The organism is Rugamonas aquatica (genome assembly GCF_009380215.1).
Lineage (GTDB): Bacteria > Pseudomonadota > Gammaproteobacteria > Burkholderiales > Burkholderiaceae_D > Rugamonas > Rugamonas aquatica_B.
Window position 1 is genome coordinate 1 of record NZ_WHUG01000020.1, and the last position, 55719, is coordinate 55719.

The following is a 55719-nucleotide window of genomic DNA, read 5'->3' on the forward strand; positions in this document are numbered from 1 at the left end:
GCCGCCGCCCCGGTCGCCCCGCCGCTGTCCGCGCTCAGCCCCGGCCCCACGCCAGCCCCGCGCGCGCGCAAGCGGCGCAAGGTGCTGCTGGCGGAAGACAACCCGGTCAACGTCGAAGTGGCCAGCGCCATGCTGGAAGGATTGGGGCTGGAAGTAAGCCGCGCCTGCAACGGCGAGGAAGCGCTGCATTCGGTGCAGGCCGGCGAATTCGACCTGATCCTGATGGATTGCCAGATGCCGGTCATGGACGGCTTCGCCGCAACGACGGAAATCCGCCGCCACGAACAGCAGCGCGGCCGCGCGCGCAACCTGCCCATCATCGCCATCACCGCCAACGCGCTGCAGGGCGACCGCGAATCCTGCCTGGCCGCCGGCATGGACGACTACCTGAGCAAGCCCTTCACGCAGCAGGCGCTGGGGCAGACCATTGCCCGCTGGATCAGTCTGCCGCGCGTGCCGGCAACACAGGAAGCAGCCGCGCCGGAAACGCCCGAATCGCCCGCGCATGAGCCCGCCGCCGCCACCGCGTTCGGCGGCGAGATCAACCGCCAGGCGCTCGACAACATCCGCGCCCTGAGCGCCAGCAACGGCGACGCGCTGCTGGAGCGCGTGCTGCAAGCCTATGTCGACGACACCCCCAGCCACCTGCGCGCGCTGCAACAGGCTATTGCCACCGGCAATACCGTGCAGCTGCGCAAGGCAGCCCACAGCCTCAAATCGAGCAGCGCCAACGTCGGTGCGACCGCGCTGGCGCAGCACAGCAAGGAAATGGAGCAACTGGGACGCAACGACACCACCGCCGGCGCCGCCCCCCTGCTGGCTGAAATGGAACGATCTTTCCAGGCCGTGCGGCAGGCGTTGGGAGCTATCCTGGAAAAGGAAATATGACATGGCGACGCCCACCTCCCCCAAGCGCGGCCTGGTCCTGGTCGCCGACGACGATCCCGTGATGCGCCTGCTGATGCTGGAAATGCTGGCCCAGGTCGGCCTGGACGCGGTCGAGGCCGAAGACGGCCTGCAAGCCGTGGCCTGCTTCGAGCGCATGACGCCGGACCTGCTGCTGCTCGATGTCGACATGCCCGGCATGGACGGCTTTGCCGTGTGCCGCGCAATCCGCCGCATGGAAACCCAGTCCACCGTGCCCATCATCATGGTGACCGGCGGCGACGAGCTCGAATCCGTGACGCTGGCCTACGAGGCCGGCGCCACCGATTTCGTCTCCAAGCCGATCAACTGGCCCATCCTCGGCCACCGCGTGCTGTACGTGCTGCGCGCCAGCGACGCCATCACCCGCCTGCGCATCGCCGACGCCCATCACCGCGCCGTGCTGGCGGCCATCCCCGACACCTTCTTCCGCATGAACAAGGACGGCTACTACCTCGACTACGAACAGGGCCACGAAGCGAGCAGCGTGTTCGCCAGCGACCAGTGCGTCGGCCGCCACCTGAACCAGGTGCTGCCGGACGACATCGCCCAGCACATGCTGGAACAGGTGCAGACCGTGCTCGACACCCAGCACATCCGCTCGCTCGACTACGAGCTGCCCATCGCCGGCGCGGCCGCGCGCGTGCGTCAGGGCGAGCACGCGGTGCCGGCGCCGGTGCGCCATTTCGAGGCGCGGCTGGTGGCCACCGGCCCCGACGAGGTGCTGGGCCTGGTGCGCGACATCAGCGAACGCAAGCGCACCGAGGAACAGATACGCCGCCTGGCTTACTGCGACAGCCTGACCGGCATTCCCAACCGCCAAGCCTTCCTGGAAACGCTGGAGGCCGAGCTGGTGCGCTCGCGCAAGGGCAACAAGAAATTCGCCGTGCTGTTCATGGACCTGGACGCCTTCAAGCGCATCAACGACACGCTGGGCCACGATGTCGGCGACCACCTGCTCAAGGCCGTCTCCGAGCGCCTGCGCGAGACCACGCGGCCCAGCGACCTGGTGTCGCGCACCGAAGTCGGCAGCAACAACCTGGCGCGCCTGGGCGGCGACGAATTCACCATCCTGATTCCCGACCTTGAGCGGGTGGAGAACGCCCTCAACGTCGCCCACCGCGTCAAGGAAGCGATGCGCCGCCCCTTCCTGCTGGACACGCACGAAATCTTCGTCACCGCCAGCATCGGCATCTCGCTGTACCCCGAGGACGGCGAGGATTGCAGCTCCCTGCTCAAGTACGCGGACACGGCGATGTACCACGCCAAGAACTGCGGCAAGAACAACGCCAAACTGTACAGCTCGTCGCTGACGATGCAGATCATGAGCCACGTCAAGCTCGAAGTCGGCCTGCGCAAGGCCTTGCAGAACGACGAGCTGTACCTGCTGTACCAGCCGCAGATCGATGTCTCCAGCGCGCAGATCGTCGGCGTCGAGGCGCTGGTGCGCTGGCGCCACCCGGAGCGCGGCATCATATCGCCAACCGAGTTCATTCCGCTGGCCGAGGAGACCGGTCTGATCATGCCGATCGGCGAATGGGTGCTGCGCACCGCCTGCCAGCAGGCGATGGCCTGGCAGGCGCCGGGCCGGCATCCGTTGCGGGTGGCGGTCAACTTGTCGGCCAAACAGTTCAAGGATGAGAACCTGACGCAGATTGTGCTGTCCACGCTGCACGAGACCGGCCTGCCGGCCGAGCTGCTGGAACTGGAACTGACCGAAGGCACGCTGATGGACGACGCCCGCGCCACCATGGTCACGCTGGAGCAGTTGCGCGGCATCGGCGTCTACCTGTCGATCGACGATTTCGGCACCGGCTACTCGTCGATGAACTACCTCAAGCGCTTCGACGTCCGGGCCTTGAAGATAGACCGCAGCTTCATCAGCGGCCTGCCGCAGGATTCGGAAAACGCCGCCATCACGCGCGCCATCATCGCCATGGCGCATGGCTTGAAGATGGCGGTGGTGGCGGAAGGCGTGGAGACTGGCGCCCAGCTGGTGCTGCTGGAACAGTTCGGCTGCGACATGGCGCAGGGTTACTACCTGGGCCACCCGTCGCCGCCGGAATCGATCAACCTGATGCTGGGCCAGCAGTTCGCGCTGAACGGCGTCATGAGCGGCGACACCGGCCGCTCGATGAACTCCGCCCAGATCTAAAGCCGGCCTAGAGCGCGCCGTCTTCCTTCATCGCGGCGATGTCGGCGGCGCTGTAGCCCAGCGACTGCAGGATCTCGTCGTTGTGCTCGCCCAGCGCCGGTCCCAGCCACTTGGTGTGGCCGGGCGTGGCCGACAGCTTGGGCGAGATCGCCGGCAGCTTGACCGGCGTGCCGTCGGCGAACTGGTGCTGCTCGAACATGCCGCGCGCCAGGAATTGCGGGTCGACCATCATGTCGCGCACCGAATAGATTTTCCCGGCCGGCACATCGGCCGCCTTCAACACGGCCAGCGCGCTGTCGATGTCCTGCGTATCGCACCAGGCCTGGATCGCATCGTCGATTTCCTGCGTGCGCTGCACGCGGCCATCGTTGCGTTCCAGCTGGGGATCGCCGGCCAGGTCGATGCGGCCCATGGCCAGCATCAGCCGCTTGAAGATCGCGTCGCCATTGCCGGCGATGACGATGTTCTCGCCATCCCGGGTGGTGTAGGTGTTGGACGGCACGATGCCCGGCAGCGCGCCGCCGGTGCGCTCGCGCACCACGCCCGCGTGGTCGAACTCCGGCACCAGCGACTCCATCAGGTTGAACACGGATTCGTACAAGGCCACGTCGACCATCTGGCCCTCGCCCTGGAGCTTGCCGCCGGTGGCGTCTCGGTGGCGCAGCGCCATCATCGCGCCGATCGCGCCGTGCAGCGCCGCCACCGAATCGCCGATCGACACGCCGACCCGCACCGGCGGCCGGTCCGCGTGGCCGGACACGTAGCGCAGCCCGCCCATCGATTCGCCGATGGCGCCGAAGCCGGGCAAGTCCTTCATCGGCCCGGTCTGGCCGAAGCCCGACAGGCGCACCATGATGGTGGCGGGATTGATGGCCTTCAATTGCTCGTAGCCGAGATCCCACTTCTCCAGCACGCCGGGGCGGTAGTTCTCGATGATGATGTCCGCCTCCAGCGCCAGCTGGCGCGCGATGGCGCGGCCGCGCGCGTGCTTCATGTTCAGCGTCAGCGATTTTTTATTGCGCGACTGGACCGACCACCACAGCGAGGTGCCGTCCTTCAGCACCCGCCATTTGCGGATCGGATCGCCGCCGTCGGGCGACTCGATCTTGATGACCTCGGCGCCGAACTCGCCCAGCATGCGCGCACAAAAAGGGCCCGCGATCAGCGTGCCCAGTTCCAGTACCTTGATGCCGGCGAGCGGGCCAGCGGTGTTCGTAGTCGTCATGTCGCCCTTCGGTCCAGCATGGCGCGGGCGATGGTGCCCGCGTCCACGTACTCCAGTTCGCCGCCAACGGGCACGCCGCGCGCCAGCCGGCTCACTCGCAGGCCGCGCGCCTTCAGCATCTCGCTGATGTAGTGCGCGGTGGCTTCGCCCTCGTTGGTGAAATTGGTGGCCAGCACCACTTCCGTGACCAGGCCGTCGGTGGCGCGCGCCACCAGTTTTTCCAGATGGATGTCCTTGGGACCGATGCCGTCCAGCGGCGACAGCCGTCCCATCAGCACGAAGTACAGGCCCTTGTAGGTCAGCGTCTGCTCGATCATCAGCTGGTCGGCCGGCGTCTCCACCACGCACAGCAGGCGGCGGTCGCGCTGCTCGTCGTTGCAGGTGTCGCAGACGTCTTCTTCGGTGAAGGTATTGCACAGCGCGCAGTGGTGCACGGCGTTGACCGCCTGGTGCAATGCGCGCGACAACATGTCCGCGCCTTCGCGGTCATGCTGCAGCAAGTGAAACGCCATCCGTTGCGCCGACTTGGGGCCGACACCAGGCAGACGGCGTAACGCTTCCGTCAGAAATTCCAGCGATTTGGACATGGAGTGCTAAGCGGCAGCTGCCCTTAGAAAGGCATCTTGAAGCCGGCCGGCAGATTCATGCCGGAGGTCAGGCCGCCCATCTTTTCAGCGGAGGTGGCTTCGGCTTTGCGCACGGCGTCGTTGAAGGCGGCGGCGACCAGGTCTTCCAGCATGTCCTTGTCGTCGGCCAGCAGCGACGGGTCGATCGATACGCGCTTGACGTCGTTCTTGCAGGTCATCACGACCTTGACCAGGCCGGCGCCGGACTGGCCTTCGACTTCGATCAGGGCCAGCGCGTCCTGCGCCTTCTTCATGTTGTCCTGCATTGCTTGCGCTTGTTTCATCAAGCCGGCCAGTTGGTTCTTCATCATGATGGAATTCTCCGTGTATTGAAAGTTAAGGATATGATCAGTTGGCTGCCGCAGCCGCGACGGCGGGCGGCGGCGTGATGGAGCCCGGCACCACCCAGGCGTCGAACTCGCGTATCAGGCTGTTCACAAAGGGATCGTTGGCGACGGTTTCCTCGGCGGCGCGCTGGCAGGCTTCGCGATACGCCTGGGCTTCGGCGCTGGCGGTGTACCAGACGGCGCCCAGTTCGGTCTCCACGCGCACCGCGCGGCCGAAGCGTTCGGTCAGCGCGACGGTGAGCTTTTCCACGTTGCCCGGCGTGCGCCAGGTTTCGATCGGCACGCGGACCTTGAACACGACCGCGTTGCCGTCGATGCTGCATTCGATAAGTTCGGCCTGCATGGCCAGCTGCTGGGCCACGCCGCGCAGTGGCAAGGCGGCGGCCACGGCGGGCCAGTTGCCGTCCCAGTTCAGTTCCGGCACCGGTGTGATGACGTAGGCGTGCGGCGCCTTGGCCGGCGCAGGCGCGGCGCGGGCCGGCATGACGACGGCTTGCGCTTCATCCGCGTAGGCCAGCGGCGGCGGCGCCTGGTGCTGCGACGGCTGCTGTGCGGCCTGTGGCGCGTACTGCTGCCCTGGCGATGGCGCGTGCGAACGCGACGGTGCGTAAGCCGGTGCGGGCGCGGATTGCGCTACCGCGCTGTCGTCCGAAAATTCAGTGACCCAGGGTGGTAGGTCATCCTCTTCGTCGGCCTGCTGGGGAGCAGGCTTGGAAGCGGGCGCGGCTTGCGGCGCCACCTGCTGCGGCGCGACCTGGCGGACCGGCGCTTCCAGCACGGCAGCTTGCGTATCGCCGCCCATGGCCGTCGTCGGCGGCATGTCTTCCCAAGGCGCAGGGCGCGATGGCGAGACAGCAGCCGGCGCGCTCGGCGCGGCAGGCTGAGCGTAACCAGCGCCAGATGCCGCAGGAGGCGTGTAAGCAGCGCTTGGCGCCTGCGGTTGCGAAGCCGCTCCCGCGCCGAAACCGGATGACTGCGCCGAACTGTCTGGCGCCGCTGGCGCTGAGCCAGGAGGCGCGCTTGGCGCGAATGCGGCTGGGGCCGATGGCGCGGCAGCCGGCGCCGCAGCGGCCGGCGCGGTGCTGGCCGACGACGAACGCGCGCCAGGCTTGGATGCCGCGCGTGCTGCTTCCAGCGCCGCATTGATTGCAGCGCGTGCCGGACTGATCGGCCCTGCTGGTGCAGCGGCAGCAGCAACCGGCGCAGGCGCGGCGGGCGCGGACGCCGCCGGCGCCGCATGCACAGGCATCGCCGACGGCGCCGCTGGCGTGCTCATTGCAGGCGGCATCGCACTGGCCGACGGGGTAGCAGCAGCCGGAGCCGCGAACGCCGCCGGAGCAGGCGCCGACGCCTCGTTGCGCGCCATCGCAGCCGCCGCACCGGCGACCACCGCAGCCGGCGTCACGCTGGCATGACTAGCCTGCATATGCGCCGCCGCCCGCGCAGGTGGCGCCGCAGCAGCCCGTGCCGCCGCCACCGCGCCCGAGCGCGACATGGCCGGCGCGGCCGCAGGCTGTCCCTCCGCCCCGCCTACGCCGGGCCGAAAGGCCAGCATGCGCAACAAGGTCATCGAGAAGCCAGCATATTCATCCGGCGCCAGCCCCAATTCATTCCTGCCATGCACCGCGATCTGATAATACAGCTGCACCTCTTCCGCATCGAAGGCGGCGGCCAGACGCACGATATCCGCATGCTCAGGCAAGTCTTCCGGCAACGCTGCCGGCACCGTCTGCGCCAGCGCGATCCGGTGCAGCAAGGTACCCAGATCCTGCAAGGCGCCGTTGTACGACAGACTGCGCGTCGCCATCTCATCGGCCACGGCCAGCAGATCCGCGCCATCCTGCGCAGCCAGCGCATCGAGCAGGCGGATCAGATACGACTGGTCCAGCGCGCCAAGCATGCCCTGCACCGCATCCAGCGTCACCGCACCGGCGGCGTAGGCGATCGCCTGGTCGGTCAGCGACAGCGCATCGCGCATCGAACCATGCGCGCCGGCGGCCAGCAGACGCAGGGCAGGCGCCTCGAAGCTGATGCCCTCCTGTCCCAGGATATTGTCCAGATGGCCGATGATGTGCCCCGGCGGCATCTGCTTCAGATTGAACTGCAGGCAGCGCGACAGCACCGTCACCGGTATCTTCTGCGGATCGGTGGTCGCCAGGATGAACTTGACGTGCTCCGGCGGTTCCTCCAGCGTCTTCAGCATCGAGTTGAAGGCGTGGTTGGTCAGCATGTGCACCTCATCGATCATATAGACCTTGAAGCGCGCATTGCTCGGCGCGTACACCGCCTGCTCCAGCAGCTGCGCCATCTCGTCGACGCCGCGGTTCGACGCCGCATCCATCTCGATGTAGTCGACAAAGCGGCCCGCGTCGATCGCGGTACACGCTTCGCACACGCCGCACGGCGTCGGCGTGATGCCGCCATTGCCGTCCGGGCCCACGCAGTTGAGCGACTTGGCCAGGATGCGCGACAAAGTGGTCTTGCCGACCCCGCGCGTTCCGGTGAACAGATAGGCATGGTGCAGGCGGCCGCTGTGCAAGGCGTGCGTCAGCGCGCGCACGACGTGCTCCTGGCCGACGAGCGTTTCGAAATTCTTGGGGCGGTATTTACGGGCGAGGACTTGATAGGACATGCTGGGATTTTACCGTAGATAGCGGGTGCAAAGGGCCTATCCTGCTCCGCCTAGTATCTGCGGCGTCAGGGTCGCCAAAACGGCAATTGTAACAAGGCATGAGCAGATTTGGTAATCAGGCATAAGCGTCTTACAATTTGTTTTCCTTTTAACATGGAAACATATGATGAAACTTGTCTTGCTGCCGTTGCTGTTGCTGTCCCTCGCCGCCCACGCAGACGAACGCGAATGGGTGCCATATAAGAAGCTGGTTGAAGAACTGCGCCTCGACAAGTACTACGCCATTCCGCCAGCCGAACGCGACAAGATCAAGCTGTTCGTCACCGTCAAGCCCAAGAACACCAAGTACCAGCCGGCCGACGTGGTGCTGACCGTGGTGCACGGCAGCGAACGCTCGCTGCTGACGCCGCTCTCTCCCGACTATCGCCTGACCCTCGTGCCGAACGCCAAGTGGATGACGGACGACACCAAGATCATGACCAGCCTGCCGAAGGGTGAAAAATCCGCGATGAACTATGAAGTGACGGCGGTGCTGCCCGAGGGCACGCAGTGGCAATATGCGCAGGTGATGGGCGCGGTCGGCCAGACCAACAACGCCATCAAGAAAATGGCTGGCGCGTTCAGCATGTTCGCGCCTAGCGTCAAGTCGGTGCTGTTCAAGTTTGCCAAGCCGGCTGAGCTCAAGCTGGGCGCCAACGTCTACCACACGGACGCGAAGAACCAGATCAAGCTGACGCCTGAATCCGCATGGCTGAAAGAGAATCCGCTGCTGGTGGCGTCGGAGCGGCCGCTGGAAGCGCTGCTGGATGACGAGTAAAGGATGAGTAAATAAAAAAAGCTGCCCTTGGCAGCTTTTTCATTTTCCCGAAGGAGGCGAGCCTGATCTGCGGCACTTATGGTTAATAGCCGTGGCTGCTTCGTTCCCGACCTGACCAGGTTAGCCATGCCACAATGCGCAGGGGCCCGCCGGGATCAATTATAACCTACAGCCCCAACTCCTGCCAAATCTGATCCACCCGTGCCTTCACGTCCGGCGACATGCTGATTACTGTGCCCCACTCGCGCGTGGTTTCGCCCGGCCACTTGTTGGTGGCGTCGATGCCCATCTTGCTGCCCAGGCCGCTCACCGGCGAGGCGAAGTCCAGGTAATCGATGGGAGTGTTGTCGACCAGCGTGGTGTCGCGGGTCGGATCGACGCGCGTGGTGATCGCCCAGATCACCTCGTTCCAATCGCGGATGTTCACGTCCTCGTCCACCACCACGATGAACTTGGTGTACATGAACTGGCGCAGGAAACTCCACACGCCGAACATCACGCGCTTGGCGTGGCCGGCGTACTGCTTCTTGATCTGCACCACCGCCATGCGGTAGCTGCAGCCTTCGGCCGGCAGGTGGAAGTCGGTAATCTCCGAAAACTGCTTTTGCAACAGCGGCACGAACACCTCGTTCAGCGCCAGGCCCAGGATCGCCGGTTCGTCGGGTGGCTTGCCGGTGTAGGTTGAGTGATAGATCGGGTCGCGGCGCATCGTGATGCGGTCGATGGTGAACACCGGGAACGAGTCCTGCTCGTTGTAGTAACCGGTGTGGTCGCCGTACGGGCCTTCCAGCGCGTGCTCGTAGCCGCTCGGATGGTTTTCATCAGGATAGATATGGCCTTCCAGCACAATCTCCGCCGACGCCGGCACGCGCAGCTCGCTGCCGATAGCCTTGACCAGCTCGCTGCGGCTGCCGCGCAGCAGGCCGGCGAACTGGTATTCGGACAGGCTGTCCGGCACCGGCGTCACCGCACCTAATATAGTAGCGGGATCGGCACCCAGCGCGACGCAGATCGGATAAGGCTGGCCCTTGCTCTGTATGGCGTGCTCGCGGAAGTCCAGCGCGCCGCCACGGTGCGCCAGCCAGCGCATGATGACCTTGTTCGGCCCCAGCACCTGCTGGCGGTAGATGCCCAGGTTCTGGCGCTTCTTATTAGGACCCTTGGTAATCACCAGGCCCCAGGTAATCAAAGGCGCGACGTCGCCAGGCCAGCAGTGCTGGATCGGCAATTTCGACAAATCGACGTCGGCGCCCTCCCACACGATTTCCTGGCACGGCGCACCGCGCAACTCCTTCGGCGCCATGTCCCACACGGCTTTGACCAGCGAGCCCATGCCCATCAAGTCCTTGAAGCCCTTCGGCGGTTCCGGCTCTTTCAGGCGGGCCAGCACATGGCCGATCTTGCGCAGTTCGCTGACGCTGTCCGCTCCCATGCCGAGCGCGACGCGGCGTTCCGTGCCGAACAGATTGCCCAGCACCGGCATGCTGTGTCCGGTCGGATTCTGGAACAGCAAAGCCGGTCCGCCGGCCCGCAAAGTGCGGTCGCAAACCTCAGTCATCTCCAAATATGGTGAAACGGGCACCAAAATGGGCTTAAGTTCGCCCATCCGTTGCAGTTGAGAAATAAAATCTCGCAAATCAGAATATTTCATCGTTTTTTAATTTTTTCTTACAACGCAGCATACTGTTTAAAAAGACAGGTCAAGTAGTTGATTTTATTGGTTTTAGCCGCAATACAAGCAAAAAAGTAAGATTTAAAAGTTATAGCTTTCAATTGCGTTAGTATTGACTTGATATAAAACGGCTTCTACAATTTGCCCTACTTGAAGAGAACACGGTCCAGCACGGGTTGAACCCGGAACGCGGTCCACATAAATGTGTTGCTCATTCATTCACGGAGTCGGGGCTCCACATGACATTTTAAGGAGTGTTTTCAAAAGGCGTCTGCCTTACCCCCGAAAGAAGTTGTATTGCGACTGATCGAATACCACAGGGAAACATCAGCTCTAGCAAGCAATGACGGCGTCCAACGCGCGCTCCCAGCGGCGGCGGACGATGAGAAATTTCTGATGCACGGCATTAGCACCCGGTTAGCTGCGTTCAACGCTGGCGGGGACCCGCTTTTACGGACATTTCAGGGGAACTATATGATCAATCGCATCACCGGCGCAACGCAGTTTGCCCGTACCATGGCTCGCCAGCCAGCAGCGTGGTTTTCCACGACTCGCGTTTCGGCAAAAGGCGTGCTGACCACCGCCCAACACACTCTGACCATTCTGGGTGTGACCGCTTTAGTAGTAATGGCAGTACTGTTTGTCCGTCCCGACCTGGCCAAGGCACTGAGCAACAGCCTGAACCACGAACCGGAAGTCGAAGCTGTTGCCGTCGTGGCGCCGCCGCTGTCGGCCCTGATGGAAACGCCGTCCTCCACCCCGGCCGCCAGCACCGCACCGCTGACCGCCGAAGAAAAAGCCCTGCTGGGCACGCAGAAGCAGCAACAATGGGTTACTTCCTGGCTGTCCAAGCGTTACCGCGTAGCGGGCGACGCCGCCAACATGCTGGTGTCCACCGCCTACCTGACGGCACGCGAGATCAAGCTTGATCCGCTGCTGATCCTGGCAGTGATGGCGATTGAATCGGGCCTGAATCCGTTCGCGGAAAGCCCGGTCGGCGCGCAAGGCCTGATGCAGGTCATGTCGAAGGTGCACCACGATAAATTCCAGGAAATGGGCGGCCTGCAAGCAGCGCTGAACCCGGTGGCCAACATCCGTGTCGGCTCGCTGATCCTGAAGGACTACGTCACCCGTGGCGGTTCGGTCGAAGCCGGCCTGAAGATCTATGTCGGCGCCGCGGCGTTCGAACATGACGATGGCTACGGTTCGAAAGTGCTGGCCGAGTACCAGCGCCTGAAGCAGGTATCCGCAGGCAAGAAGGTCCCGACCATTACCCCGATGATGGCGGCAGCGCCAGCCAAGCCTACCCCGCCGGTCGCGGCGGTAGACAAATCGGTCAGCGGCACCCAGATCGCCGGTCTCTGATTTCGTAGCACAGACACTAAGCCACCTTGCGAGGTGGCTTTTTTACGTCCGCAGCAATCAGCGCGAGCAGGAGGTGATCTTGGTCTTGATACCGTCGCGGAAGGGATCGCGGCCGCCGGTCACGCCGTTCGACTCCTTGACCGCGCAGAACGTGCTGCCGTTCGCCATGCGGATCTTGGTCATCACGCGGCCGTCGTCCAGCGTGATGCTCTCCTGGGTCGTGCCTTCCCTGCCGACATAGGCACTTCCCAACTTATCGGCCAGCATGGTGGTGTCGTTGGCGATCTTCTTGTCGCGCGGATTCCAGGCTTCCTTGCGCAACTGCCGGTCGGCGGCTGCGGCGCTCTTGAGCGAGCGCTGCAGCAGATCGTCGGACGGTTTGGCAGGCGGCAGCGCGAACGGGTCCGGCGGTGGCGCGGTCTGGGTGATCGCCTGCGGCGCTGGAGGCTCGGCCGCAGGTGGCGCAGCTTGCGGCGCCGTGGGCGCCAGCGTCATGCGCGGAGCCTGGGGCTCACGAACGGGCTGGGCTAGCCTGGGCAGCGGCTTCGGCCGCTCAGGCGGCGGCACAAACGCCGGCAGGATGTAGGTGATGCCCGGCTGCGGCGCCAAAGGTGCAGCAGGATGCAGCCGCTCAGGCGAGCGCCAGCAGATAAACCCCAGCACATGGACGCCGCCGATCAGCGCCAGCCAGCCACGACGACGCCAGGCCGGCGCCGCGTTCAAGGTATGCAGTTCGATAACAGGCTTTCGCAGTTAATTTAAAAACAACCGATGATGGGGCTTGGCCCTCTTGCCGTCAAATATGCGGCCATCTATTTGCCAAACGATTTCGGGCAGGTGCCGACAAAGGTTTTGACGCCATCCCGGAAGGGATCGATCGCGGCGCTGTTGTTGGCCTGCTTGGTGCCGCAGTAGACGCTGCCGCCCAGCGTGCGCACCTTGGTCATCGTGCGCCCGTCCGGCGTGGTCAGGTTTTCCGTGGTAAAGCCCTGGTCGTTGCCGACGTAGGCGCTGGCCACGGCCGCGCTCAGCGGCGTGGCGTCGTTGGCGGTCTTCTTCGCGTCGGGATGCCAGGCTTCCTTGCGCAATTGCCGGTCGGCGGCAGCGGCGCTCTGGAGCGCGCGTTGCCGCAAATCCTCGACCGGCTTGGCGGCCGGCAGCGCGAACGGATCCGGCGGCGGCAAGGTCTGCGTGATCGCCTGCGGGGCCGGCGGCGCAGCGGGCTGCACTGACTGCACCGGCTGCAGCATGGGCGTCCGCAGCGTCATGCGCGGTGCGGACGCAGAACGAGGCGCCTGGATCGGCGCCGGCCGCTTCGCGGGCGCCAGAATATAAGTGATGGCTTCGTGGCGCCCCGCAGCGGCCGCCATGGGCCGCTCAGGCGCGCGCCAGCACAGGAAGGCCAGCAGATGCAGCCCGGCGATCAGCGCCAGCCAGCCACGGCGGCGCCAAGTCCGCGCCGCGCTCAGGGAATGCAGTTCGATGATGCGCCCTCGACATTGATTTAAAATCAATGGATTCTGCGGCGCAGTCCCCTCCCCGTCAAACCCCAAATAAAAAAAGCCACCACAAGATACCTTGGGTGGCTTTGCACAGTACCGAACGCTGCTTAGCGTTTTTTGTCGGCAGCGACTTCGTCCGGGCGGACACGGGCGGCCAGCTTGTCCAGCACGCCGTTGACGTATTTGTGGCCATCGATACCGCCGAACGACTTGGTCAGCTCGACCGCTTCGTTGATGACGACGCGGTAAGGGATTTCCAGGTTGTTCTTCAGCTCGAACGCACCGATCAGCAGCACCGCGTGCTCGATCGGCGACAGCTCGCCCACGCCACGGTCGACCAGCGGCGCGAAGCTTTCGCGCAGCGCTACCGAATCCTTGATCGCGCCGTACAGCAGCACAGTGAAGTGGTCGCCGTCGGCCTTGTCGAAGCCGTGCGCGGCGCGGATGTTGTTCACCACGGTGGATGCGTCTTCATTGTTCAGCAGCCACTGATACAAACCCTGCAACGCAAACTCGCGCGCACGATGGCGCGGCGTGCGGTTCTTGCTGGGGTTGGCGTGCAAAATTTTATCTGTCATGGTTATACCTGTTCTTAAATACTTACAAAATCCGGCTCAGTGCGCCGGCGCATACCGGCACACTGCGCCGTTTCCTACTGGTTCTTACTCGTCGTCGCCTTGGTCCTGGTTCAACTCTTCCAGGGCGATGGTCAGATTGGCCATTTCCACCGCCACGCGCGCCGCATCGGCGCCTTTTTCGGCCATGCGGACTTCGGCTTGCTCGTCGTTCTCGGTGGTCAGGATGGCGTTAGCGATAGGAATACCATAATCCAGGCCGATGCGGGTGATGCCGGCACCGGATTCGTTCGATACCAGCTCGAAGTGGTAGGTTTCGCCACGGATCACTGCGCCCAGTGCGACCAGCGCATCGAACTGCTGCGACTCGGCCATCTTCTGCAGCACCAGCGGCACTTCCAGTGCGCCTGGCACGGTCACGTGCAGCACGTCTTCATCGGCCACGCCCAGGTGCTTCAGTTCGGCCAGACAGGCCGACAGCAGGCCGTGGCAGACGTCTTCGTTAAAACGGGCTTGAACGATGCCGATGCGCAGGCCGTCGCCGGACAAATTGGTTTCGTAGCTTCCTACAGTCATGGAGTGCCTCTTGTGTGTTGGTTGAATTAGTGTGGTTTGGCCATGTAGCCGGTCACTTCCAGATCGAAGCCCGTCATCGACGGCATCTTGCGCGGGCTGGCCAGCAGCTGCATCTTGCAGACGCCGACTTCGCGCAGGATCTGGGCGCCGATACCGTAGCTGCGCAGGTCCATGCTGGCGGCGCGGCCTTTCGGTTTGGTTTCCGGCTTGCCCAGCGCGTCGAACTGGGCGAAGAACTGCTCCGCCGTTTCTTCGCAGTTGAGCAGCACGATCACGCCGCGCTCGGATGCCTTGACCGCCGCCAGCGACGACGACAGGTTCCACGAGTGGGTGGTCGCTTCCGATTCCAGGATGTCGAGGATGGACACCGGCTGATGCACGCGCACCAGGGTTTCCTTGCTCTTCTCGATATCGCCGTGTACCAGCGCCAGGTGGGCCGAGCCGCTCGGCTTGTCGCGGAAGGCGATCATGCGGAAGTCGCCCTGGGCGGTCTTCAGCGGACGCTCGCCGATCTTCTCAACCAGCGACTCGTTGCGGCTGCGGTAGTGGATCAGGTCGGCGATGGTGCCGATCTTCAGGCCGTGTTCCTTGGCGAATTCCAGCAGGTCCGGCAGGCGCGCCATGGTGCCGTCGTCCTTCATGATCTCGCAGATCACCGAGGCGGGCGTCAGGCCGGCCATCGCGGTCAGGTCGCAACCGGCTTCGGTATGGCCTGCGCGCATCAGTACGCCGCCCTTTTGCGCCTTCAGCGGGAAGATGTGGCCGGGCTGGACGATGTCCGACGGCTGGGTATCCTTGGCGACGGCGACCTGGATGGTCTTGGCGCGGTCGGCCGCCGAAATGCCGGTGGTCACGCCCTCGGCCGCTTCAATCGACACGGTGAAATTGGTGCCGAAGGCGGTGCCGTTACGGGCCGACATCATCGACAGGTTCAGCTGGTCGCAGCGCTCTTCGGTCAGGGTCAGGCAGACCAGGCCGCGCGCATGCTTGACCATGAAGTTAATGGCTTCAGGCGTCACAAAGTCCGCCGCGAGCACCAAGTCGCCTTCGTTTTCCCGGTCTTCTTCATCGACCAGGATCACCATGCGGCCAGCGCGCAATTCGGCGACGATTTCTTCGGTGCTGGAAATTGACATTTTTAATCCTTTGTAGCGGAGCTAGAACAGGGCGCTATTTTAAAGGATTTACGCCCGTCCCACCGTAAAACGCCGCTTTTATCCGCCAAATGGCTGGCATCGCAGCCCGTCCCGTGAATTTCTTATCAACATTCCGGCGATTGCATTGAAAAAATATTTGAATCCGATCGCCGCACTGTTGCGTACAAGCAATAAGAATAACTATTTGACGAGGAATGCGATGCTACCCACCACCCGCCTGCTGGCCCTGCTGTCCCTGACGCTGCTGTGCGCCATGGCCCGTGCCGAGCCGGACCGGCAGATCGCCGAGGGACAAAAGCTTTGGCAGCAGCGTTGCGCGGAATGCCACGCCATCGACAGCAACGAAACCGGCCCCATGCACCGAGGCGTGGTTGGCCGCCGCATCGGCAGCGTCAAAGGCTACGATTACTCCCCGGCGCTGCGCCAGGTCAAGGAGCGCTGGGATGCGGCCGCTCTGGACCGCTGGCTGACCGACCCCGAACAATTCCTCCCCGGGCAGAACATGGACTTCAAAGTCACCGCTCAGGAGGAGCGCGCCGCCCTGATCGCCTACCTGAAAACGCTATCCGCGCCCCAGGTCGCCGGCGTACGCTAGACAGAAATATTACCCATCTGTAATAAAATTTACCGCTTGGACTCTGATACATGGCGATACAAACGGCTAGAATGAGGCTTGCAAATCCAACAATGTATCTCATGAACAATTATCACATCAGCTATAAATCGTTTGAAATCCGCTCCTTCAGCAGTCAAAATGAACAAGATAAATGGCAGGGCCGCTGGGAGCTGTATCGGCAACTCAGCCGAATTGACTCCAGCACCGTCGTAACAGAATTTGCAACCTCGACCGACGCCAGCCAAAACGCTTTGGCCGTCTGCTGCCAAATGGTAGACGAAGGCCGTATCCGCAACCCGGCCTTGCTTGCAACCGGTTTTTAGGCGTTGCGGCCGGCCATGACACCGCCGTCCACGTCCCACACCGCGCCCGTCACCCACGCAGCCTTGTCCGACAGCAGGAACAAGATCGCCTCCGCCACGTCGCGCGGCGTGCCGACCCGGCCGATCGGATGGAAGCTGTTGAAGCCCTGCAGCGCGCCATGCACCTCCGCCTTCGGAATGAAGCCTTCGTAGATCGGCGTCTCCACCACGGCCGGCGCTACCGCGTTGACGCGTATCCGACTGGCGGCGAGTTCCATCGCCACATGCTGCGTCAGTGCATGCAAGCCGGCTTTGGCCATCGAGTAAGCCGACGAAGGCGTCGCCGCAATCGCCTGCCTGCCCCACATCGAGCCGATATTGACGATGGCGCCTGGACGGCCTGCCGCCGCCAAGTTGGCCGCCACCTTCTGCGTGATGAAGAAGAAAGCCTTGTTCAGCGCCTGATACTGGTCATAGTCCGCCTCCACATGTTCAAGGAACGGCTTGGGGAAGAACACGCCGGCCGCATTCACCAGCAGGTCGATATCCCGGTGGTCGGCATCGATGGCTTGCAGCAGTTGCTGCACGCCTTGCGCGCCGCCGAGATCGGCCGTCAACGCGGCGACCTGCCCCAGTTGCGCCAGCGACGCGCGCGCCGCCTCGGTCTTGTCCCGGCGCTGGCCGACGATCACCACGCTGCCGCCCTGCTGCAGCACCATGCGCGCGGTTTCCAGACCCATGCCACTGGTGCCGCCGACGACCAATAATTTTTTACCACTGAATGCAAGCATAACTGACTCCGATGTTTACCAACTAGTTGGTAGGTTAAACTACTTAAAAATATGCCGGCAGCCGCCGGCACGGAACAAGGCCAGCCCGTCAGGCCAGCAAAGACAATAGAAAAGTGTGCGCCACCCCGGCCGGCCCACGCGCGCTGCCCGACGAACGGGAGACGATCATCGCGCCTTCCAGCGCCGCCAGAAAGGTTTCCGCCAGCGCCCTCGCCTCCGGCAGCGGACGCAATTGCTGCGCGCGCTGGCCGTCGGCGATCACGGTCGCCAGCCAATCGGTGTTGACCTCGAAGAAGCGGCTCACCTCATGCGTGACGCCGGCAGGCAGCGAATTCACCTCCGCCCCCAGCATGCCGCAGACGCACAGGCGCTGATCGATGGCATAGGTGTTTTCAAACAGCGCCGCATACGCGGCCAGGCGGTCGGCAGCCTTGGCGTGGTGGCCCTCGATGCGCAGCAACTGCTCGCGGAATCGGTGCGTGTAGCGCTGCGCCACCGTCGCCGCCAGGTCGCCCTTGGTCGCGAAGTGGTGATGGATGCTGGGCTTCTTGATGCCGACCAGCTTGGCCACATCATCGTAGGAAAAGCCGTTGTAGCCTCGCTGCTGTATCAAGCCCTCGGCGGCATCGACCACCCGCAGCGCGGACTCGGAAATCTCGGAAAAATGCTTCATCTGCTCAACTCGCTAATAACCGACTAGTTGGTAGATATACTAAGCAAGATTCGGAATGCTGTCAACGCCCGGCGCACCGGGCGTCGCAAAGCTTATTTTCCTGCGGCGCCGACCGACACCATGCGCTCGACGTAGCGGGCGATCAGATCGATCTCCAGGTTGACCTGCTTGCCGACTTCCAGATGCTTGAGCGTGGTCATGGCGATGGTGTGCGGGATCAGGTTGATCGAGAACTGGCAAACCAGATCCTTGCCCGTGCCGATGTCGGTCACGCGGTTCACCGTCAGCGATACGCCGTTGACGACGATGGAGCCCTTGAAGGCCAGGAACTTGGCCAGGTCATGCGGCGCTTCGATCACCAGCTCCCACGATTCCCCCACAGCCTCGAACTTGCGCACCACGCCCAGGCCGTCCACGTGGCCGGATACCAGATGGCCGCCCAGGCGCTCATTGAGCGTCAGCGCTTTTTCCAGGTTCACTTCGGTCAGCGTGTCGAGGCCGACGGTGCAGTTCAGGCTTTCGCGCGAGACATCGACGCGGAAGCTGCTGTCGTCCTTTTCCACCACGGTCATGCAGGCGCCGTTGATGGCGATCGAGTCGCCCAGCGCGACGTCGGCCAGCGGCAGGCCGCCGGCGTGGATGTTCAGGCGCACGCCCGCGAACGAGCCGCCTTCGAGTGGCTTGACGGATTCAATTTTGCCGATAGCGGCGACAATTCCAGTAAACATGTGAGTGCTCTTATTGATGAGTGAATCGTGCAAGGATACGCAAATCTTCGCCGATCTGCTTAACCTCGTGAAATTTCAAAAGCTGCTTGTGCGCCAGGTCGGTCAGCGCCGGCAAGGCGAACATGCCCTGCGCATCGCCCAGCAGCGTCGGCGCCAGATAGACCAGCAATTCGTCCACGCAGCCCTCGCGGATCAGCGAGCCGTTCAGTTTGCCGCCCGCTTCGACATGCAGTTCGTTGATCTGGCGCCGGCCCAGCTCGCGCATCAGCTCGGGCAGATCGACCTTGCCGGAGGCATTGGGCAGCAGGATGATTTCGGCGCCGACAGCGCGCAGCGCCGCTTCCTTTTGGGGATCGCTCACCGCCGCCGCGATCCACGTCCCGCCGCCCTGCAAGACCTTGGCGGATGGATCGATGTCGAGCTTGCTGTCGACCACGATGCGGCGCGGCTGGCGCGGCGTCTCCACCGCGCGGACGTTCAACTGCGGATCGTCGGCCTTGACGGTGCCGATGCCGGTCAGGATGGCGCAGGCGCGGGCGCGCCACGCATGGCCGTCGGCGCGGGCTTCCGGCCCGGTGATCCACTGGCTGACGCCGTTGTGCAGCGCCGTCATGCCGTCCAGGCTGGCCGCGGACTTCATCCGCACCCACGGCAGGCCGCGCGTCATGCGCGAGAAGAAGCCGATGTTCAGTTCATAAGCCTGATCGGCCAGCAGGCCCGTGCTGATCTCGATGCCGGCGGCGGCCAGCTTGGCCATGCCCTGCCCCGCCACCAGCGGATTCGGATCTTCCATCGCCGCCACCACGCGGCCCAGGCCCGCGCGCACCAGCGCATCCGAGCATGGCGGCGTGCGGCCGTGGTGGTTGCACGGTTCCAGCGTGACGTAGGCGGTAGCGCCGCGCACATCATGGCCGCGCGCCTGCGCATCCTTCAGCGCCTGGATTTCCGCGTGGTCGCTGCCGGCCTGCTGCGTGACGCCGGCGCCGATCACCTGGCCGTCGCGCACGATCACGCAGCCGATGTGCGGATTCGGCGAAGTCGTGTACAACCCTTTCGCGGCCCATTCCAGCGCCAGCGTCATGCCTTCGAGATCGTTGCTGATGTTCACGTTGTCCTTAGTCAGTCGCGCTGGCGCAGCTTGCGCCGTCCACTGCCGGATCGCAGACGCGCACCCGGCCCAGCATATTGATTTTGATGTTGCGCACGTTCTCGCCTTGCGTCAGCGACAGCGTGCCCCAGCGCGCGGCCAGGCTGTTGCTGGCGCTGCAAGCGCGCCCTGCAGCATTATAAGCAAGGTAGAGCGGCGCTGCACCAGACGAGAAGACGGACGCGACGACAATACCGTCGGCGATGGCGCCGTGCTGGAACAACAACCGTTCGCCGGGGTCGGGGCGGCGGTTGCCATTATCGTCGATAAACACGGCCCAGCCCTGGCGCCACGAGGTGCCGGACGCTTCCAGCGGCGCCAGCAGCACCTTGCCGCCGCGCGCCATCGCATGCGAGCGCGTCAGGTTGATGGCGGCGACCAGGTCGTTGACGGCGATCCGCAATTGCTGCCGCTTGAGCGCGGCCTGATAACTGGGCACGGCAACGCCGAACAGCAGTGCCGCCAACACCAGCACGATCAGCAGTTCGGTCAGCGTGTGACCGTGGCGGGAAGCGTGGCCTGGCATCGTGTGCGCCCTCACGGCCAGCAACGGGTGGACGGCCCGGTGGCGAGGCGCAGACCGCTGCTGGTCAGCTTGAGCTGTCGGCAATCCTCGTCTCGGAATCTGGCATCGACCAGCGCTGTGCCCGGCGTGGCGATCAGTTGCACGCACTGGGAGATCAGCTCGCCGTCGCAGGCCTTGCCTTCGATTTCGTAGGCGCTGGTCGCCGCGCCGTTGCTGCTCCACCATTTGAACTGGTGGGCTTCCGGATCCGTCGTGCCGGATGAGAAAGCGATGTAGGTATTAGTCTGCGTGTAATAGCGTTCTTCCTGCTGCATCAGTTGCAGCAGCGCGGCCTGTGCTTCGGCGCGGCGCGAGCGTATCACGTGCTCTCGAAAACTGGGCAGCAGCTGCGCGGCCAGCACGGACAGTATGACCAGCACGATCAGCAATTCGATCATGCTGAACGCGTGGGCGCGTGCACGGACGGCCATCATTTTACGGCCTCGTGCAGCTCGCGCCAATTGGCCACCTCGCGCCAACTGAGCCGGCCTGCCCGCAAGCGCACCTTGACGCTGCCGGCCACCACAGTCTCGCGCGCTGACGCATTGACGACCGCGTAGCCCTTCTCCACCACGACCTGCCCGGTCGGATCGGGCGGTGCCCGGCTCGCCGACTGCTGCACCAGCGACGGCACCGCCGAATACGTCGCTTGCAGCACGCCGACGATGGGCGCGGCCGGCGCAACACTGGCCGCACTGAGCCCGCCCGGCAGGCCGCTCAACGCTTGCAGCACATACGTTCGGCTGCGCGAGGCATCGCACTTGTCCGCTCCCGGCAGCAAGGTATTGAAGACGACCGCACCGCCAACCAGCTTGCCGCCGCCAATGCTGCGTTCCCCCGTGAGCGCGGACTGCAGGAAGTCGACATACCAGCCTTTACTGCCCGCCTCCATCGTACCGCCGCCTATGCTCAGCAGGTCGCCGCCTGACGACGCCAGCACGCGCTCGGTGAGCTGGCGACGGCCGGTGACGACATCCATCGGCACGGACAAGCTGTCATGGATCGCGTAGAACGATTGCGTAGTGAAGTCCGTCGCCGCCAAATCGTTCCTGGCGAGCAGCCGGCCGGTGCCGAACAGGATCAGGTAGCCGCCACCCGACGCGTACGCCACCATCGGCTGCTGCGCGATGGGCTGACGGTTGCCGTCGCCATCACGGGCGACGAACAGCGCCTTGGCAGCCGCGCCCGGCCAACTGCTGAAATCGAAACGCCACAGATTGCCTTGCAGGTCCCCGGCATAAGCGTAATTCAACGCACCGTCACGGTCGGCAATCAAAGCTGGTGCGCTCAGTCCGTTGGCCATAGATGGATCGGATATTGGCGTGACGAGGCGGAAGTAGTTGACGTTCAGCCGCCACGGCGCATCGTGCGCCTTGTCCATCGCCAGCAGGAATAAGGCTCCCTTGCCGGCACCACTCCGATGGCCGTCGCGCGCGTAGTTGTTCAATCCGCTGGAGACGACGGCGAAGTAGCGGTAAGTCGCCACACCCGCTCCATGACTGGTACGCACCTTGATGACCTGAGGTAGCGTGGTGATGTTGCCCATCATCGGATCGTCGCGGTCGGTGAACTCCCATAGTACGGCACGTTCATCCAACGCTTCGGGATCGCTGATATCCAATGCGAACAAGCCCTGCGCGCCGCCGCCCATCGCGGCGACGAGGACCGTTCGCCAGCTGCCCGCGATCAGCGCGTCGCCACTGCTGGCGGGGCCATCGACGTAGGCGCGGTGTACGTAACCGGGGTCGGGCAGGCGGTTCAATGCAGGCAACAAGGCATCGGGCACATAGGCGTAGAGCTCGCTGCCAGTGCCGGCATCGAAGGCGTGCAGCATGCCATCGTTGGCGCCGAGGTAGATCACCGGGCGGCGGCTTTTGTGACGCTCGCGAAAGGCAAGATAGTCGGCATCCAGCGAGGCCCCGGACGGCGGACCGACCAGCACCGGCGTGCTGTTGATGGCGTCGCCAAGTACGCTGGTGCGCCGGCGGAACAGCGCCCCTTCATCGCTGCGTTCGCCACGCAGATAGGCAACGCGACGCTCGCCGAGCCCGTCGGCAGCCACCGCGTGCGGCGACGGCGGCGGCAGATCGAGCAACACCCGCTGCGCATCCGACAGAGCGAGCCAGGAAAACGGTATGCCGGCCAGTTTGCCATCGTTCTGCACGACAGCCGTGTACACCTTGCGCGCCTCAGGCGCCGGGGACGGCGCGCGCCCAGCCCCGCCGGTGAGGAGCGCTCCCGCATCCCACAACGCGGCGGCCGATGGCGGCAACGCGACGCCCGCCGCAGGCAAGGCAAAGCGCTCAAAATGCCCGCCCCAATCTCCCGCGTCCATGGTCGCGCCGAATAAATCGCCACCGGATGCCGCAGGTACCGTGGACGCAGAGGATGCGACAGCAGACGCCATCGCCAACAACGATGCTCCCGCAATTCGCGCGCCGCCCGGCGACGCCGGCCGACACGCGGCAGTGAGCGGCTCGCTCGCGAGATCGAGCACCGGCGGCGCGGCGCGCACGCCGACCGCCAGCATCGGCAACAACAGCAACAGAAAGCCGATCAGCATCCACGACAACATGCGCGCCGCCATCCGCACCCAGTGCCTGCCATGCCCTGACAGCGTACTATCGCCAGCAACTCGCATACCCCCTCCTCACTCCAGCTTGCTGTACACGGTTTGCAAGACCAGCTCCGTCGCCGGCCGCGCGCCGAAGCCGATCACCGTCACGCGATAACAATGCGCAACCGCTCCGCCAGCCGACGCATCCTCGCCCGGCTGATGGCACTCCATCCGCTCCACCACATAGCGCGGCTTCTTAAACGGCAGCACACCTTCAGCCGTCAGCATCGCCGCCCCGGTATGCGCGCCGTAGCCGAGCGTGCACGCGCCGCCATCCTCCACGCCGGACAAATCCACCCGCTGCCAGACCGGCGACGCATCGCAGGCACCGACCTCGCCCGCGCCATCCTGAATATCGTGCTCCGCATCCGCCAAGGCATCCTCCGCCGCCTGAAACGCCACGTCCCGATCCCGCTCGCCACGCGCTGCCTTCTCACCCTGCAAACTCATCTGCGCCGCCGAGACGCCCAGCAACATCGCCAGAAGCATCATCATCAGGCACATCAACACCACCACGCCCCGCTGCCGTTGGACCGCCATGATCTAGCCGCCCCGATTGCGCAAAGCCACCGTCATGCCCACCACCCGCCGCGCCCGCGCCCGCTGCGCCGGCGGCAAGCTTGCCTCCGTGACGCGCACGCCCTCGTCATCGCCATGCGCTTCGGAATACGCCGGGCCGAACAGATCGAAGCGCGTCGCCACCGTATCGGCGCGGGTATTGCTGTCGCCGTGCAGCAGCAAGGCCACCTTGACGCTGCACACCCGCTTCCAGAAAGTCTTGCGGCGCAAATCGCGCAGGCGCTCGTCCGTCGTCGCGCCAGACAGCAGCAGCGCGGCATCCATCGCATCGACGCCGCTGGCGTTGACATAGGCATTGGGAATATTGTCGGCAGGCGTATCGGTATCCACGCCATACAGCACCTGGAACGAATCGACGCCGCGCACGATGGCGTCCGCGCCCCAGCCGGATGCGCCGCGATATTTGCAGCGCAGCTCCGCCTCGCCGTCGCCATTGGCAGCGACATAGAAAATGCTCCAGCCACGACCATCCTCATCGTGCGGCACGGCGACGCCAAAGCCCGCGCAGTTGAGGCTGGAGCCGTCGCCATTGCCGCCCTCGCCCGAGCCGGAAAAGCGCAAGGCCAGCACATCGCTGCCATGCGCCACCGCCGGCAGTACTTCCGAAATATCGGCACTGTTGCGGCCGATACTGCGGGCATCCAGGCCGGCGATCGACGCAGGGGCGGCGTCATCGAGCTCGACCGGCGCCACCTTGCTATCCCAGTTGATGTAAGCGCCTTGCCGTATCGCCCGCGCCATGATGTCGAGCGCATGGCGGCCGCCGTCGTTGAGGCCGATGTTCTCACTGTGATTGCGATAACCGCTGCCGGCCGACAGCAGCAAGCCGCTGGCCAGCAAGACCACGATCAAGCCCAGCGCCAGCGCAATGGCGAACTCGATCACGGTCCAGCCGCGCACAGATAAAGGCCGCGCGCTCATCGCGTCGCTCCCACGGCGTAGGCCACGGCAGGCACGAACTCGCCGCCGGCATCCTTGCGCGGCGTGCCATCGGGATTCCTGTCGTGCCATCCGACCTTGACCACCACCGGCGCTCCCGCGCTGCCGCCGCAAGCCCAGCGCAAGGTGGCGCCGCCGTCGCGGCATACACGTATGCGGCCGGCCGGCAGATACATACTCACCTGCATTTTGGTTTCGTACAGATCGAACATCGCCAATTGCATGGCGTCGCACGCGGCGCCATAGCACAGCGACGACGGCGCCGGCGGCAGCGGTTCGGTCAGCGCATCGTAGTCCAAGGTCAGATAGGGATTGGCGCCATCGGCCAGGCGCATTTGCACGGCGTTGGCGCGCATGCGTTCGGCCAGGCCCGTGGCCACATAAGCCGCTTGCGACAACATCGCCGCCTGATGCCGCGCGCGCAGCGCCGACAGCTGCATCGCCACGCCGCCCGCGATGCCAACCGCCAGCAACAGCACGGCGACCAGTATCTCCAGCAGTGTAAAGCCCCGCATATCAGCGCGTGCACGCACGGCACACCTCCGCAAGTCGACAAGACTGAGCTAGAAGTTAGCAGTGGCTACTGTAGGGAATATGAGGTGTATCAAAGGTGCGCCAGCCGTAGGCCGGCGTACAACGTGCACGAAACTAAGCCTTACGCGGCTTGCGTTCCTGCCCGACTTCGGCAATCGCATCCTGGAACTCGGCCAGGTCTTCGAAGTTTTTATAAACCGATGCAAACCGGATATACGCGATCTTGTCCAGACGCTTCAACTCCTGCATCACCAGCTCGCCGATGTAGCCGGTGTCGACTTCGCGCTGGCCGCTGGTCAGCAGCTTTTCTTCGATCGACAATATCGCCGCGTCAACGGCGGGCGCCGCCACGGGACGTTTGCGCAAGGCCAGCGTCAGGCTGCCGCGCAGTTTGGCGGCTGCGTACTCGGTACGGCTGCCGTTCTTCTTGACCACATACGGCATCACCAGTTCGATGCGCTCATACGTGGTAAATCGTTTATCGCATTTACCGCAGCGCCGGCGCCGGCGTATCGAATCCCCTTCCTCGGATACACGCGTATCGAGAACCTGGGTATCTTCATGCTGGCAAAACGGACATTTCATATGGGCGCTATTCGGTGACGCGACACCGGCACAGGCCGGCGTCGCGGTACTGCAGATTACTTGGCGTAGACAGGGAACTTGTCAGCCAGAACCTTCACGGCCGCTTTCACGCGGTCGATGGTCGCTGCGTCGTGCGGATTGTCCAGCACGTCTGCGATCAGGTTGCCGACTTGTTCCGCTTCCGCTTCCTTGAAGCCGCGGGTGGTGAACGCTGGCGAGCCCAGACGGATGCCCGAAGTCACGAACGGCTTCTGCGGATCGTTAGGGATGCCGTTCTTGTTGCAGGTCATGTGGGCGGCGCCCAGGATCGCTTCCGCTTCCTTGCCGGTCAGGTTCTTAGGACGCAGGTCCACCAGCATCACGTGCGACTCGGTGCCGCCGGAGACGATGCGCAGGCCGCGCTTGATCAGGGTCTTGGCCAGCACGTCGGCGTTGATGACGACCTGTTGCTGGTAAGCCTTGAACTCAGGGGTCAGCGCTTCCTTGAACGCGACAGCCTTACCGGCGATCACGTGCATCAGCGGGCCGCCCTGGATGCCTGGGAAGATGGACGAGTTGATGATTTTCTCGTGCTCGGCCTTCATCAGGATGATGCCGCCGCGCGGGCCGCGCAGCGATTTGTGCGTGGTCGAGGTGACGAAGTCGGCGTGCGGCACTGGGTTAGGGTACAGGCCGGCGGCGATCAGACCGGCGTAGTGCGCCATGTCGACCATGAAGTAGGCGCCAACAGCCTTGGCGACAGCGGCGAAACGCTCGAAGTCGATCTTTTTCGAGAAGGCCGACGCGCCGGCGATGATCAGCTTAGGCTTGTGTTCCTTGGCCAGCACTTCCATGGCTTCGTAGTCGATGTCTTCTTCAGCGGTCAGGCCGTAGGACACCACGTTGAACCATTTGCCGGACATATTCAGCGGCATGCCGTGGGTCAGGTGGCCGCCTTCGGCCAGCGACATGCCCATGATGGTGTCGCCTGGTTTCAGCACGGCGAAGAACACGCCCTGGTTGGCCTGCGAGCCCGAGTTAGGCTGCACGTTGGCCGCTTCCGCGCCGAACAGCTGCTTGACGCGGTCGATCGCCAGTTGCTCGACGACGTCGACGTACTCGCAACCGCCGTAGTAGCGCTTGCCTGGGTAGCCTTCGGCGTATTTGTTGGTCAGCTGGGAACCCTGCGCTTCCATCACGGCTGGCGAGGTGTAGTTCTCCGACGCGATCAGTTCGATGTGATCGTGCTGACGGGTGTTTTCGTTTTGAATCGCGCCGAACAATTCCGGGTCAACGCTGGCGAGGGTGTGATCTTTTGCGAACATGTAAAAACTCCAATCAAATTGAGTAACTTGTTACTGGCAGGTTGGATCGAATGAGGGAAGCCGATAGCGGACAGGCAGCCTCTTCGTGCATTTCCATCGATGGCTGCCCAGGCGAACGGCTGTTGAAATCTCACGTTTCCCGGTGGATGCCCACCTTTCGCTGACCGATCGCCACGCACCAAATTGGTGACTATCAGAGCTTTTCGCCAGTTACGTGAGACGTAATGGAAGCCCGATTGTAATTTATGCGCCAGATTTGAGCAAGGAAATGATTGCCTAAAAGGCAATCTTATGCCGATTTTGATAGGAGAGATAAGCCATACTGCCATTTCGGCTACACTTGACCATCGTTTCCACTCTGGCTTTCACATAACCGCAAGGATAGAACATGATCGTCTTCATCACCGGCGCCACCGCCGGCTTCGGCGCCGCCATGGCGCGCACTTTCGTCCAGAACGGCCATAAGGTCCTGGTCAGCGGCCGCCGCGAGGACCGCCTGCAAGCCCTGGCGGCCGAGCTGGGCGCAGCCGCCCGCCCCATCGTGCTCGACGTGACCGACAAAGCCTCGATCAAGGGCGCGCTGGACAGCCTGCCGGCCGAGTGGTCGCAGATCGACGTGCTGATCAACAATGCCGGCCTGGCGCTGGGCGTCACCCCGGCGCACGAATCGTCGCTGGAAGACTGGGATACGATGATCGCCACCAATTGCAGCGGCCTGGTCGCCATGACCCGCGCCATCCTGCCGGCAATGGTGGCGCGCGGCAGCGGCACCGTCATCAACCTGGGCTCGGTGGCGGGCGACACGCCCTACCCTGGCGGCAACGTCTACGGCGCGACCAAGGCCTTCGTCGAACAGTTCACGCTGAACCTGCGCGCCGACCTGGTGGGCACCGGCGTGCGCGCCACCAACCTGGCGCCCGGCCTGTGCGGCGGCACCGAGTTCTCCAACGTGCGCCTGAAGGGTAACGACGCGGCGGCGGCCAAGGTCTACGAAGGCACGGAGCCGCTGACCCCCGAAGACATCGCCAACACTGCCTACTGGATCGCCACGCTGCCGGCCCACATCAACATCAACCGCATCGAGATGATGCCGACCTGCCAGGGCTACGGTCCGCTGACGATCAAGCGCAATCTGTAACTGAGTTTCGGCCCCTCTTGCTTAAGAGGGGCTTAGCCAGCGTTTCATTCCTGAAGTGATTCGTAAGCGGTTGTTACAATCCTTGGCAAGTTGCCGGGAAAACGCTTTACTGTTGTAAGTGCAATCTTTTGCGCGCCAGTTGAAAAATCCGCACGAACATCGGATTTGACGTGAATTACCCCGTCCTAGCTTCAACGAAAACAATAAAATCGCGTAGAATGTTGCTCAATCTCACTAGTAGTCAAAATAACATGCCAGCAGAGTTTATCTGGAACGTACGGGTCTATTACGAAGACACCGACGCCGGCGGTATCGTCTATTACGCAAACTACCTCAAATTCTTTGAGCGCGCCCGCACCGAATGGCTGCGCGCCATCCATGTCGAACAGCACGCTTTACTGCAGGAACATGACGTCTTGTTCGTCGTCAAAAGCGTCAGCGCGGAGTATCATGCGCCTGCCAAGTTGGACGATGAACTAAAATTAACACTTAGTATCGAAAAGTTAGGCCACGCCTCGATCCAGTTTGTGCAGCAGGCGTGGTGTGGCGAACGTTTGCTGAACACTGCCCGCGTCAAGGTCGGCTGCGTCGGCTCGGACCTGAGCCCGCGCGCCGTGCCGCCAGCGGTTGCTGAAAAAATGCGTAGTACCATCAAAACAGACTGAACACATACATGAACGTCACCCAAGACCTCTCCTTCCTGTCCCTCATCACCAACGCGCACCTGATCGTGCAGTTGATTATGGCGCTGCTGTTCGTCATTTCGCTGACCAGCTGGACCTACATCTTCAGCAAGATGTTCGCCGTGCGTTCGGCGCGCCGCCTGACCATCGAATTCGAGAAAACCTTCTGGGCCGGCGGCAACCTGCACGCGCTGCACCAGAACGCCGGCAAGGACCGCGCCAACAGCGGCCCGCTGGCGCGCATCTTCGAAGCCGGCATGGGCGAGTTCATCAAGAGCAAGGCCGCCTACACCTCGGCCCGCGAAACCATGGACCACGGCGCCATCCTGGACGGCGCCCGCCGCGCCATGCGCGCCGCCTTCCAGCGCGAGATGGATGTGCTGGAATCGCACCTGGCCTTCCTGGCCTCGGTCGGTTCGGTGTCGCCGTACATCGGCCTGCTCGGCACCGTGTGGGGCATCATGAACGCCTTCCGCGGCCTGGCCAATGTGCAGCAGGCCACGCTGGCAGCGGTCGCCCCCGGCATTGCCGAAGCGCTGATCGCCACCGCCATCGGCCTGTTCGCGGCGATCCCGGCCGTGGTCGCGTACAACCGTTTTTCGCACGATATCGACCGTCTGGCGATCCGCTTCGAAAGCTTCGTCGAAGAGTTCTCCAACATCCTGCAACGTCAGTCGCGTTAAGAAGGCAGAGCAATCATGGCTTCCTCTTTTTCCAGCAGCATGCGCGGCGGCCGCGGCCGCAAGTTCAAGTCCGAGATCAACGTCGTGCCCTACATCGACGTGATGCTGGTGCTGCTGATTATTTTCATGGTGATGCCGTCGGCTAACGACCCGAGCGTGGTCGACCTGCCGAGCGCGGAAAAATCCACCAAGCCGCCAAGCGACTACGTGCAAGTGGTCATCAAGCCGAACGGCGCGCTGTCGATCGGCGTCAAGGGCAAGGGTGAAGAGGCGCCGGAAACCGCGCCCAACCGCGACGCGCTGGTCAAGAAGCTGCGCGCCATCCACAGCGACCATCCGGACTATCCGGTGCTGATCGCCGGCGACAAGGAAAGCAAGTACGACGACGTGATCCAGCTGATCTCGGAAGCGAAGAAGATGGGCATCAACCGGGTCGGTTTGTCGACCAAGTAAATCACAGTGCATACGATGAAACCCGCAACAGCAGGCGGCCCCTACAAAGTACCGCGACAGAATGAAGGCTGGCGCTCCGTCGTGCTGGCCGCGGCCATGCACGCCGTGCTGCTGCTGTTCCTGTGGGTGGGCGTGAGCTGGCAGAACAATCAGCCGACCGAAGTGCAGGCCGAGATCTGGGACATGAAGGTGCAGGACGCCGCGCCGCCGGCCCCGCCCGTCGTCAAGCCCGAGCCGGAACCCGAACCGGAGCCTGAGCCGGTGGTCAAGGCCGCTCCGCCGAAACCGGTGGAAGCGCCGCCGGCGCCGAAGGAACCGGACATCGCCCTCGAACGCCTGAAGGCGAAGAAGAAGCTCGAACAGGAAAAACTCGAAGCGGCCAAGGAAGCCAAGCTGAAGAAGGAAGCCGACGAGAAGCAGGCCAAGCTGGAAGCCAGGAAACTGGCCGACAAGAAGGCCGCCGAGCAGAAGCTGAAGGACGAAAAAGAACAGGCCGAGAAAGACAAGAAGGAACTGGCCGAGAAGGACAAGAAAAAACTCGCCGCTGAAAAGGCCGCCAAGGAAAAAGCCGAGAAAGCCGAGAAGGCCGCCAAGGACAAGGCCTTCGCCGCCGAGCTGAGCCGCATCACCGGCAACGCCGCCAAGGGCAGCACCGGCACCGCCGCCACCTCGACTGGCGGGCGCGTCGATGGCGGCTACCAGGCGGCGATCCGGGCCAAGATCAAGAGCAACCTGGTGTACGGCACGGTCGACGATACGCTGAGCGCGACCTACCAGATCACCCAGCTGCCGACCGGTGAGATCATCGGCGTGCGCAAGATGAAGAGCAGCGGCTCTGCCGCTTACGATAGCGCGATTGAAAACGCGATTGCCAAATCGTCACCACTGCCCAAGAAAAAAGATGGTACGGTAGAGCGCGAGTTTGTCGCCGATTTCAACATGAAGGATATGCACTGATTATGAAAAAACTGAAACTAGCAATCCTCTCCGCCACGCTGGCGCTGGCCGCCGGTGGCGCCCTCGCCCAGATGCGGATCGAGATTTCCGGCGTCGGCAGCAACCAGATCCCGGTCGCGGTGGCTGGCTTCGCCGACGAAAACATCGCCCCGCAACAGATCTCGGCCATCATCAAGGCCGACCTGGAGCGCAGCGGCGCCTTCAAGCTGATCGACGCCGGCGTCATCACCAGCATGAGCAATATCGACTACGGCAACTGGAAAGCCAAGGGCGCCGACGCGCTGGTCGTCGGCACCGTCGCCAAGTCCGCCGCCGGCGACTTCGAAGTGCGCTACAAGCTGTTCGACACCGTCAAGCAGAGCGAGCTGTCGCAACTGAACGTGGCGCGCGCGCCGCAGTTCACCCGCCTGACCGCCCACAACATCGCCGACGATGTGTACCTGAAGCTGACCGGCATCCGCGGCGCCTTCTCGACCCGCATCGCCTACGTGAAGGAATACGACAAGCGCCACTACGAACTGCTGGTGGCCGACGCCGACGGCGAAGGCGAACAGATGGCGCTGCGCTCCAACGAACCGATCATTTCGCCATCGTGGTCGCCGGACGGCACCAAGGTCGCCTACGTATCGTTCGAACAGAAGAAGCCGGTGGTCTACGTGCAGAACCTGATCAACCGCGCGCGCACCGTCGTCGCCAATGAAAAAGGCAGCAACTCGTCGCCGGTGTGGGCGCCGACCGGCAACAAGCTGGCGGTGTCGCTGTCCAAGGACGGCCATACGCAGATCTACACCGTCAACGCCGACGGCGGCAACCTCAAGCGCGTCTCCAACAGCGCCGGCATCGATTCCGAAGCCAACTTCGCGCCGGACGGCAGCATCTACTTCATGAGCGACCGCAGCGGTGGACCGCAGATCTACCGCATGAACGGCGACGGCGGCGACGCCAAGCGCGTCACCTTCACCGGCAACTACAACATCAGCCCGCGCGTATCGGCCGACGGCAAGACGCTGGCCTACATCTCCCGCCGCGACGGCAACTACCAGCTGTACGCAATGGACCTGGCCAGCGGCCAGGAGCAGCGCCTGTCCGACAGCACGGACGACCAGTACCCAAGCTTTGCCCCGAACGGCAAATACATCATGTACGCCACTCAAGCCGGCGGCCGCAAATCGCTGGCTGTGGTCTCGGTGGATGGACGTGTGAAGCAACGCCTGACCACACAGGCGGGCAACATCAAGGAGCCCACCTGGGGTCCATTCATGCAGTAATTTTTACCTTTCATCACTAGGAGAATCAAATGCGTAAACTCAGCAGCTTAGCCTTCATCGTCACCACCGCCGCCATCCTGTCCGCTTGCTCGACTCCGGTCAAAATCGCCGAGCCGGCAAAAGTGGAAGAGCGTCAAGTCGAACAGAAACCACAGCCGCAGCCGGACACCCGTACCGTCGCTCCGGTCGAAACCAAATCGCTGGATCCGCTGGACGATCCTAAAGGCGTGCTGGCCAACCGCAGCGTGTACTTCGACTTCGACAGCTACGTCGTGCGCGACGACGGCAAGCCAGTGGTGGAAAACCACTCAGCCTACCTGGCCAAGAACAAAGCCCGCTCGATCCTGATCCAAGGTAACACCGACGAACGCGGTGGCGCCGAGTACAACCTGGCCCTGGGCCAGAAGCGCGCCGAAGCCGTGCGTAAAGCGATGACCACGCTGGGCGTGCCGGAATCGCAGATCGAAGCCGTATCGCTGGGCAAAGAGAAGCCAAAAGCATCCGGTTCGAACGAAGAGGCATGGGCACAAAACCGTCGTGCAGACATCGTCTACAAGTAATCGAAAGCACTACCCTTTTGCCGGGTCACAGGCATAATACGGGGCGGCGCGCGGATAACACCGCGCCCCGCCCCGTTTCCTTTTAGATTTGTGTGAAAGCGCCCGACATGATGAAACTCTCCAAATCCGGCCTGAGCGCCGCCCTGCTGGCCGCGCTGACCTGGCTGCCGCTGCAAGCCCATGCCGGGCTGTTCGACGATGACGAAGCCCGCAAGGCCCTGCTCGACCTGCGCGCCAAGGTCGAAGCCATGCGCGGCGAGCTGAACGCCCGCATCGACACCAAATCCGACAAGTCCAGCACGCTGGACCTGGTCAATCAAAACGAAGTGACGCTGCAGGAAGTGGCCAAGCTGCGCGGCCAGATCGAAGTGCTGAGCAACGAGCTGGCGAATGCGCAAAAGCGCCAGAAAGATTTCTACGTCGACCTGGACGCCCGCCTGCGCAAGCTGGAGCCGCGCGAAGTGACCATCGACGGCAAGACCGCGCAAGTGGACCCGAACGAGCAGAAGACCTACGAGGCGGCCTACAAGATCTTCCTCGCCGGCGACTACAAGGCTGGCGGCACGGCGTTCACCGAGTTCCTGCAGCGCTATCCGGGGTCGAGCTACGCGGCCAACGCCCAGTACTACCTGGGCAGCTCCTACTTCGCGCAGCGCGACTGCAAGGGCGCGATCTCGGCCCAGCTGCTGGTGCTGAAAAACTACCCGGACAGCCCGCGCGCGCCGGAAGCCATGCTCAACATCGCCAGCTGCCAGAGCGAGCTGAAGGACAAGGCCGCCAAGAAGACGCTGCAGGACCTGATCAAGGCCTATCCTGACTCGGCGGCAGCGGTGACGGCAAAAGAACGCCTCAGCGGCAAATAATTACCCGGGGGTATTTGACAGCACGAGCCATTACCCCCTATAATCTCGCTTCTTCGGGGGTCGTTAGCTCAGCTGGTAGAGCAGCGGACTTTTAATCCGTTGGTCGCAGGTTCGAATCCCGCACGGCCTACCATTCGAAGAAAACCAAGGTTACACACCTTTGGGTCGTTAGCTCAGCTGGTAGAGCAGCGGACTTTTAATCCGTTGGTCGCAGGTTCGAATCCCGCACGGCCTACCAAGAATACGCAGTACCAATGAAGGCTTACCCGCTCCGGCGCGTAAGCCTTTTTTGCGTTCCTTTACCCCCCTGGCCAAAACAACAACAGTTCAGGTCGCCCACTGCGGCCCAGCCACCGATAATCATGAACATGCCACGCTGAGTGACGGTGGCCGCCACCGCTTTGCGCGCAGCGTCATTCATCGCGTCCGGGCGTGACTTAAGACCCGGATGGCGTGGCTCGTCGGAATGCCTGTCGGGATGCAGGAAAAGCGGAACACAATTGCCCGGCCCTGTACAAACGTGCACCACACGGGACTCCGCACTCCTTGCTCCACATAACCGGCCGCCGGCCCGAGAAACCAACCATGAACATCCCATTTATGCCCTCACGCGCCTCCTGCGCCATGGCCACCCTGATACTGCTGGGCGCGTTTGGCACTGTCCAAGCCGCCACCTTTAAAGATCCCCGGTTCGAGTCGCTGCAAGACGCCGGCAAATATTCCGACCTGGAGCAACTTGCCCAGGCGCGCTTGAAAGCCAATCCCGGCGACGCAGAAGCCAGCGCGGCCTTGTCGCTGGCACTCACTTTTGTCGACGCCGGCGATGCCAAACGGCTCGATGCCGGCGCCAGGCAGGCCAGGCTATGCATTGAGCAGCACCCGATGGCGGCGGCCTGCCATCTGGCAGCGGCCGAGAACCTCGGTATGCAGATGGTCAATATGGGGATGGCCAAAGCCATGCGCAGCGCGGGGACCTTGAAGGACGCCTGGATCCGCACGCTGGAGCTGGATCCGGGCAGCTTTACGGCCCGGGTGCAGCTGGCCAAGCTGTATGTGACCTTGCCCGGCATGTTGGGCGGCAGCCTCTCCAAGGCCAGGGACCTGGAAGCCGCCGTGCGCAGCAGCCAGCCCGAGACTGCGCGCATCATCCGCGTCCACATCGCCGCCGAGGACAAGAAATGGGCGGAGATGGAGAGCGAGTTGCTGGCGCTCAAACCGAGCCAGGATGGTGCCATGCGCAAAGAGGTACGTGAAGCCACCACCCAGCTGGCCAAGGTCTTTTTGAATGACAGCAAAGACCTGGCCAGGGCCACGCGCCTGTATCAGACGCTGCAGCGCGATCAACCCGATACGGCAAGTGGCTTTTACGGCATGAGCCGGGTCTACGCCGCGCAGGGCCAAACGGACGAGGCGATCCGCAACCTGGAGCGGGCCCGGGCCCTGGGCGATGCCGCCGAATACCCGATCGACCACCGGCTGGGTGATGCCTATCTGGCCAAGGGAGACAAGGCGCAGGCCAAGGCGGCTTACGAGCGCTACCTCGCCAACAAGCGCGCCAACCCGGCCAATCTGGAAAGCGCCCGCAAGAGCCTGAGCCAAATCAACTAGAAAGCGCGCCATGAAACTTCGCATATCCTCTCCTGCCGCACCGTCACACAAAGAATGCAACATGAGCGACGACGACGTGCCCGTGTGGCGCTTGTACCTGTTGCGTGCGCTATATTTGATGGTTTCAGTGGGGTTGGCACTCTCATTTTGGCCTGCGTTGCTGCATCACAGCGACCGCTGGGCCCTGTGGGCGCAGCGTCGCGGGGAGATGGTGGCCATGCTGCTGGCCTTGTCGATGCTGTGCGTGTGGGGCTTGCGCTACCCGCTGCAAATGCTGCCTTTGCTGATTTTCGAGCTGGTCTGGAAGACCGTGTGGATTGCGGCCATTGCCTACCCTTTGTGGCAGCATGGGGCGATGACTCCCGGCGTCGAGGAATCCTTCTATGCTTGCCTGGCGGGTATCGTGATCACGCCGCTGGTCTTGCCCTGGCGTTATATCGCGCACCACTATTTCAGAAAACCTGGCCAGCGCTGGCGGTGATGAAGGGCCTTGGACATACTCTCTGTTTTCGCGCCTCAATTATCGGAGTATCCTGTCGCCATGCTACCCACTCCTGCTCTCGAAGTCGCTCCGCAGGCGCTGAATTTCCGTTGGCGGGCCTTATTTGGCTGGCGCCGCGTGTGTACAGCCGCCGCCATCTGCACCCTGCTGTTTGCTTTGCTGAGTCTCAACTATGCGACGTTTACCTTGCGCCTGCCGATTCGGGTGTACTGCACAGGCTTGGCGGTGCTGCTGGCCTTTGGCCTGTTCGAGCAATGGCCACGCCGGCTTCCCAGATGGTTGGCGCGCTGGGTGCTGCAAGTAATTGCGGTCGGCGTGACGGTGCCCGTCACCATCTTCCTTTTCTTCAAGCTGGGCACGCCTCCGGGTGCACCGCAATTCTGGGACGAACCGAAGCGATTGAATGGTTTCATGACGATGTTGTTTGTCGGTACGCTGGTGGCGCCCTGGACTGCGCTGGCCGCCTTGTTGCGCCAGCGCGAGGCCAGGGCGGAGAAGCAAGCGATCGAATTCGAATTGGAGCGCACTGAGATGGCCCGCCAGGCGCTGGATGCCCACATGCGCCTGCTCACCGCCCAGGCACAGCCGCATTTTCTGTTCAATACCCTGGCCAATGTACAGGCGCTGGTCGAGGCGGGTTCGCCGCGTGCGCCGCAGCTGCTGCAAAGCCTGACGGACTACTTGCGCGCAGCGGTGCCGCGCCTGGACGGCTCTGCCAACACGCTGAACCAGGAATTGGAGCTGGTGCGCGCCTATCTGGAGTTGATGCAAATGCGTATGCCCGATCGCCTTGCATTCGATTTGCATACCGGCGCCGGCGTCCACCTGCTGCGCTGCCCGCCGATGACGCTGCTGACGCTGGTCGAGAATGCAGTCCAGCACGGCATCGATCCCAGCGAAGAAGGCGGCCGCATCGTCGTTCGCGCCGATTTGATAGGCGACGGGCGCTGCCGCTTGAGCGTCAGCGACACCGGTGTGGGCTTGCAGGCGACCGGCCGCGGCCTGGGCACCGGGCTGGCGGCGCTGCGCGAACGTCTGCATTGGGCCTACGGCGCCAGCGCGACGATGGACTTGAGCGAAGTGGAACCGCATGGCGTGCAAGTCGTGATTGAATTTACTATCGAGCCAAAATGACCCCAGCCTCCCCTATCACGGCCTTGATTGCCGACGACGAACCGCTGCTGCGCGAGATCATGGAGGCGCGCCTGGCCGCCGCTTGGCCGGAGCTGAAAATCGTCGCGCAGGCGCGCAATGGCCGGCAGGCCGTCGAACTGTTCGAGCAGCATCAGCCAACGATTTGCTTTTTGGACGTGCACATGCCCGGCCTGAGCGGCATTGAGGTGGCGCGCCAGATAGGCAAGCGTTCGCACCTGGTTTTTGTGACCGCCTTTGGCGAGTACGCGCTGGATGCTTTCGAACATGGCGTGCTGGACTATCTCGTCAAGCCGGTCACCGCCGCTCGCCTCGCCGAGACGGTGGCGCGACTGCAGGCGCGCTTGCAAACGCATCAACCAGCAGTGCACACCGATGCACTGCTGGCGCAGTTGGCGGAGCGACTCAAGCTCAACCAACCGGAGCCCATGGGCTGGGTGCGCGCCACCGTGGGCAGCTCCCTGCGGATGATCCCGGTCGATGACATTGACTTTCTCAAGAGCGACACAAAGTACACGCTGGTGGCATACCGCGATGAAGGGCAAGCCGCCGAAGCGCTGATACGGATGCCGCTGAAAGAGCTGATCGCGCAACTTGACCCAAAGCAGTTTGCCCAGGTACATCGCTCGGTTGTCGTCAATCTGCGGTCAATCCGCTGCGTCACGCGCGGCGAGAATGAAACCGCCGATATTGAACTCAAGGGTCGCAGCGAGCGCCTACCGGTCAGCCGCAGCTACTTGCAGGTTTTTAAAGAGATGTAGGTGCGGCTACGCCGGGCGCGGCAGCGGCCTTGGGCTTGCGCGGGGCGCGCGGCTTTTTCGGCTTCTCTGCCGGGGCAGCGGCCTCGCGGCCTTTGACCGCTTCAATCAGGGCGTTGGCGTAGGCGTTGCGAGCGGTCTGGGCGAATGCGGTTTGTTGCTGCAAGCGGGCCAGTTCGGCGTCGACGGCCTGGATGTTGGCGGCCTGAATCCTGGCAGCCTCGTTCAGGTTGGCGGAGGCGTAGGAGGTGCCATTGATCGTAACGTATTGCGGTAAAGTCATCGTCTTCCTTGATTATCGTATCCGGGCCGAAAATCCCAGTCGACCGTGATTGTATGTCTAACCGGCACGCCTCGCCAAGGGCGCCTGCGCCCTCCTGCGGCTGTTAGGGCTTGTCAGATTCCGTTCCGCGCATTATCATGCTGGCCCCTTGGGTCGTTAGCTCAGCTGGTAGAGCAGCGGACTTTTAATCCGTTGGTCGCAGGTTCGAATCCCGCACGGCCTACCAAGATACCTCAAGAAAGCCCACCAACTTCGGTTCGTGGGCTTTTTTGTTTCTGCGTCAGCCCATACAAAAAAGCCCATGAACTCATGGGCTTTGGGATGCTCAGACTAGCGATAAATCAAATAGAACTTCAACCCGCTTGCGTTCTGCGTCGCGCTGCCGGTCTGCACCAGCGCCACGTGGTTGCCGCCGGCGCTATGGAAGATATTGCGGCCGTAGCTGGTCTGACCATTGACGGGCGGGAAATTCAAGTCGCCCGCAAACTGTATCAGCTCGCCTGTATAGCGCCTGTAGGTGCTCGGGTAGGTTGCCGCATAGTCCGGATAGCTGCCTGGCGTGCTGGCAATCGCCAAGGTCTCCAGTGCGTCCGATTGGCTCAGCGACGCCAGCGTGCCCGTCAGCGCCAGCTTGCCGCCGTACAGCAAGGTATCGGCGCGGAAGTAGGTGCCGAGCGAGGTGAACACCCAGTCCTCCTTCGACGACAGGAACAAGGTCAAACCGATCGGATAATCGCCGTGATAAGGCGAATCGCCGTAGATGGTGACGGCATCGCTGGCCGCATCGGTGGCGAAGAAGGAAATGTCCACCGGCGACAACCCCTCGGATACGGCATACCCCTTGTGATTGAGCGGCGAATAAATGCCATGCATGGTGCTGTAGAAGTAGCCGAAGCCGGTTGGACTAGTTCCCGGCGCCAGCGTCACACCGGTGCGCGCATTCAGCGCGGATACCGATGGCGAGTACCACTGCCCGCCGGTCTGGCCGCTGAGGTACACCAGGCCGCTATTAATCAGCATCACTTCGGTCTGCGCGCCACCAGTGGCGCTGGTGCGGATGATGCTGGCCGTTTGCAGATCCACCAGCGTCACCAGTCCCTCGTGCAGCACGGCGGCCAGCTTGCCGTCGCGGCTCAGGCTCATCGCCTTGTAAGCGGCCGGCAAAATCACCGACTTGATCACGCCGCTGAATGGATCGACGATTTTCAGCGCATCCGGCCCGCTCGCCACCATCACCGCCTTGTCCAGCGACTTGCTGTAGCGCGTCGCGAGCGGCGTAAATGGCAAGGCGACCGAGCCGCTGAGCTGGGCCAGCACCTTCACATCCTGGCGGGTCGTCACCGCACGCTTGCCGTCACTGACCTTGAGCAACAGGGTGTAAGTGCCCGGCAGATCCGGCGTGAAGGACAGCTCGGCCGCATCGGGCTTGGCCAGCGCCGCGGACGATCCGCTGGGTTTGCTGCCCAGCGTCCAGTTGTAGTTGAGCGGGTCAGCGTCCTCGTCGTAGCTCAAGCCGCCCGAGACGGTGACCACGCCGCCCGCCAGCACGGTCAGCGCGCTCTTGTCGAGCACCGCCACGGGCACGTGGTTGGTGGCAGTGACCGTCAGATCCTGCTCCGAGAAGGCGCCGACCGGGTCGGTCACGCGCAAGCGCACCACGTAGTTACCGCCGAGATCAGGCGTGAACTTCAAGGAAGCCGCGTTCGACGACGGCAGCGACACATTGCTGCCGCCCGGCTTGGATTGCAGGGTCCAGGCATAGGTCAGGGCGCCGGCCTCGGGATCGGAGCTTGCCGCGCCGCTCAGCGCAACTTCCGCACCGATCGATGGCGTACCCGTGCAGCAGGGACGGCGCCGGTTTGTGGGCGCGCACAATTGCAATCTTCATGTCCAGTTTCCCAAATTTAGATACGGCAATCATATTGCCAAAAAATTAAATTGAAAATAGGAAACTTTACTTAAGTATAAATAGTCATCGATATCGTTTTCGGTATCAAACGATAATATTTCTGCCAGGAAGCGTTTTCGGCCGCTGCGTAACCGCCCTGTCATATGGCGCCACTACCTTGGTGCGTTTTCCACCTTCGTACGCTACCTATATGCCTTTGTTTTCACCGCGTCCCCATATCCTGGCCCTGAGTATCGGATTAGCCCTGAGCGCCTGCGGCGGCTCCCCCACTGAAGAACCGCTGGTGATCCCGGCAGCGCCAGCCGACCAGGGTGCAGCTGAAGTGGCGCCGCCGCCATCGGCCACCGCCTTTGTCGACACCGTCGCCACCAACCAGCGCGGCGACGCCCGCTACGCGACGCTGGCCACCAACGCCGGCGTCCGCATCCTGGGCGGCTTCCTCGATGTGTGGAAACCGTTGACCGAAATCGTCGACGCCGGCGTCACCGCGCCCGCCGCCGACGGCTACCCGGCCGTGGTCGCCTCGACCTGGACCGGCGTGCCCAACGACGGCACCCCGGACGGCAAAGTGGTCAACGCCGCCGTGCATCAGGCCAATATCGACTACGTCATCAAAGCCACCGCCAACCGTACGGCGGAACAAGCGGTGCAAGCCTATCTGGACGACCGCCGTGGCAAAGGCTACAGCGTCACCGACGGCATGGGTCCGCTGACCGGCGCCTGGCGCACCGCCGCCCAGCAGACCACCAGCATCAACACGGTCGCGGCCGACGCCACCAGCGTGCTGTACAACGACAGCGGCAACAACACCGGTGTCGCTGGCAGCGCCAACGCCAGCTTCGGCAGCGTGGTCGACCTGGTCAACCTGGTCGGCGGCAACGCCTCCACCGAGCCGGCCAAGCGCTTCTACAAATACGCCCGCCCCTACCGCTGGAGCAGCAGCGTGCAGGTATTGCCGACGCTGGTGCCGGCCAAGAGCAGCACGCCGGCCACCGACGGCGGCTTCACCAGCGGCCACTCGGCCGAAGCCGCGCGCGACGCGGTCGCCATGGCCTATGCGGTGCCGGAGCGTTTCCAGGAAATGCTGAGCCGTGGCCTGGAGCTGGGCGAATCGCGCATCCTGGCCGGCATGCATTCGCCGCTGGATGTGTTGAGCGGCCGCATCCTCGGCCAGGCCAGCGCCGCCGCCAACCTGGCGGATCCGGCCAACGCGGCCAGAAAAGCCGCAGCCGTCACCCAGGCGCACGCCACGCTGATGGCGGCCACCGGCACCACCGCCGACAGCTTTGCCGCCTATGCCCAGTCCGGCACCGTGGCCAATGACCGCTTTGCCGACTACGCCGCCAACAAGGCCAACTACCTGCGCCGCAGCACCTACGGCTTCGCGCCGGTCGCCGCCACCAATGCCGCCGCCGCCGTGCCGAAAGGCGCGGAAGTGCTGCTGGAAACCCGCCAGCCTTACCTGAGCGACGCCCAGCGCCGCGTGGTGCTGAAGACCACCGCGCTGCCGTCGGGCTATCCGGTCATGGATGACGCCGAGGGCTGGGGCCGCTTGAACCTGTTCGCTGCGGCGGACGGCTATGGCGCGTTCAGCGGCAACGTCATCATCGTCATGGACGCCGGCAAGGGCGGCTTCAACGCGGTGGACCGCTGGCGCAATGACATCGGCGGCACCGGCAAGCTGATCAAGCAAGGCACGGGCACGCTGAAGCTGGCCGGCACCAACAGCTGGACCGGCGGCACCGAGCTGACGGCCGGCACGCTGCAAGGCGACTCCGCCGCCGCGTTCGGTGCGGGCGACGTCTACGTCAGCGGCGGCACGCTGGTGGCCAACGCCCCTGCCCCGCTGAAGGTCGCCGGCAAATATACCCAGCTGAGCGGCAGCACCACGCTGGAGCTGGACCTTGGCGCCGCCGGCAGCCAGGGCAGCCTGGCCGTGTCCGCCACCGCCACCATTGCCGGCGGGACGCTGCGCGTGAAGTTCGTCAACGGCTACAAGCCCAAGGCGGGTGATGTGTTGACCGTCATCACAGCGGCCAGCCTGAAGGGCAAGTTCACCACCATCGCGGTGGATGGCTTCGCCAACGTCACGCCCAACTACAGCGCCACCACGTTGACGCTGACCATCGGCAGCTAAGCCGCACAACGCCCGGGCGCGCACTGCCCGGGCGATTGCTCAATCTTGCGCCCCTTCAAATGCCCTCAGCCCGCATCACAGTACTCTCGTCAAATACCTTTGACAGGAGCCCACCATGCAGCAGTCCGACGAAGAAGCATTCGAAAACGCAATCAAATCATTGGAAGCCACTACGGCCAGCGTGGGGATGCATCTGGAGATTGATTCCACCGCGCGCCGATTTTACGCGCGCGAGATAAAGGCCATGTCAGACAAACTTCGCCGGGATGTCGCGGCAGGAAAGCTGACCTGGGCTCAAGCGGCGGAGCAGGCACAGGCCACGCGAAACGCCGTCATGCAACTCACCAGATCGCGCACTACGCCCGTTGCACGCGCTTTCGCAGAACACACAAAGGCTGAGGGCCGTGGCATGACGGCATTGGTCGCCGAAAAAACCGCAAAGCTGTTTGGGAAAAATGCTGCCTTCGCAAAGCTCACTACGTCAAAGCAGAACCGCGTATTTGCCGAAATTGTGGCCTCGGCCGGCAGATCTCAACCCGCGATTACACGCAACGTGCTACGGCTATCGTACGTGGGCCGCAGCGTGATTCTGCTGTCGCTAGCACTATCGACGTACAACGTCCTCTCCGCTCGCGACAAATCCACGGCGGTCAAACGAGAACTCGTCACCACCACTGCGGGTATCGGCGGAAGCATTGCGGCTGGCGCTCTCGCGGGATTGGTGTGCGGCCCTGGCGCGCCTGTATGTGTGACAATAGGTGCGTTTGTCGGTGGCGCGCTGCCGGCCTTCGGCGCTGGCTTTATATGGTAGAGCAAGCTCGTGAGACTACTTTCGACTTCAGAATTCGCGATACGGCAGGCGTCGCCCTACACGGATACGGAGCTGGCGTCTTCCGAGCTGCTACTGGACGGCAAGCCCACTGGGTTGATCGTGACAGGAGCGGTACTTGAAGCAGCCCTGGAGTGGCAAGGCTGTCGCGTCGCCTTCTTCACCGATGACATCCCCTTCGAAGACATGCTGCGAATTTATATGTTCGACGCCAATATGATATTGATCGACGCGGCCGTGCTCGGCGCGATGTACTCCACCGGCGTATTTTCCGAGCTAAGCCTGCAGCCCCCGAATGCGCTGACGTTTCGCTTCTTCGGTGGCATCGCCTGGCGCTTGGTGATGCTGGCCGAACAGGAGTTTGCCCTGCCGTTTTTTTCCGATCCGCGTGGCGTCAATCGGAAATTCAAATTCTTCAGGCACTTCCGGATTGAAGGCGAGCCGCAGCGGGAGGGAGAGCCGAACGTCTTGCCAAGCACCGACTATAGAGGAGAGCAATGCCATTGAAGCCCAAGCAGATAGGCGAACTGCTCTTGTTAGCCATGTTACTTTCCGCCATTCCACTGGCATCCGCCAGCGCGAGCACTTGCTATGGCACCGTCGCCAACGGCCGCCTGCAAGACGGCGTGCAACTTCCCGCTGCCGGAAAAAACTTCGTCCCGTACAGCAGCTTGGGGGTATCGCTTGGCAGGACGTATGTACACCAAACCGTTCGCGACATCGTCGTCGACGCATACAACGCCGTGTATCTCACTGCGCCAGAAAAGCGATTCGTGTATGGCGAAACAGGATGGGCCAACGGCGGGCCATTCAAACCGCACCGCACCCACCAGGCCGGACTCTCGGTCGATTTCATGGTGCCTGTGCTCGACGGCAAACGCAGGTCTGTTCCCCTGCCGACGAGCGCCCTGAACAAGTTTGGCTACGATCTGGAATTTGACGCGACCGGCTCGCTGGGCGATCTGCGCATCGACTTCGAAGCCATGGCGGAGCACCTGTACCAACTTGCCGAAGCGGCGAAAAAACATCACGTCGGGATCAAGCAAGTCATCTTCCAAAAAGAACTCGTGGCACTGCTGCTGCAAACAAAACGCGGCAGCTACCTGCGCAACAACGTGACCTTCATGAAGGCGACACCGTGGATCAAGCACGATGAACACTATCACGTGGACTTTTCGCTGCCCTGCCGCCCTTCATAGCAACTGATGCACTTTGACAACAGCTAATTGTTAAAGTGAAAATCCGCGTGTATTGTGGTGCTCTTGATGTTGTTCAGCACCCAACATGAAACAGCCCCTCTTCTTCCGCACGCAACCCGGTCCAGGCTGGCTGCTCATCCTGGCCCTGGCGGCCTGCTACCCGCTGGCCGCCTCCGCGACCACACCGGAAGACGAAGACCTTGCCCTGTACGGCATGGACCGCTCCGCCATCAGCCTGGCGACCGGCTCCACCCAACTGTTGCGCCGCGCGCCGGCGGTCGCCTCCGTGGTGACGGCCGAAGATATCGCCGCCACCGGCGCCACCGACCTCAGCCAGGTACTGGAAACGGTGGCCGGCATCCACGTCACGCGCGGGGCGCCGCTGTTTCCACCGCTGTACATCATTCGCGGCATCGGCAGCGGCGGCCCCACCAACCCGCAGGTGCTGGTCATGCTCAACGGCCTGCGGATGAGCACCGACTACACCGGCGACAAAGGCAATATGTGGGTCAGCATGCCGGTGACGAATGTGGCGCGGATCGAAATCATCCGCGGCCCCGGCTCCGCCCTGTATGGCGCCGACGCGTTTGCCGGCGTCATCAACATCATCACCAAGACGGCGGACCAGATCCCGGGCCTGCGCGCAGGCGTGCAGGCGGGCTCGTTCAACACGCGCGACGCCTGGCTGGAATACGGCCACAAGCAAGACCAGCTGGCGATCGCGGCCTATCTGCAAGTGGGCCGCACCGATGGCCCGGACAGCATCATCGAAGCCGATGCGCAAACGCTCAACGACAGCCGCTTCGGCACCCACGCCAGCAAGGCGCCCGGCCAGATCAGCGCAGGCTACAGCGCCTCCGACGGCGGCCTCGACCTGACCTACCAGCGCTGGCGCTGGCGCACCAACCTGAAATGGCGCAGCAATGTCGGCACCGGCCCCGGCGTCAATTCGGCGCTGGACCCCGACCACAAAACGCGCACCGGCACGGCGCTCAGCGAACTGGCCTGGAGCGCACCCGATTTTTCCGACACCTGGAACGTGGGCGCTACGCTCAGCTACATGTTTTTCACCGAACAGTCGCCCAATGGACTGGGGCTGTTTCCGGCCGGCGCGCGCATCGGCCCCAACCTGTTCCCGAACGGGATGATCGGCGGCCCCAGCCGCTGGGAGCGCAATCTGCGCAGCGCGGCCTACGCCACCTACAGCGGCTGGGACCACCACGCGCTGCGCCTGGGCATCGGCCACGACGACCTGTATCTGTACCAGGTCAGCACGATGAAGAACTTCCTGCTCAATCCGGCGGGCGTGCCGATACCGACCGGCCCGGTGATCGACTACGGCGCCATCCAGCCGCACATCCTGCCGCAGCGCCGCAAGATCAACTACGCCTACATCCAGGACGAGTGGCAGTTCGCGCGCGACTGGGCGCTGACGGCCGGCGTGCGCCACGACGATTACTCCGACTTCGGCGGCACCACCAATCCGCGCCTGGCGCTGGTGTGGGACGCCGACCTGAACGTCACGATCAAGCTGCTGCACGGCCGCGCCTTCCGCTCGCCCAGCTTCAACGAACAGGCCGGCATCAACCCGGTCAACATGGGCAATCTGAAGATCGAGCCGGAGACCATCGCCACCACGGAAGCGGCGCTGGCCTGGCAGGCGCGCCATGACCTGGCCATCAACCTGAGCCTGTTCCGCTACAAGATGAAAGACCTGATCCGCTCGGTGCCGAATCCTGCGCCGGCGCCGGGCGCCACCTACCAGAACAGCGGCAGCCAGGACGGCAACGGCGGCGAGGTTGAACTGACCTGGGACGTGGACGCCAACCTGCGCTGGCAAGCGAACTATGCGCGCCAGAACGCGCGCGATCCGGCCACCGGGCGCGACCCCGGCTATGCGCCGCGCCATCACGCCAACACCCGCGTGGACTGGAGCTTCAGCCCGGGCTGGCGCCTGACGCCGCAACTGAACTGGGTGGCCGGCCGGCGCCGGGCGCTCGGCGACGCGCGCGCGCCGATTGCCGACTACCGCACCGTCGACGCCACGCTGACGCGGCGCCTGCCGCACGGCTGGACCGTGTCCGCCAGCGTGCTCAACCTGTTCAACGCCGACGCCCGCGAACCCAGCCTGACGCCCGGCCTGGCGCTGCCGTTCGATATCCCGGTATCGCCGCGCTCCGTGGCGATGCAGCTAAGCGTCAAGCTTTAACTGTTTTTCAAAAACGCATCCCGGCAGCTGCAGGACGCTCCGGGGCAAGCGCCCTTCAGCGGTGGCGTTCGGCTGTATCGGGCTGTCGTTCTACTGTGTGTTGCTGGTGGCATCCAGTGGCGCGCCGGGCAGCTGTGGGAGCGGCGTGTACCGGCGCGGCCACACAACATGCGCTTCCTGGCAAAAATAAAATTTATAAAAATGAATATACTATTCGACACATAACATATACCATGGGAAATTGAATTATACGTGTGACAACAAAAATACCCCCTACTAGGAAGAATCATGAAAATCGTCAAACTTTTGGCTGGTGCAGCATGCGCCGCAACGATGCTGCTGAGTTCGGTAGCCCACGCGGATGTCAAACAATGGGTCCTGTCCGGCGTCACCTTCAATGACGGCGGCACCCTGACCGGCAACTTCGCCACCGATTCGGTCACCGGCGGCCTGCTGTCCTTCGATCTGACCACGACCGCCGGCACGATACGCGACGGCTTCCACTACAACGCCGCATCGAGCTCCCTCTTAGGCAACAACCTCACCGGCGCTAACAGCTTCCTCATCATCAACAACTCGCCTTGGGCCAAGCCCTACCTGAATCTGCGCTTCGATGCAGCACTGACCGCGGCAACCACCAGCACGACGGTGCAGCATGGCGATATGGACGGCAACGGCTCCTGGGAGTGCACCAATTGCGACAACATACGTTTTGTGACCGCCGGCGTGGTCACGGCTGTTCCGGAACCTGAAACCTACGCCATGTTGCTGGGCGGCCTGGGCTTGGTAGGCGTCGCAGCCCGCCGCCGCGAGCGCAAGGCAGTCTGAACGCCGTACCGTTCCAACAAAAAAACCCGCCAGCACTGAACGCGACCTTGAGCGCGTCCAGGCTGGCGGTTTTTTTTATCGTTATTCCTCCGAATTCGCGCCCAGCGTAATGTGGACCGTCAACTCCCGCGCCGTGTTCGGGAAATACAGGTTGACGCCGAAGTCGGCGCGGTTCAGCTTGACCGTGGCTTCGAAGCCGGCCTCGCTTTCCTTCTTCATCGGATCGCGCTTGATCTTGTTGATCTTGCCGTCCAGGACCACCATCCTGGTCACGCCATGCACCGACAGGTTGCCGCTGATCTTCAGCGTATCCATCGGCCCCTTGACGATCCTGGTGCTCTGGAAGGTGATGTCGGGGTAAGTGGCCACATCGAGAAACTCCGCGGCCAGCAGGCGCTTGTCGAGCGCGGGCACGGCGGTGTGCAAGCCATCCACCGCCAGCTTCACCGTGACCGAGGACTTGCTCAAGTCTTCATCGAGCACCAGCTTGCCTTCTATCTTCTCGAAACGGGCCACCGGGTTGGTGTAGCCGTGGTGGTCCCAGCTGAAAATAACGGCGCTGTGGTTGGGATCGACCGTCAGCGTTTCCGCGCTGAAGGCAGGCAGGGTGAACAGCGAGAACAGCGGTAACAACAGGTATTTCATCGGGTACTCCTTCATGTGGGGGAGCAGCCACAATGCCGGCGCGGCGGCCGGAAGTCCTGAAATTGGTCTGAAATAGTTCTGAAACCACCTGAAAAGCCCGGCATGCAGGCGCGCTATAATCCAAGCCTGTCAAAAATACAAACATATCGGAGCGGGATGGAAACCATAACGGCAGCAAAGCTGGGCGTCGGAGCCTGGTGCGTCGACACCGCGTCGGGCGAGATCACACGCGATGGCGAGATGGTAAGGCTCGACCCGCGCACCTTGCGTTTGCTGCTGTGTCTGGCGGCCCGCCCCGGAGAGATCGTCAGCGCCGACGACCTGCTGAGCCAGGTGTGGCCGGGCGTGATCGTCACGCCCGATTCGGTGTACCAGGCCATCGCCTCGCTGCGCCGCGTGCTGGGTGACGATCCCAAGCAGGCCAGCTACATCGTCACCGTGCCGCGCCAGGGCTACAAGCTGGTGGCGGCGGTCGCGCCTGTGCATGAGCCGGAAAGCATCACGGCCCCGCCCGCCGCGCCGCTGGCGGAGGCCGCGCCGCGCTCCAACAACGCTTCGCGCAGCCGCTTCGCGTTTCTGGCGACGGCCTGTATTCCCGTGGTGATCGGCATCGTTTTCTGGCTGCACAACACGCTGGCGAACGAACCGCATGCCGCCGCGCAGGTGACGCCGTCGCCCAGGTCGATCGCCGTGCTGCCGTTCGCGGATCTGACCGAAGGAATGAAGAACGAGACCTTTGCCGACGGCATGACCGAAGAACTGATCGGCCGGTTCAGCAAGCTGCCGGGCTTCAAGGTGCCGGCGCCCAGCGCCTCTTTTTATTACAAGGACCACGAGGCCCCCGTGGCCGATGTTGCGGCCAAGCTGAACGTCGTCTACATCCTCGACGGCAGCGTGCGCAAATCAGGCAACACGCTGCGCGTGGCCGCCCGTCTGATAAAGGCCGATAACGGCTTCATCATCTGGTCGGAAACCTATGACAAGCCCGTCGACAATCTGCTGGCCGTGCAGGACGACATCGCCACCGCCGTCACCAAGGCGCTGACGGCGACCATCGCCAGCGGCGCCGGCGGCTAGGCCGGCAGCGCGCGCGGCGCCAGTCGCCGCGAGGCGAACTGAAACACGCGGCCCAGCGGCGTCTCCACCCAGCGGAAGAAGACGGCGCCTGCGACCAGGCTGGCGGACCACGCCAGCAGCATGCCCAGCCCCTGCCACAGCGGCGCGGCCGGCGCCAGGCGCGTGAACGCCGTGTTGACCAGCAGGCAGACCGGGAAGTGGATCAGGAACACCGAGTACGATATCTTGCCCAGGCCATTGACCGCCGACCAGGCGCGGCCGGTGGAAACCGTCTCGGCGCGGCCGAACAGGAACAGCAGGCAGGCGACCACCAGCGCCAGCGCCACGCGGCTGCGGAAATCCAGAAACAAGGCCACCGACACCGGCAGCAGCGCCATCGCCAGCAGTACGGCCACCGCGCCGGGTTTGCGGCAGCGGTCGCTCGCCCACCATGCCATCATGCCCAGGCCATAGCTGCCGAAGAAATATGGCGCCCAGTTATCCCAGTCGGCGTCGAGGTTGAAGTGCAGCAGCGACAATGTCAGGCCCAGCGCGGCCAGGCAAGGCATCAGCCACGGCCGCGAACGGCCGCCGGCCACGCGCCCGCCCACCCACAGCGCCAGCGCCATCAGCGCGTACAGCTGGAAGTCGATGGCGACATACCAGGCGCCGGCCGACAAGGATGGATAGCCCAGCACGCCATGCAGCAGCAGCGCGTGGGCGCTCAGCTGGCTCAGCGTGGCGGGGGCGGAAATCGAACCGTGGCTCATCCAGCCGGCGGCCAGCGACGATGCAACGGCGGCCAGCAGCGTGGCGGCGATGAACGGCGGCGCCAGCTTGACATAGCGGCGCCAGATCACGCCCAGCGGATAGTCCATGCCGGGCTGGCCCGACGGCGACAGCGATTTGGCGGCCAGGAAGCCGCCGATGACGAGGAAAACCTGAACGGCGATGCGCGCACTGCTCCCCAGCCAGTCTATCAACGCTGGCAACATTGGCCGCACGTGATCGGACATCGGTCCATAAAATGCCAGGTGATGCAGGACGATCAACTGCGCCGCACCGACCTTCAACAGATTAATCAAGCCAAACTGCGGCTGGACCGCGTCTTCCGCGCCAGCCTCTCCCCTTGCTACACCACTCATTCCCATCCCTAAACATGCGGCTAGTGCCGACCGGCCGTCATGATAGCCGAGCTTGGCCGCCAGATGGCGCCAGCTTGGTGACAAAGTGCGTATTTCCTTGAGGCACCAAAGCTGTATCATGCGGCCGGGAAATGATCAAAAAGGAAAAACAATGCTATTTATTTGGGGTAAACGAAGCTACGGCTCGGTGCAAAGCGTGGGTAACACGTCGGTCAAAACTGTGTTCGGCCATTTCTGGTATTTGCCGCTGTTTCCGATGGCGAGCTACTACGTCGAGAGCAAAAGCAAGGCCTGCTATAAACTCAACGGCTTCAACTGGCGCTCGGTCCTGTTCGGTTATCTGCGGGTATGGCTGCCGCTCGTCGCCGCGATCGCGCTGCTCATGACCTATGCGGGCGACGGCAGCCTGGTCGTTGGCGCCGTGGCGGCACTCAGCATCGCCGCCTTCGTCAGCACCTACATTTACGACAAGAAGTCGCGCGAGCAAGATGTCGCCAAGCTGCGCGAAATGATGCAGCGCCATTTTGGCGTGGCCATCGATCCCTACGCATGCCTGGACAACCTGCAAGCGGAAATCGACCAGAAATCCCAGGCCGGCACGACGGAGTCGCTGGAAGCCAACTGGTACAAGAGCGCCATCAAGGACGCCTTCGCCAGCAAGCAGACGCAGGAACTGGCGCTGCTGCGGGCGCGCTGCGACCAGCAAGACCAGTCGCTGCAACAGCAAGTGCTGGAGAAGGTCGCGCGCGCAGCCTGAGCCGCTAGTTCAGGCCGTACGCCGCATCGGCTGCATGGTTCCGTACATCAGCGTCCGCCACAGCCATTCCAGCGGACCGAAGCGATAGCGCCTCAACCACCAGGCGCTGAACGCCATCTGCGCGGCGTACACGGCGATGCCCAGCACCAGCACCGGCGCCGCACCGAGGCGTCCGAACTGGCCCAGGCCATAGCCGAAGAAGATCCATCCAAAGATCAGCGACTGCGCAATGTAGTTGGTGAAGGCCATCCGTCCGATGGCCGCGCAGCCTAGCAGCAGTTGGCGCGCTGACGAAAACTCCACCAGCGCGACGATCGCCGCCCCATAGCCTGCGGCCAGCAGCGTCTGGCCGACGCCGCCCAGCACATCGAGCACGCACAGCGCCCCGCCCACCGCCACGCCGATCACGGCCACCGTGATGAACAGGCGCTTGTGCCGCTGCGGCTGCCGCATCACGCCGCTGCGCCAGGCCAGCGCACCCAACAGGAACAAGGCCAGCGTGCGCGGGAAAATATAGAGGTGCAAAGGCAGCAGCGCAGGCAATTCATGCTGGCTGAATCGGACGATCTCGCTCATGCTGCCGGTCGCGTAGACCTGGCCGGCCAAGGCCACGTGCTGTTGCAGCCACGCGGCCTCGGGCCACGGTATGCCGACCGGCACCACGCCGATGAACAGATACAGCGCGTACATGGCGGCCGCGCCTACCGCCAGCGTCCAGGCCGGCGCGGCCAGCATCGGCAACACCAGCAAGCCGGCCAGCGCGTATTCGGTGAGGATGTCGCCGTTCCAGATCAGCAGCAGGTGCGCCAGCCCGAACACCAGCAGCACCAGCAAGCGCCGCGTGAGCCAGTAGAACGGCCGCCCTGTCCTGCCGAGGCGCTCGAACTGCACCGCCAACCCGACGCCGAACAGGAAGGAAAACAGCGCGAAGGCCTTCATCTCGAAGCCGACGTGGACGATGGCCTCGACCAGCCGGTCCCACATGCCCGCGCCTGGCTCGGGCGGCAGGAACTGCTGGAATATCGACACCCGGAACTCGGTCACGAGATTCACCGCCAGCACGCCAAACAGCGCGACGCCGCGCAGGATATCGATCGCGCCGATGCGCTCATCCGAATTTTGCCGCTCACCCATGCCATGCCTTGCTTAACCAGAGATGGCGCAGATAGTATCGATGGGTTTCCTAAAAGGCAAATCTTTGTGGCGGGCCGACGCTACTCCAGCACGGCGCCGCGCGCGCTGATGCGCAGGCGTTCGGGGTCGGCGCCCAGCACCAGCTTGAGGTTCTCGCGGGCGGCCGCGCGCAGATTGGCTTGCTGCGTCGGTTGCGGCGTCTGCTGCAGCGATTTCTGCGCCAGCGCCATGAAGGTGCCGACCATCGCGCTTTGCTCGTACAGATTGCGCAGCGACGCGGCGCTCTGCTGCTTGAAGCTGCCTGCCAATCGCGGATGGTTGCGCATCTGCCTGGCGACTGCGGCGAACTCCTCGTCCGCCACTTCGGTGTCGCGCATGGCCATGTAGTTGCCGACCACGAAAGCCGCGATCGCGCCACCGACATCGTTGCGCGACCAGCCCATCTTGGCCTCAATCTTCTGGTAGACCTCCATGCTGTCCTGGTAGGCCTGCGCCATCGGCGCGCGCTGCGCCGCAGGGAAGCGCTGCGCCAACTCCTGGGCGTTGCGCTGCACGGCGGGCGGCGCCTCGGCGCGCAGCGGCGCGGGGGCGGACGCCGGGGCCGATTTCTTGTCGCCGGGCGTGGCGGCGTCGATCATGTTCAGGTTGTGTATCGTCGCCAGCTGGATGAAATTGGACATCGGCACGCCGTAGGTCGCGTAGTCCTGTCCCAACCATTGGGCCTGCGCCGGCCAGGCCGTCAGCAGCAAAGCCGCCGACGCCGCACCGGCCAGCAGGCGGCGCGCAGCGGTGAAGTCGTGTGTATTCATGCAGTCCTCCTCTCGGATCGATGCATGAATATTATCAAGTGAACACCGAGCGCAGCGCCCGGTACGCGCTTAGCGGCGGAACCTTTTCGGCTGCCGTTTGCGGGCGGCGGAGTTTTGATCCTGCAGCATCGCGTCCACGCGCTCGGACGCCAGGCGCGACAGCTGCTGCGCCAGCACCGTGTCCGGGAAGTAGTCGGGCTGGCGGTAGGCCAGCCAGGCGTAGGCCGAATACAGGCGGCACGCATCCTCCACCTCCTGCAGCGACAGGTAGTGCAGCGGCGCCTGCTCCAGCTTCAGGTGCGTGATCTTCTTGGCCGCCAGCGAGGTGGCCCAGTGCTCCCACGCGCGCTGCAACGACGGCACCTTGGACGAGATCGGCACCAGCGACAGCGCGAACTTCTCGGCCACCGTCAGCGCCAGCGTGTCCAGCCAGGCGGCGCGTTCGAACTGGTCTTCGGTGATGCGCGGGTAGAAGAAGCCGTCCGGCACATCGATATTGTGGACGAAACGCTTGAGCAGCTTGGCCAGCGCATGCTCGTTGGTGACGGACGAAATCCGGTGCAGATGTTCCAGCGTCGGCGCCACGGCGAAGCCGGTGGTCTTCAGCGGCACCGGCTTTTCCGCCATCAGCGAGCGCATCACGTTGTGCGTCTCATTGTCGTAGCCGGCCACCAGGCCTTCCTCGTGCACGCCGAAGCGCCCCGCCCGGCCGGCGATCTGGCGCGCCAGCGCGGCCGGGATTTCTTCCTCTTCATAGCCGTTGTACTTGACCGAGGTGGTCATGACGATGCGGGCGATCGGCATGTTCAGTCCCATCGCGATTGCATCCGTGCCCACCACCACATCGGCGGCGCCGTCGCGGAAACGCTGGGCCTGCGCGCGCCGCACTTCCGGCGACAGATTGCCGTAGACGGTGGCCACCGACAGGCCCAGCTCCGTCACCATGTCGCGCCACATCAGCACCTCGCGGCGCGAGAAGCAGATCACCGCATCGCCACGGCGCAGATTGCTCAGCTTGCGCACGGCGGTCGGCTCCATCGACAGCGGGCCTTTGCGCTTGAGCACATGCACTTCAAGCTCGCACTCCAGCCGCGCAGCCAGCACCTCGATGGCGCGGCGCGCTTCCGGTGCGCCCACCAAGTAGACGACGTGGGCCGGCGCGCCGCACACGGCGGCGGTCCAGGCGGAGCCGCGGTCGCGGTCGGCCAGCATCTGGATTTCATCGATCACGGCGACATCGACCGGCGTGCGCGTGTCCAGCATTTCCACCGTGCTGGCCACGTGGGTGGCGCCCGCCACCAGGCGACGTTCCTCGCCCGTCACCAGGCTGACGGCCAGCGGCTTGCCGTGCGCCTCCATGCCCTGCAGGCGCTCGTAGTTTTCCAGCGCCAGCAGACGCAAGGGCGCCAGGTAGACGCCGCTTGGCGCCTTGGCCAGCGCTTCGATCGCCTGGTGGGTCTTGCCGGAATTGGTCGGGCCCAGCAGCGCGATGAACTTGCGCTTGATGCGCCGCGCCACCTCGAACGAGGCCGGGTATTCGGCCAGGTTGATGCTCTGGCGGGTGCGTTCGGCGTGCTGCTCCTCCATGTCGCGCTCGACCGCGTGCTCCAGGCGCTGGCGGATGCGGTCGAAAACGATGCCGGCCGGCTCGGAAATGAGCATCTCCGCCAGCGCGCCCAGGAAGGGTTGGGCGTCGAGACCGCAATCGTCGCAGGCATCGGCCATTTCCTGTACGAAGGCTTGCACGTAGCCGCGCAGCTCGGCGGCGACGGCGTCGCTGGCGCGCTCCATCAGCAGCTGGGAGCGCACACCCGGATCCATCTTGCGCCACTTGGACGACTTGGCCAGCACGCCCTGCGCCGGCACCAGGTCGTAGGGCACTTCCAGGCCAGCATACTTGACCACGCCGCGCAGCCGCAGGAAGACGCGGCCTTCCTGTCGCGCCAGCACCACACCTTTGTCGGCCAGGCCGAGGCGGCGCATCAAGTCGTCATCTTCGCCCTGATCGCTGTCGGGGGCGGTAGAGTGCGGCGCGGGGGAGGAAGTCATGGATGGGTACTCGGATGGATGGGCTGGAATTTTAGCAGATCGTTTGCCCGCACTGCGGCGCTCCGCAACATGCCTCGGGCGCTTCCGGCCCGCGTTCGGACAAGGATTACGTCGTCACCGTGCTGCTGTGCTTTTCCTGGGTTTCCTGGGCGTGCACCGCTTTTACGTCGGTAAAATCGGCACCGGCATTCTGATGCTGCTGACTTTCGGCGGTTTCGGCATCTGGGCGCTGATCGACTTTATTATGGTCGTGCTGGGCAGCTTCACCGATAGCGACGGCCTGAAAATCACCAATCGCTGATACTCCTCTCTTCGGCAGGATTTTGTTTTTCCTGCCGATTTCTGGCACCATAGTCCGGTTTACACCGCCGCCGTGCCAGAAATCTCCCCGCCATGCCCTATTCCATCGCCGCAGCCGTTCACAGCGAATTGCTGATTAAAAAAAGCCGCTTTATTGCCTGCGTTCAGCCGATGACCGACCGTAGTGCCGCGCAAAAAGTGGTGGCGGAATTGTGGGCGCAACATCCGGGCGCCGCCCACGTTTGCTGGGCATTATTAGCCGGCGGCCAATCTGCGGCTGTGGATGATGGAGAACCCAGCGGCACCGCCGGCCGTCCCATGCTCGATGTATTACGCCACCAGGATTTGGAAGGCGTATTGGCGACCGTGGTTCGTTATTTCGGCGGCGTTAAATTGGGGGCAGGCGGATTGGTGCGGGCTTATACCGACAGCGTGGCCCAGGCATTATTAAAGTCCGAAAAAATCGCGATTATCAAATTGCATTATCTGACCTGCACCGCACCCTATGCGATGGAAGGCATGGTGCGGCGTGAAATTGAAATGGCCGGCGCCCATCTCGATAACGTCACCCATTCCGACGAGGTGAGGTTCGAATTCAGCCTGGCCGACAGCGCCGCCGCGCAATTAATCAGCCGATTGAATGAGGCCGGCCACGGCCGCATTCAATGGATCGCTCCCGACGACGAATAAGCCGTTCCACAGCCTTCGCCGCCGTTCGTCCTTCACAAGCTGTTTTTTGGTATATTCGCGCCAATATTTGGCACGGCTTCACTATGAGCACCGATCCAGGTGGCTTTGTGCCACAGCGTTTCGAGCGGTCCCTGCTTGTGACGGCGCAGCCACCAGGCGCTG

57 protein-coding genes, 3 tRNA genes, 1 other RNA gene, 1 pseudogene and 1 riboswitch (1 of these 63 only partly in view) are annotated in these 55719 nt (G+C 63.4%); of the genes and pseudogenes, 31 read left to right on the forward strand and 31 right to left on the reverse strand.

Translation table 11 applies throughout. The features are described 5' to 3' along the window. Together GEV02_RS29770 and GEV02_RS29775 are read left to right on the forward strand one after the other, a co-directional pair. A partial coding sequence (locus GEV02_RS29770; RefSeq protein ID WP_152841446.1) for a response regulator occupies nt 1-888 on the forward strand: 888 nt, incomplete at its 5' end. Between the two features lies 1 nt (nt 889). Continuing rightward, nucleotides 890-3079 (forward strand): putative bifunctional diguanylate cyclase/phosphodiesterase, encoded by a 2190-nt coding sequence (locus GEV02_RS29775; RefSeq protein ID WP_152841447.1) that lies wholly within the window; start codon nt 890-892, stop codon nt 3077-3079. 7 nt (nt 3080-3086) lie between these two features. Here GEV02_RS29775 and GEV02_RS29780 read toward each other — a convergent pair whose 3' ends face one another. Genes GEV02_RS29780 through dnaX form a run of 4 tightly spaced genes read right to left on the reverse strand, consistent with a single transcriptional unit; the run spans nt 3087 to nt 7909 of the window. Next, a complete protein-coding gene (locus GEV02_RS29780; RefSeq protein WP_152841448.1) occupies nt 3087-4304 on the reverse strand; it encodes a CaiB/BaiF CoA transferase family protein in 1218 nt (405 codons plus the stop codon). Further along, entirely contained in the window at nt 4301-4891 is a 591-nt protein-coding gene (gene recR, locus GEV02_RS29785; RefSeq protein WP_008446752.1) for a recombination mediator RecR, read from the reverse strand. Before recR ends, GEV02_RS29780 begins: the two co-directional genes overlap by 4 nt. A 23-nt stretch (nt 4892-4914) precedes the next feature. After that, nucleotides 4915-5241, reverse strand: a complete 327-nt coding sequence (locus GEV02_RS29790) for a YbaB/EbfC family nucleoid-associated protein (RefSeq protein WP_152841449.1) — start codon at nt 5239-5241, stop codon at nt 4915-4917. Nucleotides 5242-5278: 37 nt separating this feature from the next. Then, complete coding sequence (dnaX, locus tag GEV02_RS29795; RefSeq protein ID WP_152841450.1) at nt 5279-7909, reverse strand: DNA polymerase III subunit gamma/tau; 2631 nt, start codon at nt 7907-7909, stop codon at nt 5279-5281. Nucleotides 7910-8072: 163 nt separating this feature from the next. On the opposite strand from dnaX, the gene GEV02_RS29800 reads away from it, so the two are divergent. Continuing rightward, entirely contained in the window at nt 8073-8726 is a 654-nt protein-coding gene (locus GEV02_RS29800; protein WP_235923055.1) for a DUF2987 domain-containing protein, read from the forward strand. A gap of 52 nt (nt 8727-8778) precedes the next feature. Here GEV02_RS29800 and ffs read toward each other — a convergent pair. Then, nucleotides 8779-8877: signal recognition particle sRNA small type (gene ffs, locus GEV02_RS29805), an RNA gene on the reverse strand. A gap of 15 nt (nt 8878-8892) precedes the next feature. Then, on the reverse strand, nt 8893-10377 hold the full coding sequence (gene ubiD / locus GEV02_RS29810; protein WP_152841451.1) for a 4-hydroxy-3-polyprenylbenzoate decarboxylase: 1485 nt from the start codon (nt 10375-10377) through the stop codon (nt 8893-8895). Nucleotides 10378-10914: 537 nt separating this feature from the next. On the opposite strand from ubiD, the gene GEV02_RS29815 reads away from it, so the two are divergent. Continuing rightward, complete coding sequence (locus tag GEV02_RS29815; RefSeq protein WP_051077233.1) at nt 10915-11763, forward strand: lytic transglycosylase domain-containing protein; 849 nt, start codon at nt 10915-10917, stop codon at nt 11761-11763. 57 nt (nt 11764-11820) lie between these two features. Here the strand turns inward: GEV02_RS29815 and GEV02_RS29820 are convergent, their stop codons facing one another. From GEV02_RS29820 to ribBA, 5 genes are all read right to left on the reverse strand, one after another. Further along, complete coding sequence (locus GEV02_RS29820) at nt 11821-12486, reverse strand: hypothetical protein (RefSeq protein WP_152841452.1); 666 nt, start codon at nt 12484-12486, stop codon at nt 11821-11823. A gap of 89 nt (nt 12487-12575) precedes the next feature. After that, the gene (locus GEV02_RS29825) at nt 12576-13277 is read right to left on the reverse strand and encodes a hypothetical protein (RefSeq protein ID WP_235923057.1); all 702 of its coding nucleotides are present in this window, start codon (nt 13275-13277) and stop codon (nt 12576-12578) included. A gap of 95 nt (nt 13278-13372) precedes the next feature. Continuing rightward, nucleotides 13373-13843: a transcription antitermination factor NusB gene (gene nusB, locus GEV02_RS29830; RefSeq protein ID WP_008446744.1), complete on the reverse strand. Its 471-nt coding sequence runs from the start codon at nt 13841-13843 to the stop codon at nt 13373-13375. An 84-nt stretch (nt 13844-13927) separates the two neighbouring features. Further along, entirely contained in the window at nt 13928-14416 is a 489-nt protein-coding gene (gene ribH, locus GEV02_RS29835; RefSeq protein ID WP_008446743.1) for a 6,7-dimethyl-8-ribityllumazine synthase, read from the reverse strand. 26 nt (nt 14417-14442) lie between these two features. Next, complete coding sequence (gene ribBA / locus GEV02_RS29840; protein ID WP_070272938.1) at nt 14443-15552, reverse strand: bifunctional 3,4-dihydroxy-2-butanone-4-phosphate synthase/GTP cyclohydrolase II; 1110 nt, start codon at nt 15550-15552, stop codon at nt 14443-14445. Nucleotides 15553-15772: 220 nt separating this feature from the next. Here ribBA and GEV02_RS29845 point away from each other — a divergent pair, with 220 nt between their 5' ends. Together GEV02_RS29845 and GEV02_RS29850 are read left to right on the forward strand one after the other, a co-directional pair. Further along, nucleotides 15773-16168 carry a c-type cytochrome gene (locus GEV02_RS29845; protein WP_152841453.1) on the forward strand — a complete coding sequence of 132 codons (396 nt, stop codon included), beginning with the start codon at nt 15773-15775 and terminating at the stop codon, nt 16166-16168. Between the two features lie 50 nt (nt 16169-16218). Further along, entirely contained in the window at nt 16219-16512 is a 294-nt protein-coding gene (locus GEV02_RS29850) for a hypothetical protein (protein WP_152841454.1), read from the forward strand. Here GEV02_RS29850 and GEV02_RS29855 read toward each other — a convergent pair. The 12 genes from GEV02_RS29855 to glyA form a co-directional block, all read right to left on the reverse strand. Then, complete coding sequence (locus tag GEV02_RS29855) at nt 16509-17282, reverse strand: SDR family NAD(P)-dependent oxidoreductase (RefSeq protein ID WP_152841455.1); 774 nt, start codon at nt 17280-17282, stop codon at nt 16509-16511. The two genes, GEV02_RS29850 and GEV02_RS29855, sit on opposite strands and share 4 nt — an antisense overlap. 88 nt (nt 17283-17370) lie before the next feature. Then, the gene (locus GEV02_RS29860; protein WP_152841456.1) at nt 17371-17955 is read right to left on the reverse strand and encodes a TetR/AcrR family transcriptional regulator; all 585 of its coding nucleotides are present in this window, start codon (nt 17953-17955) and stop codon (nt 17371-17373) included. Between the two features lie 92 nt (nt 17956-18047). Next, nucleotides 18048-18683, reverse strand: a complete 636-nt coding sequence (locus GEV02_RS29865; protein WP_152841457.1) for a riboflavin synthase — start codon at nt 18681-18683, stop codon at nt 18048-18050. A gap of 10 nt (nt 18684-18693) precedes the next feature. Continuing rightward, nucleotides 18694-19791, reverse strand: a complete 1098-nt coding sequence (gene ribD, locus GEV02_RS29870) for a bifunctional diaminohydroxyphosphoribosylaminopyrimidine deaminase/5-amino-6-(5-phosphoribosylamino)uracil reductase RibD (RefSeq protein ID WP_328595953.1) — start codon at nt 19789-19791, stop codon at nt 18694-18696. 7 nt (nt 19792-19798) lie between these two features. Next, on the reverse strand, nt 19799-20356 hold the full coding sequence (locus GEV02_RS29875; RefSeq protein WP_152841458.1) for a GspH/FimT family pseudopilin: 558 nt from the start codon (nt 20354-20356) through the stop codon (nt 19799-19801). A gap of 11 nt (nt 20357-20367) precedes the next feature. Continuing rightward, a complete protein-coding gene (locus GEV02_RS29880) occupies nt 20368-20829 on the reverse strand; it encodes a type IV pilin protein (RefSeq protein WP_235923058.1) in 462 nt (153 codons plus the stop codon). After that, a complete protein-coding gene (locus GEV02_RS29885; protein WP_235923059.1) occupies nt 20826-22970 on the reverse strand; it encodes a pilus assembly protein in 2145 nt (714 codons plus the stop codon). Before GEV02_RS29885 ends, GEV02_RS29880 begins: the two co-directional genes overlap by 4 nt. 75 nt (nt 22971-23045) lie before the next feature. Further along, on the reverse strand, nt 23046-23552 hold the full coding sequence (locus GEV02_RS29890; protein ID WP_152841460.1) for a pilus assembly PilX family protein: 507 nt from the start codon (nt 23550-23552) through the stop codon (nt 23046-23048). Between the two features lie 3 nt (nt 23553-23555). Beyond that, a complete protein-coding gene (locus tag GEV02_RS29895) occupies nt 23556-24512 on the reverse strand; it encodes a PilW family protein (RefSeq protein ID WP_152841461.1) in 957 nt (318 codons plus the stop codon). Then, the gene (gene pilV, locus GEV02_RS29900) at nt 24509-25063 is read right to left on the reverse strand and encodes a type IV pilus modification protein PilV (protein WP_328595954.1); all 555 of its coding nucleotides are present in this window, start codon (nt 25061-25063) and stop codon (nt 24509-24511) included. The genes GEV02_RS29895 and pilV overlap by 4 nt, the downstream gene beginning before the upstream one ends. Nucleotides 25064-25178: 115 nt before the next feature. Continuing rightward, entirely contained in the window at nt 25179-25649 is a 471-nt protein-coding gene (gene nrdR / locus GEV02_RS29905; protein WP_043479966.1) for a transcriptional regulator NrdR, read from the reverse strand. A 56-nt stretch (nt 25650-25705) separates the two neighbouring features. Next, nucleotides 25706-26953: a serine hydroxymethyltransferase gene (glyA, locus tag GEV02_RS29910; protein ID WP_152841462.1), complete on the reverse strand. Its 1248-nt coding sequence runs from the start codon at nt 26951-26953 to the stop codon at nt 25706-25708. Between the two features lie 98 nt (nt 26954-27051). Beyond that, a riboswitch (ZMP/ZTP riboswitch) is annotated at nt 27052-27177 on the reverse strand. Nucleotides 27178-27341: 164 nt separating this feature from the next. Here glyA and GEV02_RS29915 point away from each other — a divergent pair. The 14 genes from GEV02_RS29915 to GEV02_RS29980 all read left to right on the forward strand — a co-directional run bounded on the left by GEV02_RS29915 (nt 27342) and on the right by GEV02_RS29980 (nt 37581). Continuing rightward, the gene (locus tag GEV02_RS29915; protein WP_152841463.1) at nt 27342-28091 is read left to right on the forward strand and encodes an SDR family NAD(P)-dependent oxidoreductase; all 750 of its coding nucleotides are present in this window, start codon (nt 27342-27344) and stop codon (nt 28089-28091) included. A gap of 251 nt (nt 28092-28342) precedes the next feature. Continuing rightward, nucleotides 28343-28756, forward strand: coding sequence for a tol-pal system-associated acyl-CoA thioesterase (ybgC, locus tag GEV02_RS29920; protein ID WP_152841537.1), 414 nt, complete (start codon nt 28343-28345; stop codon nt 28754-28756). An 8-nt stretch (nt 28757-28764) separates the two neighbouring features. Beyond that, the gene (gene tolQ / locus GEV02_RS29925) at nt 28765-29457 is read left to right on the forward strand and encodes a protein TolQ (RefSeq protein ID WP_070360270.1); all 693 of its coding nucleotides are present in this window, start codon (nt 28765-28767) and stop codon (nt 29455-29457) included. 15 nt (nt 29458-29472) lie between these two features. Then, the gene (locus GEV02_RS29930; RefSeq protein WP_008446713.1) at nt 29473-29910 is read left to right on the forward strand and encodes an ExbD/TolR family protein; all 438 of its coding nucleotides are present in this window, start codon (nt 29473-29475) and stop codon (nt 29908-29910) included. A gap of 15 nt (nt 29911-29925) precedes the next feature. Beyond that, nucleotides 29926-30867 (forward strand): cell envelope integrity protein TolA, encoded by a 942-nt coding sequence (tolA, locus tag GEV02_RS29935; RefSeq protein WP_152841464.1) that lies wholly within the window; start codon nt 29926-29928, stop codon nt 30865-30867. Between the two features lie 2 nt (nt 30868-30869). Beyond that, entirely contained in the window at nt 30870-32135 is a 1266-nt protein-coding gene (gene tolB / locus GEV02_RS29940; protein WP_152841465.1) for a Tol-Pal system beta propeller repeat protein TolB, read from the forward strand. A 29-nt stretch (nt 32136-32164) separates the two neighbouring features. After that, on the forward strand, nt 32165-32695 hold the full coding sequence (pal, locus tag GEV02_RS29945) for a peptidoglycan-associated lipoprotein Pal (RefSeq protein ID WP_008446706.1): 531 nt from the start codon (nt 32165-32167) through the stop codon (nt 32693-32695). Between the two features lie 107 nt (nt 32696-32802). Next, nucleotides 32803-33558, forward strand: a complete 756-nt coding sequence (gene ybgF, locus GEV02_RS29950) for a tol-pal system protein YbgF (protein ID WP_152841466.1) — start codon at nt 32803-32805, stop codon at nt 33556-33558. 57 nt (nt 33559-33615) lie between these two features. Beyond that, nucleotides 33616-33691, forward strand: a tRNA-Lys gene (locus GEV02_RS29955). A 29-nt stretch (nt 33692-33720) separates the two neighbouring features. Beyond that, a tRNA-Lys gene (locus tag GEV02_RS29960) sits at nt 33721-33796 on the forward strand. 347 nt (nt 33797-34143) lie between these two features. Next, on the forward strand, nt 34144-35166 hold the full coding sequence (locus GEV02_RS29965; protein ID WP_152841467.1) for a tetratricopeptide repeat protein: 1023 nt from the start codon (nt 34144-34146) through the stop codon (nt 35164-35166). 61 nt (nt 35167-35227) lie between these two features. Further along, nucleotides 35228-35647 carry a hypothetical protein gene (locus GEV02_RS29970; protein WP_152841468.1) on the forward strand — a complete coding sequence of 140 codons (420 nt, stop codon included), beginning with the start codon at nt 35228-35230 and terminating at the stop codon, nt 35645-35647. Nucleotides 35648-35656: 9 nt separating this feature from the next. Then, nucleotides 35657-36802 carry a sensor histidine kinase gene (locus GEV02_RS29975; protein ID WP_235923060.1) on the forward strand — a complete coding sequence of 382 codons (1146 nt, stop codon included), beginning with the start codon at nt 35657-35659 and terminating at the stop codon, nt 36800-36802. Then, nucleotides 36799-37581: a LytR/AlgR family response regulator transcription factor gene (locus tag GEV02_RS29980; protein ID WP_152841469.1), complete on the forward strand. Its 783-nt coding sequence runs from the start codon at nt 36799-36801 to the stop codon at nt 37579-37581. Before GEV02_RS29975 ends, GEV02_RS29980 begins: the two co-directional genes overlap by 4 nt. Here the strand turns inward: GEV02_RS29980 and GEV02_RS29985 are convergent. Continuing rightward, on the reverse strand, nt 37568-37861 hold the full coding sequence (locus GEV02_RS29985; protein ID WP_152841470.1) for a DUF6447 family protein: 294 nt from the start codon (nt 37859-37861) through the stop codon (nt 37568-37570). The two genes, GEV02_RS29980 and GEV02_RS29985, sit on opposite strands and share 14 nt — an antisense overlap. A 150-nt stretch (nt 37862-38011) precedes the next feature. On the opposite strand from GEV02_RS29985, the gene GEV02_RS29990 reads away from it, so the two are divergent. Next, a tRNA-Lys gene (locus GEV02_RS29990) sits at nt 38012-38087 on the forward strand. A gap of 104 nt (nt 38088-38191) precedes the next feature. On the opposite strand, the gene GEV02_RS29995 is transcribed toward GEV02_RS29990, so the two are convergent. Beyond that, nucleotides 38192-39736: a PKD domain-containing protein gene (locus GEV02_RS29995; protein WP_152841471.1), complete on the reverse strand. Its 1545-nt coding sequence runs from the start codon at nt 39734-39736 to the stop codon at nt 38192-38194. 224 nt (nt 39737-39960) lie between these two features. On the opposite strand from GEV02_RS29995, the gene GEV02_RS30000 reads away from it, so the two are divergent. The 6 genes and pseudogenes from GEV02_RS30000 to GEV02_RS33865 all read left to right on the forward strand — a co-directional run. Beyond that, nucleotides 39961-41907: a phosphatase PAP2 family protein gene (locus GEV02_RS30000; protein WP_152841472.1), complete on the forward strand. Its 1947-nt coding sequence runs from the start codon at nt 39961-39963 to the stop codon at nt 41905-41907. 115 nt (nt 41908-42022) lie between these two features. Continuing rightward, nucleotides 42023-42718 (forward strand): hypothetical protein, encoded by a 696-nt coding sequence (locus tag GEV02_RS30005; RefSeq protein WP_152841473.1) that lies wholly within the window; start codon nt 42023-42025, stop codon nt 42716-42718. Nucleotides 42719-42727: 9 nt separating this feature from the next. Next, nucleotides 42728-43243: a hypothetical protein gene (locus GEV02_RS30010; RefSeq protein WP_152841474.1), complete on the forward strand. Its 516-nt coding sequence runs from the start codon at nt 42728-42730 to the stop codon at nt 43241-43243. Next, complete coding sequence (locus GEV02_RS30015; RefSeq protein ID WP_152841475.1) at nt 43234-43935, forward strand: penicillin-insensitive murein endopeptidase; 702 nt, start codon at nt 43234-43236, stop codon at nt 43933-43935. Before GEV02_RS30010 ends, GEV02_RS30015 begins: the two co-directional genes overlap by 10 nt. 85 nt (nt 43936-44020) lie before the next feature. Next, nucleotides 44021-46144 carry a TonB-dependent receptor plug domain-containing protein gene (locus GEV02_RS30020; RefSeq protein WP_152841476.1) on the forward strand — a complete coding sequence of 708 codons (2124 nt, stop codon included), beginning with the start codon at nt 44021-44023 and terminating at the stop codon, nt 46142-46144. Between the two features lie 726 nt (nt 46145-46870). Next, nucleotides 46871-46972, forward strand: a pseudogene (locus GEV02_RS33865) (FxDxF family PEP-CTERM protein); the annotation flags it as partial. An 81-nt stretch (nt 46973-47053) separates the two neighbouring features. Here GEV02_RS33865 and GEV02_RS30035 read toward each other — a convergent pair. Next, nucleotides 47054-47617, reverse strand: coding sequence for a YceI family protein (locus GEV02_RS30035; protein WP_152841477.1), 564 nt, complete (start codon nt 47615-47617; stop codon nt 47054-47056). A 156-nt stretch (nt 47618-47773) separates the two neighbouring features. Here GEV02_RS30035 and GEV02_RS30040 point away from each other — a divergent pair, with 156 nt between their 5' ends. Then, on the forward strand, nt 47774-48694 hold the full coding sequence (locus GEV02_RS30040) for a winged helix-turn-helix domain-containing protein (RefSeq protein WP_152841478.1): 921 nt from the start codon (nt 47774-47776) through the stop codon (nt 48692-48694). Here the strand turns inward: GEV02_RS30040 and GEV02_RS30045 are convergent. After that, a complete protein-coding gene (locus GEV02_RS30045) occupies nt 48691-49818 on the reverse strand; it encodes an acyltransferase family protein (RefSeq protein ID WP_152841479.1) in 1128 nt (375 codons plus the stop codon). The two genes, GEV02_RS30040 and GEV02_RS30045, sit on opposite strands and share 4 nt — an antisense overlap. A gap of 151 nt (nt 49819-49969) precedes the next feature. On the opposite strand from GEV02_RS30045, the gene GEV02_RS30050 reads away from it, so the two are divergent. Beyond that, nucleotides 49970-50575, forward strand: a complete 606-nt coding sequence (locus GEV02_RS30050) for a hypothetical protein (protein WP_152841480.1) — start codon at nt 49970-49972, stop codon at nt 50573-50575. Between the two features lie 9 nt (nt 50576-50584). On the opposite strand, the gene GEV02_RS30055 is transcribed toward GEV02_RS30050, so the two are convergent. The 3 genes from GEV02_RS30055 to GEV02_RS30065 form a co-directional block, all read right to left on the reverse strand. Continuing rightward, nucleotides 50585-51709, reverse strand: coding sequence for a DUF418 domain-containing protein (locus GEV02_RS30055; protein WP_152841481.1), 1125 nt, complete (start codon nt 51707-51709; stop codon nt 50585-50587). Between the two features lie 80 nt (nt 51710-51789). Continuing rightward, entirely contained in the window at nt 51790-52518 is a 729-nt protein-coding gene (locus GEV02_RS30060; protein ID WP_152841482.1) for a DUF6683 family protein, read from the reverse strand. 69 nt (nt 52519-52587) lie between these two features. Beyond that, a complete protein-coding gene (locus GEV02_RS30065) occupies nt 52588-54567 on the reverse strand; it encodes a helicase-related protein (protein ID WP_152841483.1) in 1980 nt (659 codons plus the stop codon). Between GEV02_RS30065 and GEV02_RS30070 the strand changes: the two genes are divergently transcribed. Beyond that, entirely contained in the window at nt 54566-54868 is a 303-nt protein-coding gene (locus GEV02_RS30070; RefSeq protein WP_235923062.1) for a TM2 domain-containing protein, read from the forward strand. The genes GEV02_RS30065 and GEV02_RS30070 overlap by 2 nt on opposite strands. 92 nt (nt 54869-54960) lie before the next feature. Continuing rightward, nucleotides 54961-55557: an IMPACT family protein gene (locus GEV02_RS30075; RefSeq protein WP_152841484.1), complete on the forward strand. Its 597-nt coding sequence runs from the start codon at nt 54961-54963 to the stop codon at nt 55555-55557. A 32-nt stretch (nt 55558-55589) separates the two neighbouring features. Here the strand turns inward: GEV02_RS30075 and GEV02_RS30080 are convergent, their stop codons facing one another. Next, nucleotides 55590-55719: the final stretch of a DUF418 domain-containing protein gene (locus GEV02_RS30080; RefSeq protein ID WP_152841485.1), read on the reverse strand. 1076 nt of this gene lie beyond the right edge of the window; 130 of the gene's 1206 nt are visible here — the last part of the coding sequence; its start codon lies beyond the right edge, outside the window; it ends in the stop codon at nt 55590-55592.

Coding starts and splice junctions, on each gene's coding strand:
- ybgF (WP_152841466.1), top strand. CDS start 32,803: ATGATGAAACTCTCCAAATCCGGCCTGAGCGCCGCCCTGCTGGCCGCG.
- GEV02_RS29790 (WP_152841449.1), bottom strand. CDS start 5,241: ATGATGAAGAACCAACTGGCCGGCTTGATGAAACAAGCGCAAGCAATG.
- recR (WP_008446752.1), bottom strand. CDS start 4,891: ATGTCCAAATCGCTGGAATTTCTGACGGAAGCGTTACGCCGTCTGCCT.
- GEV02_RS29865 (WP_152841457.1), bottom strand. CDS start 18,683: ATGTTTACTGGAATTGTCGCCGCTATCGGCAAAATTGAATCCGTCAAG.
- GEV02_RS30040 (WP_152841478.1), top strand. CDS start 47,774: ATGGAAACCATAACGGCAGCAAAGCTGGGCGTCGGAGCCTGGTGCGTC.
- GEV02_RS29980 (WP_152841469.1), top strand. CDS start 36,799: ATGACCCCAGCCTCCCCTATCACGGCCTTGATTGCCGACGACGAACCG.
- ybgC (WP_152841537.1), top strand. CDS start 28,343: ATGCCAGCAGAGTTTATCTGGAACGTACGGGTCTATTACGAAGACACC.
- GEV02_RS29890 (WP_152841460.1), bottom strand. CDS start 23,552: ATGGCGGTCCAACGGCAGCGGGGCGTGGTGGTGTTGATGTGCCTGATG.
- GEV02_RS29965 (WP_152841467.1), top strand. CDS start 34,144: ATGAACATCCCATTTATGCCCTCACGCGCCTCCTGCGCCATGGCCACC.
- GEV02_RS29875 (WP_152841458.1), bottom strand. CDS start 20,356: ATGCCAGGCCACGCTTCCCGCCACGGTCACACGCTGACCGAACTGCTG.
- GEV02_RS29775 (WP_152841447.1), top strand. CDS start 890: ATGGCGACGCCCACCTCCCCCAAGCGCGGCCTGGTCCTGGTCGCCGAC.
- GEV02_RS29780 (WP_152841448.1), bottom strand. CDS start 4,304: ATGACGACTACGAACACCGCTGGCCCGCTCGCCGGCATCAAGGTACTG.
- GEV02_RS29880 (WP_235923058.1), bottom strand. CDS start 20,829: ATGATGGCCGTCCGTGCACGCGCCCACGCGTTCAGCATGATCGAATTG.
- GEV02_RS29895 (WP_152841461.1), bottom strand. CDS start 24,512: ATGAGCGCGCGGCCTTTATCTGTGCGCGGCTGGACCGTGATCGAGTTC.
- GEV02_RS29855 (WP_152841455.1), bottom strand. CDS start 17,282: ATGCTTGCATTCAGTGGTAAAAAATTATTGGTCGTCGGCGGCACCAGT.
- dnaX (WP_152841450.1), bottom strand. CDS start 7,909: ATGTCCTATCAAGTCCTCGCCCGTAAATACCGCCCCAAGAATTTCGAA.
- glyA (WP_152841462.1), bottom strand. CDS start 26,953: ATGTTCGCAAAAGATCACACCCTCGCCAGCGTTGACCCGGAATTGTTC.
- ribH (WP_008446743.1), bottom strand. CDS start 14,416: ATGACTGTAGGAAGCTACGAAACCAATTTGTCCGGCGACGGCCTGCGC.
- GEV02_RS30015 (WP_152841475.1), top strand. CDS start 43,234: ATGCCATTGAAGCCCAAGCAGATAGGCGAACTGCTCTTGTTAGCCATG.
- GEV02_RS30055 (WP_152841481.1), bottom strand. CDS start 51,709: ATGGGTGAGCGGCAAAATTCGGATGAGCGCATCGGCGCGATCGATATC.
- tolQ (WP_070360270.1), top strand. CDS start 28,765: ATGAACGTCACCCAAGACCTCTCCTTCCTGTCCCTCATCACCAACGCG.
- GEV02_RS29885 (WP_235923059.1), bottom strand. CDS start 22,970: ATGTTGTCGTGGATGCTGATCGGCTTTCTGTTGCTGTTGTTGCCGATG.
- GEV02_RS29860 (WP_152841456.1), bottom strand. CDS start 17,955: ATGAAGCATTTTTCCGAGATTTCCGAGTCCGCGCTGCGGGTGGTCGAT.
- GEV02_RS29815 (WP_051077233.1), top strand. CDS start 10,915: ATGGCTCGCCAGCCAGCAGCGTGGTTTTCCACGACTCGCGTTTCGGCA.
- GEV02_RS30070 (WP_235923062.1), top strand. CDS start 54,566: ATGGATGGGTACTCGGATGGATGGGCTGGAATTTTAGCAGATCGTTTG.
- GEV02_RS30020 (WP_152841476.1), top strand. CDS start 44,021: ATGAAACAGCCCCTCTTCTTCCGCACGCAACCCGGTCCAGGCTGGCTG.
- GEV02_RS30000 (WP_152841472.1), top strand. CDS start 39,961: ATGCCTTTGTTTTCACCGCGTCCCCATATCCTGGCCCTGAGTATCGGA.
- nusB (WP_008446744.1), bottom strand. CDS start 13,843: ATGACAGATAAAATTTTGCACGCCAACCCCAGCAAGAACCGCACGCCG.
- nrdR (WP_043479966.1), bottom strand. CDS start 25,649: ATGAAATGTCCGTTTTGCCAGCATGAAGATACCCAGGTTCTCGATACG.
- GEV02_RS30045 (WP_152841479.1), bottom strand. CDS start 49,818: ATGAGTGGTGTAGCAAGGGGAGAGGCTGGCGCGGAAGACGCGGTCCAG.
- GEV02_RS30075 (WP_152841484.1), top strand. CDS start 54,961: ATGCCCTATTCCATCGCCGCAGCCGTTCACAGCGAATTGCTGATTAAA.
- GEV02_RS30035 (WP_152841477.1), bottom strand. CDS start 47,617: ATGAAATACCTGTTGTTACCGCTGTTCTCGCTGTTCACCCTGCCTGCC.
- GEV02_RS29915 (WP_152841463.1), top strand. CDS start 27,342: ATGATCGTCTTCATCACCGGCGCCACCGCCGGCTTCGGCGCCGCCATG.
- GEV02_RS29800 (WP_235923055.1), top strand. CDS start 8,073: ATGATGAAACTTGTCTTGCTGCCGTTGCTGTTGCTGTCCCTCGCCGCC.
- GEV02_RS29985 (WP_152841470.1), bottom strand. CDS start 37,861: ATGACTTTACCGCAATACGTTACGATCAATGGCACCTCCTACGCCTCC.
- GEV02_RS29930 (WP_008446713.1), top strand. CDS start 29,473: ATGGCTTCCTCTTTTTCCAGCAGCATGCGCGGCGGCCGCGGCCGCAAG.
- GEV02_RS30050 (WP_152841480.1), top strand. CDS start 49,970: ATGCTATTTATTTGGGGTAAACGAAGCTACGGCTCGGTGCAAAGCGTG.
- GEV02_RS30060 (WP_152841482.1), bottom strand. CDS start 52,518: ATGAATACACACGACTTCACCGCTGCGCGCCGCCTGCTGGCCGGTGCG.
- tolA (WP_152841464.1), top strand. CDS start 29,926: ATGAAACCCGCAACAGCAGGCGGCCCCTACAAAGTACCGCGACAGAAT.
- GEV02_RS29970 (WP_152841468.1), top strand. CDS start 35,228: ATGAGCGACGACGACGTGCCCGTGTGGCGCTTGTACCTGTTGCGTGCG.
- GEV02_RS29850 (WP_152841454.1), top strand. CDS start 16,219: ATGGCGATACAAACGGCTAGAATGAGGCTTGCAAATCCAACAATGTAT.
- tolB (WP_152841465.1), top strand. CDS start 30,870: ATGAAAAAACTGAAACTAGCAATCCTCTCCGCCACGCTGGCGCTGGCC.
- ubiD (WP_152841451.1), bottom strand. CDS start 10,377: ATGAAATATTCTGATTTGCGAGATTTTATTTCTCAACTGCAACGGATG.
- pal (WP_008446706.1), top strand. CDS start 32,165: ATGCGTAAACTCAGCAGCTTAGCCTTCATCGTCACCACCGCCGCCATC.
- ribBA (WP_070272938.1), bottom strand. CDS start 15,552: ATGTCAATTTCCAGCACCGAAGAAATCGTCGCCGAATTGCGCGCTGGC.
- GEV02_RS30065 (WP_152841483.1), bottom strand. CDS start 54,567: ATGACTTCCTCCCCCGCGCCGCACTCTACCGCCCCCGACAGCGATCAG.
- GEV02_RS29845 (WP_152841453.1), top strand. CDS start 15,773: ATGCTACCCACCACCCGCCTGCTGGCCCTGCTGTCCCTGACGCTGCTG.
- GEV02_RS30005 (WP_152841473.1), top strand. CDS start 42,023: ATGCAGCAGTCCGACGAAGAAGCATTCGAAAACGCAATCAAATCATTG.